Source organism: Nonomuraea sp. NPDC026600 (genome assembly GCF_040638335.1).
Classification (GTDB): Bacteria; Actinomycetota; Actinomycetes; order Streptosporangiales; family Streptosporangiaceae; genus Nonomuraea.
In genome coordinates this window covers 56,162-113,315 of the sequence record NZ_JBEZYD010000007.1, presented here as the reverse complement: position 1 = coordinate 113,315, position 57,154 = coordinate 56,162, and the positions used below count along the sequence as shown (strand labels likewise).

Sequence of the window (57,154 nt, the reverse complement as noted above, 5' to 3'; positions counted from 1 at the left end):
TGGTCGCAACCCTTCTTCGTGCCCGTCAGGCCGAGGTGCTCGCGTAGGCAGTCGAGCAGGCTCACCCGGGGATCCAGATCCAGCTCGTACGACATGCCGTTGACTCTCAACTGGATGTTCATGACGGTCCCAACCTTGTGATCAGTGGGCGTGTACGCCGACGGGAACCTGGGCCTTGCCCCTGGGCACCAGCACCAGCGCGATGATCGCGGCGGCCCCCGCGCCGATGGCGCATGCCGTGTAAGCGGCGGTGAATCCGGCCGTCGAAGCGTGCTCGATGCCGACGGCCGCGATCGTGGACACGACCGCCGTGCCGATGGACCCGCCGACCTCGTGGAAGGTGTTGACCACGCCGGATGCCAGCCCGGCCTCGTGGTGCGCGACGAACCCGAGCGCCGTGGTGGTGGCGGCGACGAACACCAGCACCACTCCGGCGGCGCCGACGGTCAGCCCGATCACGATGCCCGCCGTACCCTCCGACAGCGCCAGCACCACGGCACCGGCCCCGGCGACGACGAGCCCGCCCACCGCGGACACACGTGCGCCGAGCCGCCCGATGAGGCGACCCGCCAGATGCCCGGTGACGGCGGTCCCCACCGCGACCGGCAGGAAAAGGATCCCGGCGGTGAGCGCGGACTGCCCCTGTACGCGCTGCATGTACAGCGAACCGAGGAAGACGGAGCCCAGCAGCAGGGCGGTGCCGATCAGCATGAGGAACGCGCCGGTGGCGACGGGACGGCGGGCCAGGATGCGCACGTCCATCAGCGGCTCCTGAACAGCCCGCTCGACCAGCGCGAACGCGGCATAGCCGACCACGGCCCCGGCCAGCGCGCCCAGCGTGGCCAGGCTTCCCCAGCCCGCTTCTCCGGCGTTGACCAGGCCGTAGATGAGCGCCGCTGTCGCCCCCGTGACCAGCACGGCGCCAGGCAGGTCCACCCGCCGCCGTACCTGCGGCCGATCGGCGGCGACCACGCGTGGCAGCCAGGCCAGTACGGCCAGCCCGACAGGCACGTTGATGAAGAACACCCACCGCCAGCCCGGCCCGGCCGCGAGCACGCCGCCGAGGATCGCGCCGACGGCGAACCCCACGCCGCCCAGAGCGGCCCAGATGCCCAGCGCCTTGTTCCGCTCGGCTCCGTGGAAGGTCCGCGTGAGCGTGGCCAGCGCCGAGGGGGACAGCAGGGCGGCGCCGACGCCCTGGGCGAGCCTGCCGCCGATCAACATGGGGCCACCGGTGGCCGAGCCGGTCACCAGCGAGGCGAGGACGAAGACGATCAGCCCGGTCAGCAGGATGCGGCGGGCCCCGAACGTGTCGCCGAGCCGCCCGCCCAGCAGCATGAGCCCGCCGAAGCACAGCGTGTACGAGGTGACCGCCCAGGTGAGCGGGACACGGTCGAGATGCAGGTCGGCGCCGATGCTGGGCAGCGCCACGTTGATCACGGTGACGTCCAGGATCAGCATGAACTGCGCCACGCACAGCAGGACCAGAGCCGGCCAGCGCCGCGGGTCCGTCGCCTCCGCTTGGTCCGGCGAGTGGGCGAGATGAGCCACGAGATCTCCTTAATATGAACAGTGATGTACGAGTTATCGTAGACGACTTTCCGATGAACTTGAACATATGTGTTCAACTTAGACCCGTGGATCATCTCTCTGAAACGCGACCTGCCCGGTGGCTCCGCGGGCGGCCGCGCTTCCCTTGACCTACTGCCGCACTCCTATTTGGCCAGGGCGGTGGTCATGCGATGGACGGCGTCGGTGAGCCGTGCCGGTGCGGTGGGTCCTCGACACCCTGCGTGGCCGGCTCTGCTCGGATCAGGGCTTGTCCCCGAGGTCCTGCTCAGTCTCCGTGCAGGCCGTCGGGGTCGCAGTAGTCGACTCGGTTCGTCGGCTTGAAGTTGGACACGATGATCTCGCGTTTGAACGGGCCGCCGCGTGGCACGTCCTCGGCCGACACCTCGTACGTGAACTGCTGCATCGTTCGAAGCCGGGTGCCACCGATGACGACCGGGCTGCGGACCAGGTAGATGGCGGCCCATGGGCAGCAGTAGTAGCTGCCGTACGGCCTGCCCCCGGCGTCGGTGGCGTAGGTGATGGCGCCACCGGTGAACGCGGCGTCGATCTCGGCCTGGATGCGCAGGGTGCGGGCCCGGTCGGGGTCGTACTCCCACATCTCCTTGATCGCTTGCCGGGCGCGGGGATCCGCCTGCCATACGCCGCGCTTCTGCGGGTCGGTCAGGCACCAGGGGTCGAAATTGCGGGCGTTCACCGGCGGCACCGCGGCGGGAGGCGTGGCCCGTCTCGCGTCCACCCCTTGGTAGCCGGCGATGAGTTGCGGCATCGCGGTCAGCTGGCCGAGGTGGTAGTAGATCTCCAGCGCCCGCTGCAGCCGCTGCTCGATCGCCTCGTGCATCCGCGCGTTCGGGGCGGTGTGCAGCAGCCCTTCGGCGTAGTCGGCGGCGGTCGCGGCCTCGGCGACGAGTTGCCTGAGCCGCTGCAACGCGTTCAGGTGCCGGTCGGCGTCGGCGACCGTCTGCTCGAAGACGCCGAGTGCGACCTCGGCGTGCTGGCGGATCGAGCGGGACGCGGCGAGCATGCCGTGCAGGTGCGGCAGCGGACATGGGCTGGCCTCGGCCCACTCCGGCAGGTCGGCCGGGAGGAGTAACTCCTTCTCCACCAGATAGCCGGGATTGCCCGCCGCCTGCCGCGCCCGCGACACCCAGCCTTCGACCTGCGCGAAGCACGCGCCCACCTGGTGGGCGGTCACCGGCGGCACGAAGCCGGAGGTGCGGGGGTCGGCGGCGTAGTCGGCGTCCAGCAGGTGCTCGCCGATGGCCTGGAGGACGAACGCGTTCCACACGCACAGCAGTTGCCCGGCCGCCCCCTGCGGACCGTGCCACAGGTTCACCCCGTCCTGGGCCAACCGGCGCCGGAGGTTCTCCGCCTGCTCCAGCTCGGTGTACACGATCCCGCCCGCCCGCCGGTACGCTTCGAGCTCGTCGGCCCGGACTTCCCCCTTGAGGGTCGCGGCCATCCGCGTCATCAACGTCCCCATGCGATCCCCTATCCCCTGTCCCCGTACGCCGTCCGTCGTAGCGTAAGTCGGGATATGGGCGGTGATCTCCGACTAACCCAAACATTTTGATCACGGGTCGACAGGCAGATCCTTCGGCTGTGGCACCGAGGTTCCCTTGTGCGAGGGGCCGTGCGGGTCGGCGCAGTGCGCGTCCGCCTCGCCGATGGTCAGCAGCTCGGGCGGGGCGTGGTCGACCTGCAGGGTGGTGTGTTCGATGGCGTAGGTGTCGTGCAGCAGCCGCTCGGCGGCCACCCGTACGCCGTGGCAGTCGGCGCCCGGTGTGACCAGGATGTGCGCCGACAGGGCGGCGTAGCCGGAGGTGACCTCCCAGACGTGCAGGTCATGGACCTCGACGACGTGGTCCAGGGCGGCCGCCTGCTGGCCGATCTCGGCGGGGTTCATGCCCACGGGCGCGGCTTCCATGAACACTCGGCCGGCGTCGCGCACCAGTCCCCAGCCCGCCTTGAGCATCAGCCCCGCCACCACCAGGGCGGCGATCGCGTCGGCCTGCGCCCAGCCGGTCAGCCACACCACCGCGCCCGCCACCGTGGTGGCGATGAAGGCGAACAGGTCGTTGAGGATGTGCTGGTAGGCGCCCTCGACGTTCAGGCTGGAGCGGTTGGCGCGCGACAGCAGCCAGGTGGCCGCCAGGTTGACGGCGATCCCGGCCAGTCCGGTCACCACCACGTACAGGCCCTCCACCTGGGCGGGTTCGATGATCCGGTGGATGCCTTCGTAGATGAAGTACGCGCTCAACAGCAGCAGCGTGATGCCATTGACCTGTGCCGAGATGATCTCGGCCCGCTTCAGTCCGTAGGTGAAGCCACCCTGCGGGGGCCGGGCGGCGATGCGCATCGCGATCAGGGCGAAGACGATGGCCACCGCGTCGGTCAGCATGTGCCCGGCGTCGGAGATCAGCGCCAGTGACTGCGCCACCAGGCCGATGACGACCTCGATCGCCATGAAGCCGACGATCAGTGCCAGCGCGCCGCCCAGGTAACGGCTGTCGGCGTCCACGCTGACGGCGTGCCCGTGACCGTGCCCGTGACCATGTCCGCCGTGGTGATGCTCTTCCGCCATGATGTCCTCTCAGGCCAATACATGAACATATGCTCAGATGTGAGAGTCGCAGGACTGCCGTCGATCTGTCAATCGTTCTCCTACGCTTCTCGTTCGGGGTGGATCGCCTGGGTGTGGGCTGTGTGGGCCGCGGCCAGGTCAAGCAGCATGCGGACGTGCGCGTCGTCGAGCCGGTAGTAGGCCATCCGGCCCGCGCGCCGTACCGAGACCACGCGATGCGCTCGGAGCAGGCGCAGGGCGTGGGAGGCGGCGGACTCGCTCAACCCGCTCACCACCGCCAGATCACACACGCAGAGCTCTCCCTCAAGCAGCGCCATGAGCAGTCGCAACCGGCCGGGATCGGAGAGCAACCCGAAGACATCGGCGGTGTCGGTCAGGTCGGTGTCCACCGGCATGCGCGCCTGCACGGCCGCGACGCGCTCCGCGTCGACCACTCTGGTGCTGCAGCTGTCGACGTCCGTCACCTGATTACTTGAAGATGCGTTCATGTGTAGACCATAGGTGCGATCCGGCGATGTCGCGAAGTGCCAGGGCGAGCCGGTCGACGTCGTCCGTGGAGGTGAACAGGGCGGGAGTCACCCGGACGCAGTCGCCCGCGCTGACGCCGCCGCGGCGGACGGTGAAGATGCGGTGGCGGCTCATCAGCTGGTCGGTGATGGCGACGTTGTCGGCCTCGCTGGTCCGCCCGCTCACCCGGAACGCGGTGATGGCGCCGTACATGGCAGGGTCCTCGGGTGTGAGGATCTCCACGTTGGGGACGTCACGCACCTGGTGAACCCACCGTTCGCGCAGGTAGCGCAGGCGGGCCTGCTTGCGCGCCGCACCGAGGGCGTCGTGGAAGTCCAGGGCCGCGCCGACGGTGAGGATCGGCGCGACGTTCATGGTGCCGGAGTGGACCCGGGAGCGGATGTCCTGCGCGGGATAGGTCTCATCGGCGAAGACGCGGTCGATGTCGGCCAGGCGGTCCTGGCGGATGTAGAGGAACCCGGCTCCCAAGGGCGCGCCCATCCACTTGTGCAGCGAGAAGACGGCGAACTCGGCGTCGAGGTCGGCGATGGTGAAGTCCAGTTGTCCCCAGGAGTGGGCGGCGTCGACGATGACGTCGACGCCATGGGCGCGGGCCAGCGCGGTGATCTGCTTGACCGGCAGCACCAGGCCGGTGCGGTTGTTCATGTGCGACAGCAGGAGCAGCTTGACTCCCGGGTGCTCGCGCAGGGCTTGGGCATAGGCCTCCAGCACCGCTTGCCGGGTCGCCGGCTCCGGGATGACGAGCCGCTCGACCCGCACGCCGCGGCGCTCGCGCAGCCAGTTCATCGCGTACTGGGCGCTGTGGTAGTCCAGGTCGGCGTACATGACCGCGTCGCCGGGGCGGAGCCCGCGGTAGCCGGCGATCAGATTCTGCAGGGCCTCGGTGCCCCCGCGGGTCAGCGCGATCTCCTCCGTCGCGACGCCCAGCAGGGCGGCGATGCGCTGCCTGACCTGGTCGGCCTGGGCCTTGTACGTGGTGCGCAGCAGGTAGGAGCTGACCTCGTTGAGGTGGTCGACGTTGCGGTGATAGGCCCGGCGTACGGGCTCGGGCATGATGCCGTAGTAGCCGTTCTCCAGGTTGACGAACTCCGCGCTCACCCGGAACTGCCGGGCGACGGCGGCCCAGAAGGGCTCGTCGCGGGCCAGTCGCTCGGGCGCGGTGCCCGGGGGAACGATCAGCGGATCGCCGAGGGCGGGGCCGGCGGCCAGCGCGCCGAGCCCGGCCACCATTCTGCGTCGAGACAGGCTCATAGAAAGACTCCACGTAAGTCGGCAGGATAACCGGTCTGGCGGAAATGTATTTCGCTGAATGCGGCATGTCGCGAACAGGGAACGCCGCTTTACGGAAACCTTTGTCTTCGCTGGGCGCGTCCTGCCGCTCGCCGGGCATCATTGCCAGTGATGCTCGCGACACGATCAGTTCGTTCTCGCCGTCCGGCCCTGTGGAGCGCCGGACGGCTGCTCGCGAACGCCTTGGTCGTCCTCGCCATGATCATGGGTGTGGTGTTCGCCCATGGCGGCGGGTGCGCGGCCGTGATGCTGTCGGAAGCGGGCGCGCACGCCAAGCACAGCGCCCGGTTCACCCCGATCACGTCGGTGAGCTCGCTGGATGCGCGGTGTCTGCATCGCGAACTGCCGCTCGGCCATCATCACGGGACCGAACAGGACTGCTCGGTGATCAACCCGGTCGGCGTGTCGGTGTCCTTCGACATGCCGGCGGGCGCATGCGCTTCCCCGGCGCGGGTCGCCGGGAGATCTCCGGCGGCCTCGGGGGACATGGCGCCACCGGCCGTGCCCGGTTTCGCGGAATTCTGCGCCCTGCGCATATAGGACGCCGGCGTTTCTATTGTCGTCGTCCATTTCCGTCGGCCCGGCGGTTATTTCGTCATGCCCGGACAGCATCATTCGCATCGGGGATCAACCACATGCCATCAACGTCCGTACGCTTTCAGAACGCGCCATCAGCCGGTTATCCATCACTCTCCCTCGCGGTCGGGAACACACCATTGGCGTTCATCGCCGATCCCCGCGTGCCAGGAGGCAGCGGGTTCTGGGCCAAGCTGGAGGGCTTCAACCCGGGCGGGATCAAGGACCGGCCCGCACTGCACATGGTCCGCCAGGCACGCGCCAGAGGAGACCTCGAACCCGGCGCGACCATCATCGAGTCCACCAGCGGCACGCTCGGGCTGGGCCTGGCGCTGGCGGGCATCGTCTTCGGCCACCCGGTCGTGCTGGTGGGCGATCCGGGCATGGAGCCGCTCATGCGGCGGCTGCTCACCTCCTACGGCGTCCGCCTGGAGATCGTGGCCCAGCCGCATGCCGTCGGTGGCTGGCAGCAGGCCCGCCGGGAGCACGTACAGCGCCTGCTGGCGGAGATACCCGGCTCCTACTGCCCCGACCAGTACAACAACCCCGACAACGTCGACGCCTACGCCGGGCTGGCACACGAGTTGCTGGCCCGGCTGCCCCACATCGACGTCCTGGTGTGCTCGGTCGGCACCGGCGGGCACAGCGCCGGCATCTTCAACGTGCTGCACCGCCACTTCCCCGACCTCAAGCTGGTCGGCGTCGACACGGTCGGGTCCAAGATCTTCGGCCAGCCCGGCAGGCCACGGCTGATGCGCGGGCTGGGCAGCAGCATCCATCCCCGCAACGTCGCCTACGACTCCTTCAGCGAGGTGCACTGGGTCAGCCCGGCCGAGGCGGTGTGGGCCTGCCGTACCCTCGCCGCACGGCACTACATCTCCGGCGGATGGAGCACCGGCGCGGTCACGCTGGTGGCCGGCTGGCTTGCCCGCACCACTGCCGGCCAGACCATCGTCGCCGTCTTCCCCGACGGACCCTGGCGGTACTGGGACACCATTTACGACGACGAGTACTGCCACGAGAACGCCCTGCTCGGCACCGTTCCGAACGACGAACCGGACCTGCTGGAGACCCCTGCCGACCGCGAGGTGCACCGGTGGACACGCTGCGCCGACGTCAGCGACCCGCTGGGGAGCACGCGGTGATCGGTGTCGTGCGGCAGTTCCGCTCCTTCGACCGCCCGATCCAGCTCCTGCAGATCAACCAGGTCGGCATCAACCTCGGCTTCTACATGCTCATGCCCTACCTCGCCCATCACCTGGCCACCGGCGCGGGGCTGGCGGCCTGGGCGATCGGGCTGATCCTGGGACTGCGGAACATGAGCCAGCAGGGCATGTTCCTGGTCGGCGGCAGCCTGTCGGACCGGCTCGGCTACAAACCGATGATCATGATGGGGTGCGCGCTGCGTACCGTCGGGTTCGCCCTGTTCGGGCTGACCACCTCGCTTCCGTTGCTGGTTCTGGCCGCACTGCTGACCGGTTTCGCCGGGGCGCTGTTCAACCCGGCGGCGCGCGCCTACCTCGCCTGCGAGGCCGGGGAGCGCAAGGTGGCGGCGTTCGCCGTGTTCAACGTGTTCTACCAGGGCGGCATCCTGCTCGGCCCGCTCGTCGGCGTGGCCCTGCTGAGCGTCGGCTTCACCGCCGTGTGCCTGTCGGCGGCGGCGATCTTCGCGGCGCTGACGGTTCTGCAGGGGAGATACCTGCCCAAACGTCGCGTCCTGGCCGGCGATGAGCGCCAGCCGGTCCTGCATGACTGGAAGCGGGCGTTCAGCGATCGGGCCTTCCTGTCCTTCGCCACGGCGATGATCGCCTCCTACGGGCTATCCTACCAGATGTACCTCGGACTGCCGCTGGAGGTGCAGCGCGTCGGCGGCGGCGATGGGGGAGTGACGGCGCTGTACGCCCTGTCGGCCCTGCTCGGCATCGCCGGACAGGTGCGCCTGACCGCCTGGTGCGCCGCGCGCTGGACCCGGGGCCAGGCGATCTCCCGCGGGCTGGCACTGATGGGGCTGGCCTTCGCGCCACTGGCGGTGGCGGGACGGCTACCTCTCCCACCGCCGTGGTCCATGCTGCCCGCGATCACCTGCACGATCCTGCTCACCCTCGGCACACTGATCGCCTTTCCCTTCGAGATGGCGACCATCGCCGACATGGCGGGAGACCGGCTGATCGGCACCTACTACGGGGTGTACAACCTGCTGTCCGGCGTCGGCATCCTGGCAGGCAACCTGCTGGCCGGCGCCATGGTCGACGTGGCCCGCTCGTCCGGCTGGGCGAACCTGCCCTGGCTGCTCCTGGCCGCCGCCGGCCTCGCCTCCGCGGCGGCCGTCAGACGCCTGGAGCACCGCAACCGGCTCGCCATCCTTCACGCGGCGCCCCATTAGCCAGGGGCGTCAGATGCTGGTGGAGCGGTTGTGATCCTGGAGTTGCGCGTGATCTTGCGTGGCGTGGTGCGGGCGCGCGGCGACGAGATCGTCGTGATGCGCCCTGGCGACACCGTCCACACACCGCCGGGGGAGTGGCACTGGCACGGCGCCGCCCCGACCACTTCATGACCCATCTGGCCATGTGGGAAGGCGCCGGTGAGGACGGCGTCCCCGAGACCACGTGGGGCGAGCCGGTCAGCGACGAGGAATACCACGCCCGTCGTCATGGAGGATGATGCTGCCTTGAGGTGGTCTCCAGGTGTAGCCGGCGGCCAGTGCCGTGCCGGTGGCCGGGAGGGCGGTCACGTTCGACCATTGGAACCCGGTCGTGACCGGTGTGACGTTCTGCCGGGTCAGGCTCGCGCCGGTCAGGCGTAGCGTGTCGATGGACACGGTGGTGTAGGCGTAGGGGTCCTGCCCTTCCGGCGTCGCGGTGATCGACTGGCGGGTGGAGGCCGCGTACACGGGCCCGTCCCCATCGCCGGACAGCGCCGTGATGACGTCGCCGGGCAGCCGGATCTGCCGCCAGGTGCCGGCCTGCTGGTGCAGGAGGACGGTTCCCGGCTGTGACCAGTCGCCCTGCTGGAAGCCCACGGCGATCCAGACCTCGTTTCGCCCGGTGACGAGCACCTCGTTGAATGTGGGCCGCACAGGGCCATAGGCAGGAGTGGGCGCGGACGGCGGCGTGACCGCGGGCAGGTTCACCGGCTGCCACGTCTTGCCGTTCCAGTGCGTGACCGTGCCGGGTGCCAGTCCCCAGATGTCGGAGGCCGACCGTACGCTGATCTCCTTCAGGCCGGCCGGAGCGGGCAGGCTCGTCCAACGGCCGCGGTGGAAGTGTTTGACGAACGCGCCTTGGGAGCGCTCGTCGTGGCCCACCACCCAGGTGTGATCGGCACCGGTGACGTCCAGATCGGTGATCGTGGTGCGGCCCCAGCCCATGAGCCGCCAGCGGTTGCCGTCCCAGCGGGACAACACGGAGCGGTCGCCCTCGGCGGTGCCGGCGACCCACACGTTGGCCGGTGAGGAGGCCTCGATGCGGGAGAGCTCGCGGAGCGGGAACCCTTGGGGGCCGGACGGTTTCGGGCGCATCTCGGTCCAGACCTGGCCGTTCCACCTCATGATCAGGGGAGCGGTGAAGAACGAGCCGGAACGCGGATCCCGCTCCTTGGTGCTGCGCGCGCCCGCGGCCCATGCGTTGCTCGGTCCGGTGGCGGCGAGGTCGTTGACGACCGTGTCCGGGCCGGAGCGGTAGCCGATCCGCCAGCCGGCGTCGCGGACGGTCGTGGCCTGGGCGGGGGGCGTCAGGCCGATGCCCGCCGCCAGCACGACGGCCATGGGGAAGCGATACACACCCGGATGATCGCCTGAGGAAATGAACGGCCGAGTGGCGGTTGTGTGACATGTCAGGGAATGACGGTAAGGCGATGACCAGGGATGGTCGTTCAGAACGCGAGACACCGTGACGCGCGACACGCCGGCCTCGCGTGCCACGTCCGCCGCGCGTTCCTGCCAGGCCACGGTTCAGTGGGACATCGGCGCATGTACGTCATCGTCATCGCGACAGGTGCTTGCGGAGAAAGTTCAGGGTGGACTGATGCAGCCGGGTGCGGTGCGGGACCGTGGCCCAGGCGTGGCCGGCGCCCGGGACCACTTCCAGTTCGGCGTTGCCGTTGTAGTGATCAAGGTAGCGGTGCGCGTAGGAGACCGGGGCGATGTCGTCCTTGTCGCCATGGATGATGTGGACCGGGCCGGTGTAGGAGCGGGAGCGGCCGTACACGTCGAGGTGGGCGATGTCCTCGACGAGGGCCGGGCTCATGCGGTGGCTGTCGGCGTCGAAGTATCCCTTCTCCGCGATTTCGGCGGCGATATCGCGACCTTTGAGAAAGCCGCCGCCGACTTCGAAAGGCGCGACGGCGGCGGGTGACCACAGGCACAGCGCCCGGATACCGGGCTCCTCGGCTGCCACGATGCTCGCGACGACGCCGCCCATGCTCATCCCGACCAGGCCGATCCGATCGGGGTCGGCGAAGTCGAGCGTCCGTACGTCCTGGACGACCGACCGCACCTCGGCGATCTCTCCGGTGATGGTGACGTCGAAGAAGTCGCCGTCGCTTTCTCCATGACCCGAAAGATCGACCCGTACGGACGCGATGCCCTCCCCTTCGAGCAGCCGGGACATGTGGACGAAGGATGCGGCCTCCAACCGGTTGGCGCTGAAGCCGTGCACGAGCACCACGGTCGGCCGGCGCGTTCCCGCGGACCCCTGGGGGAGGTGCACGGTGGACCGCAGGGTCAGTCCGTTGTGATGGAAGTCGTGGTTGAGGATCACCGGGTGCTCCTTCGGATCAGCCCTTGACGGCGCCGGCGGTCATCCCGGCGACGATCTTGCGGTTGAAGAAGACGAAGGCCAGCAGCGGTGGGATCGTGATCAGCACGATGTCCATGAACAGCAGGTTCCACTGCGTGCTGTACTGGCTCTGGAAGTTGTAGAGGGTGACCTGCACGGTGGCGTTCTCGTCGCCCGGCGTGAAGTACAGCGGGTTGACGAAGTCGTTGAAGACGGCCACCGAGCCGGTGAGGATCACGGTGATGGTGACCGGCCGCAGTAGCGGGAAGATCACCCGGAAGAACAGGGAGAGCCCGGTGCAGCCGTCGATCATGGCGGCCTCGTCCAGTTCGCGCGGGATGGCCGCGATGAACGCGCGAAACAGCAGCACCGCGTACGGCAGACCGAACGCGACCTCCACCAGGATCAGCCCCGGCAGGGTCTTGAACAGGCCGAGCGCCTGCAGCAGCCAGATGGTGGGCACGATCGCGGGCGGGATGATCAGCCCGGACAGCACCAGGAAGCCGGCCACCGAGCCGAGCTTGCCGGAGCGGCGCTGCAGCACGAAGCCGGCCATCGCCGCGAAGATCACAATGAACGCGACCGAGGCGACCGTCAGGATGGTGCTGTTGACGTAGGCGCGCAGCAGCACGTAGTCGCGCGCCTCGATGACCTCCGTCAGATTCTGGATGATCCGCCAGTCGACCGGCCAGGAGAAGTCCAGGTCGGCGGCCTGTACCTGGTCCTTCACGGCGGTGAGCAGCATGAACGTGAACGGGATCAGGAAGATCACGGTGGCCAGGACCAGCGCGATCACTTCCGCACTGAGCCTTTTGACTGCTCTCATAGGGCGACCTGCCTTCTGCCCAGGAAGTGGTTGAGCGGGAGCACGAGGGCGGTCACGAGAACGAACAGGATCACGTTGCCCGCGGTGGACAGGCCGAAGAAGCCGGCCTGGTACTGCTTGTAGATGATCGAGGCGACGGTGTCGCTGGTGAAGCCGGGCCCGCCGCGGGTCATCGTCCAGATCAGGTCGAACGAGCGCAGCCCGCCGATGAACGACAGGATGATCACCGAGAAGGTCGCCGGCCGGCTCAGCGGCAGTGTGACGTGCCGGAACCGGTGCCAGGCGCCGCCCCCGTCCACCGCCACCGCCTGGTAATAGTCGCGCGGGATTGACAGGATGCCGGCGATGTAGATGACGGTGGCCAGGCCGACGCCTTTCCACACGTCCACCAGCGCGACCGACAGCAGCGCGGTGTTCGCGTCGCCCAGCCAGTCGGGGCCCTCGACGCCGATCAGGGCGAGGGTCCGGTTCACCAGCCCGGTGTCGGGCTTGAGCAGCACGCTGAAGGTGATGCCGACCGCCACCGTGGAGACCAGCACCGGGAAGAACACCACCGAACGCATGAAGCCACGCATCCGCAGCCTGCTGGTCAGCAGCACACCCAGCAGCAGTCCGAGCACCACCTTCAGCCCGCTCGTCAGCACCGCGTAGATGACGGTGTTGGCGAAGCCGATGCGCAGGTTCTGCTCGGCGAAGAAGTCCCGGAAGTTCTGCAGCCCCACGAAGGTGCTGTCGAACAGCGTCCAGCGGGTCAGCGCGAAGTAGAACGCCATCACCGTCGGCACCAGGAAGATCACCAGGTAGACGACGGCGGCCGGCAGGTACAGCCAGTACGGGTAGGCCGAGCGCTGCCGGTTGTAGAAGGCGCGGGCATGGCGCTGGTCGGGTACTCCGTCGGACCCCGTGCGGGGTCCGACGGCCTGCTTGGTCACCACCCCGTGAGCCCCAACTGCTTGGCCTGCTTCTCCACGTCCTTGTCGTACTGGGCGGCGGCCTCGGCCGGCGAGGTCAGCCCGGAACCGACCGCGACGGTGATCTGCTCCAGTGACGGGCCTTTCACCGGGGACACGAACTCCAGCGCGGGCGCGGTGGCGCCCTTGTCGATGTACGCCTGCACGTCCTTGGCCACCTGCAGAGCGTTGTCCGGCAGCTTGGCGCCCTTCACCCGGTACGGCCCAGTCGGCTGCACGACTTCGTTGATCGCGTCGGCGGCGGCCGGCGAGGCGACGAAGGCCAGGAACTTCTTGGCCGCGTCCAGGTGCTTGGTCGTCTTGGGGATGTAGATCGCGGGCGGCTCCCAGACGCTGGCGCCGTTCTTGGCGGCGTCGGTGCCCGGGACACCGAAGAAGCCGACGTCGGTGGCCGCCTGCGGGCTCGTCGCCAGTACGGGCGGCAAGACCGCGGTGAGCATCGGGTAGTGCGCGCCCTTGCCTTCGGCGAGCAACTTCAGTCCTTGATCGAGGGTCGCCGAGCCGAAACCCTTGTTGAGGTAGCCCTTGGCGTGCACGTCGGCCAGGTGCTGGAAGCCCGCCTGCGCTGCCGGGGTGGTGGCGAACTTGGCCTTACCCGCGGTGTAGTCCTTCGCGAAGCCCGGCACAGCGGCCTGGACGTTGTAGAAGTCGGCCAGCACGAACAGCTGCGAGGTCCAGGTGTCCTTGAACGTCGAGATCACCGGCGTGATCCCGGCCGCCTTGATCTTCTCGTTGTTGGCCATGAACTCGTCCCAGGTCGTGGGCACCCGCAGGCCGAGCTTCTCGTAGACCTTGCGGTTGTAGAGGATGCCACCGCCGGACGCGGCGCTGGCCGGCACGCCGTACGCGTGGTCGCCCTGGGTCACCACCGGCAGGTAGTCCGGCTGGACGTTGGCCAGCACGGGGTCGCCGGTGAGGTCGACGAGGGTCTGAGCCGGGTTGAGCGCTTGCAGCAGCGAACCGGAGTTGTACCAGAACACATCCGTCATCTCGCCGGTCGAGAGCCGGGTCTTGACGATGTTGTCGCCCTCGCTGCCGCCGGGCTGCGTCTCGATCGCGACCTTGATCTTGGGATTGGCCCGCATGAAGGCGTTGGCGAGCGCCTTCGTCGTGTCCACGGTCGACTGGTCGCTGCCCGTCATGAAGGACAGGGTGACGCTGCCGTCGGCGGCCGGCTGCGAGCCGGAGCCGCAGGAGGTCAGGGCCGCTGTCGTGAGTACGGCCAGGGCCGTTCCCAACATGCGGTGAGAGGTCTGCACAACGCCCTCCGGGTTTGTTGAATCGTTTTAACGGCCCCCGATGCGACTTAACGTAGGCGTTACCTCGCCGAAGCGTCAAGAGTCGTTTTGGGTAACGTTTCCCACGCGTCACCCAGCTCACAGCCGTGGTTTCTTGCGCCGAAAATGGATAACGTTACCCACTTGACCGGCGTCACGGCCCCGTACAATCGGATCCCGCCTTGTGAAAGGGAGCTTGATGGTCACGCCCAATCGACGGCGCCGGGTGACGATCGCCGACGTGGCCAGCCACGCCCAGGTCTCGATCACCGCGGTGTCCAAGGTGATCCGCAACGCCTACGGCGTCAGCCCGGCCATGAAAGACCGGGTCAAGACGGCCATCCAGGAGCTGGGCTATCGCCCGCAGGCGGCCGCGCGGGCGATGCGCGGGCGGACCTTCACGATCGGCGTGGTGCTGCCGCACATCAGAAACCCGTTCTTCGCCGACATCCTCGACGGGCTCACCGAACAACTCGAGGGGACCGACTACCAGGCGATCATGATCCAGGGAGGCGTCACCCGTCAGGCCGAGAAACGGGCGGTCGACGCACTGATGGATCGGCAGGTCGACGGCATCCTCATGGTCGGCCCCCTCGCCGCTAAAACACGACTGGAGGAGGTGGGGCACGACATGCCCACCGTGGTGCTCGGACGTCACGAGCGCTCAGCCGTCTACGACTCGGTGGTCGACGATGACGACGCCGGCTCCGAACTCGTCGTCAAGCACCTGATCTCACTCGGACACCGGCGGATCGTGCACATCACCCACCAGGACAACAGCAGCGCGCGGCCTGCCGACCTGCTGCACATCATCCGGGCCGAAGCCTACAAACGGGTCATGCACGAGCACGGTCTTCAGGACGAGACAGCCATCGCGAAGGCCTACTACAACGAGGAAGGCGGCTACCAGGGCGCCCGCGAACTGCTGAGCCGGTCCCCCCGCCCGACGGCGATCTTCGCGGGAGCCGACCAGGCGGCCTTCGGTGCGCTCGCCGCGGTCCACGAGGCCGGCCTGTCGGTCCCGGCGGACATCTCGGTCGCCGGCTATGACAACACGAAGCTGGCCGACCTGCCCAACATCTCGCTGACCAGCGTCGACCAGGACGGCGCCGTCATGGGTAGCACCGCCGCACGGCTCCTGCTCGAACGCGTCGAAGGCCGCACCTCGGCGGTGCGCTTCTCCGTCAACCCACGCCTGGTCATCCGCCGCTCCACCGCCCCTCCAGACGGCTCGCCGCGGACCGCGACCTGACGGCGAGATCTTGCGGCCGACGCCGCAGCTCAGCGGGCCATTCCCGAGCACGGAAAGAATCGTCGCCCAGGCGGTGGGCCGCCTGGGCGAACTGGCCGACAGCCTAAGGACGGGTCAGGGGACGATGACGTGGAAGCCGGTGTCGCGGGCGCCGGCGGCGCTACCGGTACCGACGAACACGTCGCGGGAGTCCCCGCAGGGGACGCTGCCGTCGGGGCGGACGAAGATGCTGGAGTCCCAGGGCGCGCCTGTCCACTGGCTGGTGGCGACCGGGACGGTGTTCATGGCGTTGATGTCGGAGTCGAGCCGGATGCAGTACTGGCCGACGGCGATCCTGCGGACGGCGGTGACGCCTTTGGAGCGGACGACGGAGCCGTTGGCGTTGACGATGGCGGCGGCGCGGACACCCGGGCCGGAGGCGCCGCCGAGATCGGCCAGTGCCGGGAGGGCGAAGGCGCCGAGCGCGCCGGCACAGGTGGTCAGGGTCACGGCCATGGCCATGGTGGTCTTCTTGATGCGCGGCATGCCGGCTCTCTTTCGAGCAAGGAACGGTACGGGACAGGCTTCTCATCGGGCCGGGCGATGAGCTGCCGGCCGTTCCAAAGCCAGCACTCACTGTAGTTTTTTCACTACATGAAGTGACTGTGGCGACACGTAAAGATGAAGTCTCCTCATGCTGAAACGCGAGACCCGTGGCGGTCTCGGGTCTCGCGCCCGCCGGATCAGCGCGGCTTGTTGAGCGACCACAGGGATGCCGCCATGAGGAGGGCGGTCAGCCCGCCGCAGATCATCACGGTGGAGACCGTGAAGGCGTCGATGATGCTGCCGCCGAAGAGCGCGCCGAGGGCGAACGTCGCTTGGAAGGAGGACGTGAAGAGGATCGTGGCGCCTTCCGGCGATTGGGGGGCGGAGTCGAGGAACCAGGCTTGGGAACAGATGGGCACCCCGCCATAGGCCAGACCCCACAGCACCAGCAGCACGACAGCGCCGACGGTTGTGCTGCCGACCACGGGCAGCATCAAGGTGGTGAGTGCGATCAAGCAGCCGGTGGCCGCGAAGGTGCCGCGCAGGCTTATGGCGATGGCTTTGCCCGCCAGGAAGTTGCCGGCGATTCCGGCGCTGCCGTACGCCAGGAGCGCCCCGCTGATGGCCGTGGGGGACAGGTGGGTGATGTGCTGGAGGAAGGGCGTGATGTAGGTGTAGGTGCCGAAGTGCGCAAGGACGATGAGGAAGGTGGCCAGCAAGGCGATCTTCGTACCCCGGTGGCGTAGCAGGTCGAGCAGGACGCGAGGGCTGGTGACCTGGTGGGCGGGCAGCGGTGGCAGCAGCGCCAGCAGGGCGATCAGGACGAGGATCGCCAGCGCGGCCAGGGTGAGGAAGGCGGTACGCCAGCCGGCGATGTGGCCGATGAAGGTTCCGGCCGGCACACCGAGTACGGAGCCCAGCGGCACGGCGGAGAAGATCAGGGCGGTGGCGGTGCCGACCGACGGCGGCGGCACCAGGCGGGCGGCCAGCCCGGCCCCGATCGACCAGAAGCCGCCGATGGTGAGGCCGACGAGCGCTCTGGAGATCAGCATGATCCAGTAGGAGCCGGCCACGGCCGCCAGCACGTCGGCGATGGCGAGGACCGCCATGAGAGCGCACAGCATGACCCGCCGGTCCAGTCGGGCGGTGGCCAGCGTGACGGCGGGCGCGGCGATCGCGGCGACGATGCCGGGCAGGGTCATGGTCAGCCCGGTGATGCCGTCGGAGAGGCCGAAGTCGGCGCCGATGGTGGTCAACAGGCCGATCGGCAGGATCTCACTGGTGACGATCGCGAAGATGCCCAGCGTGAGCGAGATGACCGCCAGCCAGTCGATGAGTGGCGAGCGTGTTCGGATGGGCGTGATCGTGGACATGGTTCCCGTTCAGACCGGAGCGCGTGGAGCAGGGCAACCAGCCAAGCAGTCACAGAGCCGCAGGCACCGGCATGTTTCGGACCACACCATCGGGGTTCGCCAGAGAGGTCATCGTGTCTCGCGCACCTGCCAGCCGGGGCGGGGGACGCTCGCGCGCAGCAGCCGCGTGTACGGGTGCTCGGGCGCGTCGAGCACCCGGCCGGTCGGCCCGCGTTCGATGATCGCGCCGTGCCGCATCACGACGACGTCATCGGTGACCTGGCGGACCACGGCGAGGTCGTGGCTGATGAACAGGTAGGCCACGCCGGTGCGTTCGCGTACGTCCGCCAGCACGTTGAGGACCTGCGCCTGGATGGAGACGTCGAGCGCGGCGACGGACTCGTCGAGGATGAGGATCCGCGGCTCGGCGGCCAGCGCCCGGGCGATGGCCACCCGCTGGCGCTGCCCGCCCGACAGCCGCGACGGGAGTGCCGCCATCTGGCGTTCGTCGAGCCCGACGAGGTCGGCGAGCTCCGCCACTCTGGCGCGCCGCCGCTCTCGATCGAGACGGGTGTGCAGCCGCAGGACCTCCGCCACCGCGGCGGCGGGACTCTGGCGGGGGTCGAGGCTGGAGTAGGGATCCTGGAAGACGATCTGGACCTGGCCGCCGCGGTCCCGGCGTTCCCGCGCCGAGCGGGCCGGCTGCGAACGGTCGCGCCCGCAGGCGGTGACGCGCCCGGCCGTCGGCCGTTCGAGGCCCACGATCATGCGGGCCACGGTGGTCTTGCCGGATCCCGACTCGCCGACGATGGCCAGCGCGCCCGCCGGGGGGAGCGAGAAGCTCACATCCCGTACGGCGGTCGCCTCCCCGAAGTCCTTGCGGAGTCCCTCGACCTCGAGGATCGCCTCAGTCATGGGACACCGCCAGCTCCTCGGCCCGTACGCAGGCCACCTGGCCGCCGTCCAGGGGACGAAGGTCCGGTCGTTCGTCGTGGCAGCGTTGCCGTACGTGCGGGCACCGGGTGCTGAACGGACAGCCGTCCGGCGCCTCGAACGCCGACAGCGGCCGGCCCGGGGTGGTCACCAGGCGCTCGGCCCGCCGCTCCAGGGAGGGACGGGCGGCGGCCAGCGCCACCGTGTAGGGGTGCAGCGCATGGTCGTGCAGCAGCGCCGACGCGCGGACCTCCATGACGCGGCCCGCGTACATCACCGCCGTCCGGTCGCAGACGGCCGCCGCGAGTTCGAGGTCGTGGGTGATGAACAGCATGGCCAGACCGCGTTCGCGGCGTAGTTCGTCGAGGATGGCCATCACTTCGGCCTGCGTGGTGACGTCGAGTGCGGTGGTGGGCTCGTCGGCCAGCAGCAGGTGCGGCTCGGTGAGCAGCGCGGCGGCGATCATGACGCGTTGCAGCAGTCCTCCGGAGAGCTCGTGCGGGTATTGCCGCAAGCGTCGCGGGCCGTCCGCCACGCCCACCTCGTCGAGGACGCGGACCGCGCGGCCCTCGGCCTCCCGCCGGGGAACCCGCTGGTTGACGCGGAGCGCCTCGGTCAGGAAGTCGCCCACGGTGCGTACCGGGTTGATGTGGGCGCGCGGGTCCTGGAAGACCATGGACACGCTGGAGCGAAGGTCGCGCAGCGGCTGCCCGCGCAGAGATGGGACGTCGGTCCCGCGGTAGCGGATCGTCCCCTCGACGAGCGCGCCGGGAGGGAGCAGCCGCACGATCGAGCGGGCGGTCATGGATTTTCCCGACCCCGATTCGCCGACCAGGCCGACCGCCTCCCCGGCGGCGATGCTCAGCGACACGTCGCTGAGGACGGTCCTCGGTTCGCCGTCGAGCGGCAGTCGCACCGTCAGGCCGCTGATGCGGAGCAGGTCGTTCACGCGGCACCTCCTCGCCTGGGACGCCACCAGCGCGACGGGCCGAACGTCCCGCCCTGCCCGGAGCCGTCGGACAGCCGTTCGCCGAGCACGTTGAACGCCACGACCAGGACGACGATGCAGCCGCCCGCCAGCAACGACTCGGCCGGGTACCCCTGCAGGACACCGGACTGCCCGCCGGCGACCATGACGCCCCAGTCGGCGTCGGGCGGCTGCACGCCGAGGCCGAAGTACGACACGATGGCCAGATCCACCATGGCGTAGCCGAAGAAGAGCGTGGCCTGGGCGGCGATGAGCGGGATGAGGTTGGGCACGAGGTGGCGCAGGCAGATCGCCATCGCCCCCAATCCCTGCACCTCCAGCGCCTGGACGTAGGCTTTGCGGCGCTCGGCCAGCGCCGCGCTGCGCAGCAGTCGGGCGATGTACGGGACGTAGGCCACCGACAGCGCGAGCACCGCCGCGCTCAGGCCCGGACCGAAGACGGCGGCGACGAGCATCGCGAGCAGGACTCCCGGGAAGGCGAACACCACGTCGAGGGCCGCCGACACGACGGAGTCCAGCCATCCGCCGACCCAGGCGGCCGCGATCGCGATGATCGTTCCTGCCGCCATGCTCAGTGCGACGACCCAGAGGGGGCCGAGCAGCGAGGTTCGCGAGCCGGTCAGCAGGCGGGCGAGAAGATCGCGTCCCTGGCCGTCGTACCCGAGCGGGTGTCCCGCCCCGGGGGCCGCGTAGGCGCTGGCGAAGTCGCTGGCGTTCGGGTCGGCGGACAGCGCCGGTCCGAGTAGTGACAGGGCGACCGCCGCGACGATCACGACGGCAGCCGTCGTGCCGAGTGGTCCCCACCTGCTTCCCAGGGGCACGGTGACCGCGGTCATGCTCGTCTCCCCAGTTTGATCCGGGGGTCGAGCATCGCTGCCACGACGTCGACCAGGGTGTTGACGAGGACGAATGACGTGACGAGTACGAGCGAGATGCCCTGCACGACGGCGAAGTCCTTGGACAGCGCGGCACTGACGAGGTAGGAGCCCAGGCCGTTGAGGCTGAAGGCCCGTTCCACCACCGCCGCCAGCGCGATCATCGACGCCACCGTCATGCCGGCCAGCGTGCTGATCGGGACGGCGGCGTTGCGCAGGGCGTGGCGGCGTACCACGGCCCCATAGGGAATGCCGCGGCTGACCGCCGTCTGCACATGCTCGCGGCCCAGCTCCGCGCGTACGGTGGTCCGGGTCACCCGGGCGACGGCTGCGGTGGAGGCCGCCGCCAGGGCGAAGGCCGGAAGCGTGAGGTGGCGGATGCCGTCCCACAGCCCGGAGCCGTTGCCGAGTGCCGGCAGCCACCGCAGGTTCACCGCGAAGATCCCGATGAGCACGATCGCGGCGACGAAGGGCGGAACGGCCACCACCACCGCCGTCGACATCACCACGAGGGAGTCCACGATCCCCGGACGCAGCGCCGCCAGCAGCCCGAGCGACACGCCGGCGAGCAGCACGATCAGGGCCGCGTAGAGGATCAGGGCGATGGTCGTCCCGGAGCGGGAGCCGATGAGCTCCGACACGTCCTGCCGGAGGGTGATCGACACGCCCAGGTCGCCCCGTACGGCGTTGCCCAGCCAGGTGACGTACTGCACGAGGAACGGCTCGTCCAGGTGGTAGCGCTGCACGAGGACCGCGACGCTCTCCGGCGGGAGCGAGCGGCCGCCCGAGAGGGTCGCCAGCGGATTGCCCGGTGCGACCGACAGCCCGGCGAACACCACGAAGCTCGACACGAGCAGGGTCGCCGCCAGCATGATCGCCCGCCGCATGAGGAACGCGGCCATGCGCCTAGCCCACCGCCCCGAGCTTGCCGGCCCACGGCGCGAACAGGTGCTGCGAGGACACCGTGGCGCCGGTGAGTTTGGCGTTGAGCACGAGGACCGTGTCGGGGGCGACGATCGGTATCCACGGCAGGTCCCCGGTCACGATCTTCTGCGCCTGCACGGTGCTCTCGGCCCGCTGCCGCGCGTCCTCGGTGCCGCGGGCTCGTTCGAGCAGGCCGGCCACCGCCGGATTGCGGTAGCGGCCGTAGTCCTGCGGGCCGCCCGGCAGGGACAGCGTCGCGTAGAGGGCTCCGGGATCGGCCCAGTTGGGGTAGTTGGTGGTGAAGAACCCGTCCACGTCGGCGCGGGCCTGCGCATCCAGGAAGAACCCGCTGTAGGCGTCGGTGGACACCGCCTTCAGCCGAGCCTTGAGGCCGATCTTCTCGGCCGCCGTCTTGAAGAGGTTGGCCTCGGTGGCGAGCTTGTTCAGCTCGTTGCTCATGCCGAAGGTCACGGTCTTGCCGGTCGCGCCGGCCTCCTGGACGAGCCTGCGCGCGGTCTCCAGGTCGGTCTTGGGGTCGGGCAGGCCGTCCCAGGCGGACTGGAAGGTCTGCCGCTCGTACCCCCAGGTGCCGGGGGTGCCGAGGGCGCGAGCCGGCCGGGCGCTGTCCTTGTACAGCGTCTTGATGTACGCCTCGCGGTCGATGGCCAGCGACAGGGCGCGGCGGACGCGCACGTCGGAGAGCGTCCCCCTGCCCACGTCGGCGACGATCAGCGCGTCGATGAGGTACGACGGGCCGTGGTAGACCTTCACCGTGCCGCCGGCGCGGATCTGGTCCATCGTCGACAGCGGCAGTTCGAGGTAGGCGCCGTCCACTTCTCCGGTGAGCAGTGCCGCGGTCAGCGTGGCCTCGTCGGGGATGCCCCTGAAGTCGATCTGCCGCACCAGCGGGGACTCCGCGCGGTTCCAGTAGCCGTCGTTGCGTACGACGGACAGCACGTCACCGGTGCGCCACTGACCGAGCTTGAAGGAGCCGGTGCACATGGCACCGCCCTTCACCGTGCCGTAGTCCTTGCCCTTGGCCGCGACGTAGCTCTTCGAGACCACCATGCCCGGCATGTACGACAGGACGTTGCGCAGCCAGTAGTCCGGCTGCTTCAGCTTCAGGGTGACCTGCAGCGGTCCGGTGGCCTCGACCGAGGTCACGCGGTTCAGGACGGGCACCCAGTAGCCGCCGCCCTTGGGGTCGCGGTTGCGCTCGATGCTGAAGGCGACGTCTTCGGCGGTCATGGGGGAGCCGTCCCAGAACGTCACGCCCTTGCGGAGCGTCAGCACGGCGGTCTTCGGGTCGGGGAAGTCCAGCCGCGTCGCGAGGCCGGGCTCCACCGATCCGTCCGGCGCCTGGCGGAACAGCGACTCGCACATGAGGCTCGTCACGGTGATCTCGGGATAGTCGCCCGCGGTGATCGGGTCGATCGAGGTGGTGCCCCGGTAGAGCGCCCAGGTGACCTTGTCGACCTGCCCGACCCCGGCGGGGGTCGTCGTGACGAGATCGTGTTCGGGGGTGCTCCCCGGAGCCGCCGTGCCCGCAACGTCGCCGCCGTCCCGGTAGCAGCCCGAGGTGATCATCACCAGCGCCACCACTCCGGTGGCGATACTCCGCTTTCGCCAGCCTTGCATCTGAAACCGCCCATCGTGCCAAGGGTGTACCGCTGCCCCTCAGTTCTTAAGTAGTCGAACGATCGCTCAAATAAGGGCCGGCGTCAAGGCATGCTCTCAGGGGGTTATCGGATCGACGGTGATCGCCGTACGGTCTTCAGGGGCTTGGCGGTCATCCGGAGTGGCCCTGCGGACCAGCAGCAGGACGATGGCCGCGGCGATCAGGGCACTGATCCCGCTGAGCAGGAAGATCTGGTCGAGACCGGAGACGAAGGCGGCCCGCACCGTGTGTCCGGCCGCGTCGTGGACCGTTGCGGCCAGGCCATCGACGACGGTGTCCGCCTGGCCACCGATGATCGAGGCGGTCGCCGAGTCCAGGTCGGGGAAGAGGCCGCTGCCGGCGAGCACCGGCCGGACGGCACCGGCCATCGCGGTGGTCATGATCGGGATGCCCAGCGCGAACCCGAACTGGCGCAGGGTGTTCACCGCGGCGCCGGCCATGCCGGCCTTGCTGGGCGGGACGGCGGCGGCCGCGGCCGCCGCCAGCGTCGGTGAGGAGATTCCGACCCCGGCCCCGGTCACGAGCAGCCCGGGCAGCAGCGCCGTCCACTCCGAGTCGCCGGTCACGAGCATGTCCAACAGTCCGCCGACGCCGATGAGCAGCAACCCGATCCCGATGGGCCACTGGGGGGCGACGTTGTTCATGAAACGCCCGGCGAAACCGGACACCACGAACGCCGCGGCGCCCAGAGGCGTCAGCACCAGTCCGGCCGCGACCGGGTCGAAGCGCAGCACCGACTGCGCCCAGATCGACACGAAGACGAGGTTGGCGAACGCGGACGCGCTGAGGACCAACGCGCCCAGCATGAGAGCGGCGAACGACGGGGTGCGGGCCAGGGCGAGGTCCAGCATGGGATCGCGCCGGCGGCGCTCGACGAGCACGAACGCCACCAGCGCGGCGGCGGTCGCCGCGAAGAGCGCGACGGGGACCGGGGCCGTCCAGCCGTCGTCGCCGACCCGGATCAGCCCGAAGATCAACAATGTGGCGGCGAGGGTGAAGGTGATGGTGCCCGGGACGTCGACGCGCCCGCCGGCCGGGTTCTTCGACTCGGCCACATGACGCCGGGCGATCACCCATGCGACCGCCGCGATGGGCAGGTTGACCAGGAAGATGGACCGCCACCCGATGTGCTGGGTGAGCAGCCCGCCCAGGATCGGCCCGGCGGCGGCCGAGATGCCGTTGACCGCTCCCCAGATGCCGAAGGCCACGCTTCGGTCCCGGCCGCTGTAGGTTCCGGCGAGCAGCGCGATGTTGGTCGAGAGCATCGCGGCGGCGCCGAGCCCCTGAACGCCGCGGGCGGCGACAAGGAGACCGCTGGTGGGCGCCAGGCCGCAGGCGAGCGACGCCCCGGCGAAGACGACCAGGCCGACGAGGTAGACCCGGCGCCTGCCGACGAGGTCGGAGGCGGAACCGGCCGCCATCAGCAGGGCCGCCAGCACCAGAACGTACAGATCGACCGTCCACTGCAGGGCCGAGAGCGATGAGTGCAAGCTGGTCGTCATGGCCGGTACGGCCACGCTGACGATGGTGATGTCGACCAGCAACATGAGCGTGGCCAGACAGACGGTCAGGAGAGGGAACCATTTCCGCATCGATAGCTCCAGGGTCCAGGGGCGGCAGAAGGCAGACCCGGAACGCTCGTTCGCGGGCTGCACGAACGAGACTCTCTGCTGCTGATTGCCACAGACGCTGAATCTGCGATACGCGGCGTTTTCTGACAGACAGCTACCATTCCCCGGTGGATCCACTCACCCTTGACGATCTCGACCGGCAGTTGGTGCACGCTCTGCAAATCGACGGCCGCGCCCCGTTCAGCCGGATCGCCGCCGTGCTGGGCACATCCGATCGGACGCTCGCCCGCCGTTATCGCCGGCTGCGTTCGGCGGGCCTGCTCCGTGTGGTCGGTCTGCCCCATGTTCGGCCGTTGGGGCATGTCGACTGGTTCGTGCGCATCCGGTGTACGCCCGATGCCGTCACCACAGTCGCGGCGGCGCTGGCCCGCCGCGAGGACACCTCCTGGGTCACGCTCACCTCCGGCGCCACCGAGGTCACCTGCATCATCCGCGCCCACATCCGGTCCGATCAGGACAACGTGCTGTTGCCGAAGCTGCCCCGTACGGCACGGATCACCGCGGTCACCGCGCACTGCATGCTGCGCGCGGTCGCCGGCACGAGCGGCTGGCCCGGCCGCACCAGCGCCCTGAACCCGCGGCAGATCGAGACCCTGCGCCCTCAGCCACCCACGCTGGACGGCCACTCACCCATGGAGCTGACCGAGGCCGACCAGCGGCTCCTGCCCGTGCTGGCCGCGGACGGGCGCGCCGGCTACCCGGCCCTGGCCGCCGCCACCGGATGGTCCGAGTCCACCGTCCGCCGCCGCCTGGAGGAACTGCGCCGCACCGACGTGCTCTACTTCGAGGTCGAGATCGACCCCATGCTGTTCGGGTACGCCACCGAGGCCGTGCTGTGGCTGACCGTCGCCCCCTCCGAACTGACCGCGGTGGCCGAAGCGCTGGCCGGCCACCCCGAGATCGCCTTCGCGGCGGCCACCACCGGCGATCCCAACATGATCGCCTTCACGGTGTGCGCCGACCCCGGCGCCTTGTACGACTACCTCGCCACCCGTATCGGCGCCTTGCCCGGAGTGCTGAAGGTGGAGACCGCGCTGATCGCCCGCCACGTCAAACGCGCCGGCGCCCGCCTGCTGCCGATGTCCCGCTGACCGTCGCCCCCAGATCGCTGTCGCGGCGGTCGATATCGAACACCGCCAAGGGCAGCAGGACTGCCTACTCGACCACCAGGCGGCGGCCCAGCGGCTCCCAGGCCAGCACGCCCCAGCCGGAGCCCTGAACGGTGGCGGTGGCGGTGGTGAGCTGCTTGGCGAAGGCGTCGAAGGAGCCGAAGTGCTCAGTGATCGCATCGCCCAACTCGCCGTCGGGGCGGTCACCGCCGTCGGGGGACAGGTTCTGCCAGAAGATCGTGTGCAGGACGTGGCCGGACAGGTGGAACGCGTACGTTTTCTCCAGCCCTACCAGGCCGCCGAACTCTCCCTTGTCCCGGGCTTCGGCCAGCCGTTCCAGGGTGTCGTTGGCGCCCTTGACGTAGGCGGCGTGGTGTTTGGCGTGGTGCAGTTCCAGGATCTCCAGGATCAGCTTGGCGACAGGAACACGACGACGTCCGTCTCGTTGCCCGGCAGGGGTTCGGGCTCCTGCCAGCCGAGGTGGCGGTAGAACGCGAGAGTGTCGTGCGCCTGGTTCCAGGCCAGCAGCCACGCCCGGCCGCCGGGTGCGGTGGCGGTGAGGGCGGACAGCAGCCGCCGCCCTAAACCGGTGCCGCGGGTGTGTGACCGTACTCCCAGTTCGTCGACCTCGAAGGTGCCCACCAGCAGATCGTTCACCCGGTCGGCGCCGAGCCGCCTGGTCACCTTCCCGTAGGCGCGGTCGGTGCGGAACGGGGCCTGGGTGATCCAGCCCGTGACGAAGCCATCTATCTCACCGTCGTCTGACATCGCCAGCATGGCCCGGAAGCCGGGGCGGTGCGCGTCCGACTCGATCCGCTCGCGGAATGCCGTCCGGGTGGCCTCGGCCTCCCGGTGCTGCCAGGGCGGGGCGGTGAAGATCTCGACGTAGGCCTCGGTGAGTTCGTCGGCGATGGCAAGGATGTCCAGCTCGAAGTGTCGCATGGCGAGCAAACTTATCCTCCGGACCGCGCGGGAAACCGCGGTCCGTCCCCTGTGGTTCGCCGATCGCGAAGAGCCCTCCATTGACAACATTCTATTCCTACCTGAATAGTGGGATATCGAACGTTACCTAGGAGCTCCAATGAGGGAATTGCCCCGTCCCTTCGACCGGTCCGGCCCACCCGGCACGGCGAAGCACGTCATGACCCGGCGGACCCTGCTCGCCGGGACGGGAGGCGGAGCTCTCGCGCTGCTGCTGGCCGCCTGCGGAACAGGCGACGGCGTGGCCACACAGACCGGTGCGGACGTGACTGCCGCGGCGTCCGCACCACCCCGCCCCGGCGGGACGCTCCGCGCCGGATCGCCCCCGCCGCCCACCGCCGTGGACCCGGTCACCATGTACGACGGGTCGGCCATCGCCATCGTGCAGCTCGTCGCCGACTACCTGGTCTGGCTCGACCGGGACTTCAGCCTGAAGCCGAGGCTGGCCGAGAAGTGGGAGTCCGAGGAGGGCGGCAAGCGGTGGGCGTTCACGTTGCGCCAGGGCGTCACCTTCTCCGACGGCACGCCACTCGACGCGGAGACCGTCAAGGCGAGCTTCGACCGGCTGCTCGACCCCGACTCCAAGTCGGCCGCCCTGTCGGCGTTCGACACGGTGCTGGGCAAGGGAGGGGTGAGCGTCCGCGACGCCGCCACGGTCGTCTTCACGCTCGAACGGGCCTTCTCCGACTTCCCGTACCTGGTCTCGGCGGGCAACTACAACGCGGTGATCCTCAAGAAGGACTACGCGGGGAACTTCACCAAGAAGCCGATCGGCACCGGGCCCTTCCTGCTGGAGTCGTACGACGCCGCGTCGGGGGCGACGTTCACCCGTAACCCGAAGTACTGGGAGCCGGGCAAGCCGTATCTCGACGGGGTGCAGATCAAGTTCTACGCCGACGACCAGGCGGACCTGCTGGCGCTGCAGAGCGGTGAGATCGACGCGCAGATCCTCAGCCGCCCGCAGCTCGTCGGCCCGCTCAAGGGCATCGGCGACATCACCGTCGATCAGGTCCAGGGCACGGGGCTGACCGCGTTCACGCTGCGGACGGACCGGGCGCCGTTCGACCGCAAGGAGGCGCGGCAGGCCGTCGCGTACGCGCTCGACCGGCCGGGCGTGAACGCCACGGTCTACGACGGCATCGGAGCCTTGGGCAACGACCATCTGTTCGCCCCCTTGTTCCCCGCCACGCCGGGCGATGTCGCGCAGCGGGCGAAGGACCCGGCCAAGGTCGCCGAACTGCTCGGCGGGCAGCCGCTGTCGTTCACGCTGACGTATGACCCGCCGAGCAAGGACTACGCGCTGACCGTCCAGAACCAGCTCAAGCAGGCGGGCATCCAGGTCGAGCTGGACCAGCGCAGTTCGGCCGACTTCTACGGCGGCGACCAGGACAAGGACACGCCGTGGCTGTTCTCCACCGCGAACCTGGTCGGCTGGGCCGGGCGCGCGACCCCCAGCCAGTTCGTCATCCCCATGGTCAAGGGCGGCGGCGTGTGGAACGGCTCCAAGTACGCCAACTCCGCCCTGGACGCCGCCGCCGACGCCTACGACGCGGCCCGGACCGACGACGACCGCAAGGCACAGGCTGAGATCATCGCCAAGGCGCTGCACGAGGACGTGCCGTTGATCGTGTCCGTGTGGAGCGGCACCGTACGGGCCTACAACGCCGGGAAGTTCACCGGCATCCAGGCGCATCCGTCGAGCTACGTCGACTTCAGCTCGGTCTCCCAGGTGGTGTGATGCGGTTCCTGCTGCGCCGGCTGGCGGCTGTGCCGCTCACCTTGCTCGGGGTGTCGGTGCTGGTGTTCGTCACGACCGAGCTGGTGCCCGGCGACGTCGCGCGCACGATACTCGGCCGCGAGGCGAGCGCGGAGTCGGTCGCCCGGCTGCGCGGGCAGCTCGGCCTGGACCGGCCACTGCCGGAGCGGTACGCGGACTGGCTGGGCGGCTTCGTCACCGGCAGGTGGGGCGAGTCCTACACGCTGCGGGTGCCGGTCCGCGACCTCGTGCTCGACCGGCTGTCGGCCTCGATGCTGCTGGCCGCGCTGGCGTTCGCGCTGCTCGTGCCGGTCGCGGTCACGCTCGGTCTGGTCGCGGGCGTCAACCACGACCGGCCGATGGACCGGCTGGTCAGCGTGACGGGGCTGGCGCTGGGCGCGACCCCGGAGTTCGTGACCGGTGTGATTCTGCTGGTGGTGTTCGCCGTGCGGTTGCGCTGGTTCCCCGCCTCGGCCAAGGCGCCGGACGGCTCCTCGCTGCTCGCCAGGCTCGGCCACCTGGCACTGCCCGCGTTCTCGCTGGTGGTGCTGTGCACCGGGTACGTCGCCCGGCACGTCCGCGCCGGCGCGGTGACCGCGATCGAGAGCCCGTACGCGAGCGCCGCCGAGCTGCGCGGTCTGACCAGGTGGCAGGTGGTGCGGCGGCACGTGCTGCGCAACTCCACCATCTCGGCCACCAGCGCGCTCGGCGTGCAGCTGCAGTTCCTGCTGGGCGGGCTGGTCACGGTGGAACTGCTGTTCAACCATCCCGGCATCGGGGCGTTGCTGCTGTCGTCCGCGGTCGACAAGGACCTGCCGACGCTGCAGGCGACGGCGATGGTGCTGGGCCTGCTCTACATGCTGATCGTCTTGGCGGCCGACGTCGGGTTCCGGCTGCTCGATCCGCGGATCCGGCTCGGGGTGGCATCGTGACCGCCATCGCGCTCCCGTACGCGCGGCGGCGCCACGGGGCCGCCCTGGGGATCGGTGCGGCGATCATCGTCGCATGGGCGGTGGTCGCGGCGTTCTGGCCGCAGCTCGTGCCGTACGAGCCGGATCTGCTGGATCCGGCGAGCCGCTTCCTCCCGCCGGGCAGCGCGCACTGGCTGGGAACCGACCAGTTCGGCAGGGACACCTTCTCGCGGCTGCTCGCCGGGGCCAGACCGGTGCTCCTGGTGGCGCCGACGGCGACCGCGCTGGCGGTCGTGGCCGGAGCGCTGGTGGGGCTGGCGGCCGGAACCTACGGCGGCCTGGTGGACGAGATCGTCATGCGGGTGCTCGACGCCGTCGTGGTCTTCCCCTCCATCATCGCCACCGTGCTGGTCGTGGCGCTGGCGGGACGGTCGGTCACGGTGATGGTGCTGGTCATCGCCGCGTCGTTCGTGCCGATCGTGGCACGCAGCGTGCGCGCGGCCACGCTGGTGGAGCGGGAGAAGTCGTACGTCGAGGCGGCCCGGCTGCGCGGTGAGCGCTCCTGGGGCCTGACGGTACGCGAGATCCTGCCGAACGTCTCCTCGACGGTGATCGTGGAGGCGACGTCCCGCTTCGGCGACGCGATCTTCGCCGCCGCCACGCTGTCGTTTCTCGGGCTGGGGCAGCCGCCCGGCTCACCGGACTGGGGGGCCTCGGTGTCGGACAACCGGTTGTGGCTGCAACTGGCGCCCTGGACGGTGCTCGCGCCGGCGCTGGCCATCGCCTCACTCGTGGTCGGGATCGCGCTGGTCGCCGACGCCCTGCGCGGGCGCTGGGAGGCGGGGCGATCGTGAACGGGCTTCGCGTCGAAGAGCTGTCCGTCGCCTATGGCGGGAAGGTCGCGGTGAACGGCGTGTCGTTCACAGTGGCGCCCGGTCAGACGTACGGGCTCGTGGGGGAGTCGGGGTGCGGCAAGACGACCATCGGGCGAGCGTTCGGGCGCCAGGTCGCGCGGAGTGGTCTGATCACCGGGGGCCGGATCGTCGTTGACGGCGTGGACGTGCTCGCGTTGTCCCCCGCGGCGCTGCGGCGCTGGCGGGCCGAGGCGCTGGCCGTCGTTCAGCAGGAGGCGAGCGCCGCGCTCGATCCGACCATGCGGATCGGCACACAGCTCGCGCAGGCGCTGCGCGCACGGGGACGCGATCGCGCCGCCGCGCGCCAAGAGGTGCCCGAGCTGCTGGAGCGGGTCCGGCTGCCCGACCCCGCCGCGATCGCCCGCCGTTACCCGCACCAGCTCTCCGGCGGGCAGCAACAGCGGGTGGTCATCGCCGCCGCGCTGGCCGCGCGCCCTCGGCTGCTCGTCCTCGACGAGCCCACGACCGGTCTCGACGCCACTGTCGAGCGGGAGATCCTCGACCTCATCGGAGAGCTGCGCACCGAACTCGGGGCGGCGGTGGTGCTGATCAGCCACGACCTCGGCCTGGTCGGGCGGCTGTGCGACCGGGTGGGGGTTCTGTACGCGGGCCGCCTGGTGGAGGAGGGCCCGGTCGGCGAGGTCCTGTCCGATCCCGCGCACCCGTACCCGGCGGCACTGCTGGCCAGTACGCCTGGGCTGGGCCGGAACCGGCGCACGCACCCGCTGACGGCCATCCCGGGCCACCCGCCCGCGCCGGGGGAGCAGCAGGACGGCTGCTCGTTCGCGCCACGCTGCCCACAGGCGGACGACCTGTGCCGATCCACCGCGCCCACCCTGTCCACCGCGCCCGACGAAGCCACAGCGGGCCTTCACCTGGTGCGCTGCCACCATCCGGGGCAGACCGCGCAAGCCGTCTCCCTGCCGCGGCCGGCCGCGTCGGGCGCTGCGCTGCGGTCGGCCGGGTCGGATCGTCGGCCGGAGCCCGCCGTGTCCCAGCCCCCGCCCCTCCCGCCGGACGGCGGGCCGTTGCTGGAGGTCCGTGGGCTGACCCGCCGCTACGGCAAGACCGTTGCCGTGGACGGCGTCGATCTGGTGATCCGGCGGGGTGAGGTGGTCGGGCTGGTCGGCGAGTCCGGCAGCGGCAAGACCACCCTCGCCAGGACGGTGGCCGGGCTGGGCGGACGCGGACCGGGAACGATCACGTTGCGTGGCCGGCCGCTGCACCCCTCCGCGACGCGGCGGGCGCCCGAGCAGCGGCGCGCCATCCAGATGGTGTTCCAGAATCCTTACGCCTCGCTCAACCCGAGCCACACCATCCGCACGATCCTCACCAAGGCCGCGCGCAGCCTCGGCGGGCCGCTCGATCCGGCGGGGCTGGCACATGAGGCGGGGCTCGACGCGCACGTTCTCGATGCCCGGCCCGAGCGGCTGTCCGGCGGGCAGCGGCAGCGGGCGGCCATCGCCCGCGCCTTCGCCGGGGTTCCCGACCTGGTGGTGTGCGACGAGCCGGTGTCCGCGCTGGACGTGAGCGTGCAGGCCGGGGTGCTGCGGCTGCTCGACGACCGGCAGCGGGCGAGCGGCACGTCGTACCTGTTCATCTCGCACGACCTCGCCGTCGTCGGCTATCTCGCCGACCGGATCGCGGTGATGTACCGAGGCCAGGTCGTCGAGCAAGGGCCGGCCGAGCAGGTGCTGTACGGCCCGCACCACCCCTACACGGCGGTCCTCGTCGGCAGCCGCCCGCCCGCACCCCCGCGGCAGGGGGATGGCGGCGGTACGGGCTGCCGGTTCGCGGCCGGCTGCCCGAGCCGCGTCGACGGGCTGTGCGACACGAGCGCGCCCCCCGTGCGCGACCTCGGCCAGGAGCATCTCGTCCACTGCCACCTCGACCCCGCCCACCTCCCGTACCGCACCCAAGGCAGCACGGCGCCGTAACCCTCTCTCCAGGAGGCAGCATGTCCACATCAGCCCTGTCCGACAATGAATTCGCAGACCTGCCCGGACCTGTCCAGCGCCGCTGGGTCACCGTCTCCACCGGCGAGCACGTGAGCGGCGTCGTCTGGGGATCCGGCCCGTCGGAGGCCGTGCTGCTGCACGCCGCCGGCGGCAGTGGCCGCGACTGGGACGGCCCGCTGTCCGGGATCAGCCGCCCCACGCTCGCCCTGGACCTGCCGGGACACGGCAGGTCCAGCCGCCGCGCGGCCGTCTACACGCCGCGCAAGCTCGTCCTTCCCGTCGCCGAGGCGATCAAGTCGTTCGCCCCGAAGACCAAGGCGGTGGCCGGGACCGGGCTCGGCGCGCTCACCGCCGTCGCGCTGGCGGCCCGGCATCCCCACCTGGTTCCCGCGCTGATCCTGATCGGCACCCTGCCCGGCCACCCCGATCCCTCGGACGACGAGTACCTCTGGAACGGCCTGTCCGGCCTGGCCGCCGCCGGAACGCCCATCACCGTAGTCCGAGCCGGCCTGTCCGACGCCGCTGTGGCCGAGCTCCGCGACCGCGTCCCCGCCGCGCGGCTCCTCCCCGCAGGGCGGCTCGACACCGCCGCCGAACTCGCCGACCTCCTGCTGACCGGCACGACCACAAGGAGCACCGCATGACCGTCCGCATCCCCGTCATCGACCTCGAGCTCGCCCTCAGCGACGACGCCCCGCCCGAACTGCTCGCCGCCGCCCGCGAGTCGGCCGAGCAGATCGGCATCATCCAGGTGACCAACCACGGAGTGCCCGACGAGCTCATCGACGGCTTCCACGACTCCATCGGCCGTGTCCTGGCCCTTCCCCGGGAGGAGAAGGCGAAGCTGGCCAGCCCCACCGGCCATCCCTACCGCGGCTGGCGACAGTGGCCGGACGACTTCGGCCGCCTGGAGCTGGAACGCTTCAACATCGGCCAGTTCGGCAGCGTCGAGGAGGCCCAGGCGGCCGGACTCGGCGAGGAGTACGCCCAGCTCTATGCTCACCCCAACGTGTGGCCGGAGCAGGAGCCGGGGCTGAAGGACCTGGCCGCGCGCTACCACGACGCCTCGGTCGCAGTGGCCGAGAAAGTGCTCACCCTGTACGCGCGGCTGCTCGGCGTCCCCGCCGAGACCTTCCCCACCTCCGGACGCCCCTACTACACCAGCTTCGTCGTCAACGACTACCCGACCTGGACCCACGACGGCGGCGAGGCGGACGAGGACAAGCTGCTGCTGCTCGAGCACGCCGACGGCTCCGCGCTCACGGTGCTGCACCAGCGCGGCGACTACGCCGGGCTGCAGGGCCGCGGCCCCGACGGCGAGTGGATACCGGTGCCGATCGTGCCCGGAGCCTTGCAGGTTTTCTCCGGCCACATCCTCACCAAGTGGACCAACGGCCGTCTGTCCGCGGGCACGCACCGAGTGGTCGCGGGCGGCTCGGTCACCAGGCGCTCGACCGGCGTGTTCTGGCATCCCAGCCTGGACACGGTGATCGAGCCGCTGGCCCCGTTCGCCGGCCCCGAGGGCTCCGACTACGAGCCGGTGCTGCTGTGGGACCAGGCCAAGCGGCAGGTCGAGGAGTACCTGGAGGTGTTCGGCCGGCCCGACCAGGTCGCGGCGTGGCGCGAGCGCCGCCCGTACGTCGCCGAGCTGGCGCAGGCCTGACCGTGCCCGCGTCCGGCACCTTCAACGGGGAGCCGAGCGAGCGCTGACCCCGAGCGCCGGGCTCCCTCCCGGAGGCGGAGCCCGGCACCCGCCCGCATGCGTGATGTTCCAGAACGGGTAAGGGGATCAGCATGACGACCACGCCTCCGGTCAACCCCGAGACCGTCTTCACCTACGGCGCGCCCCAGCTCAAGTTCGGCAACGGCGCCTCCGACGAGATCGGCTTCGACCTCAGCCGGTACGGCGGCGTCCGGCGCGGGCTCGACGTGCTGTCACTCAAGGTCAAGACCGGTATCAGCCACGCCGGGCTGCGCCCCGCACTCGCCGTCGTCGACCCTGACCTGACGCTGACCCAGCCCGCGCCCGTGACCGCCTCGGCCGGTATGGACATCGTCTGCCACGCGGTCGAGAGTTACACCGCCCGCTGGTACACCGGCGGCGAGCGTAAACGCCCTGAGCAGCGAGTGCCCTACTGCGGCGCGAACCCGATCTCCGACATGTGGGCCGAGCAGGCCATGCGGCTGCTGGCCAGGTCGTTCCGGCGCGCCGTGCGCCACGGCGACGACGCGGCGGCCCGCGGCGAGATGGCCCTGGCCGCGACGTTCGCCGGGATGGGCTTCGGCAACGCCGGCGTGCACATTCCGCACGCCAACGCCTATCCCATCGCCGGGCAGGTGCGCGACTTCCACCCGAAGGGGTATCCCGGGCACGAGCCGATGGTTCCGCACGGGATGTCGGTCGCGCTCACGGCGCCGGAGGCGGGCTGAGGCGGCCGAGTTCCTGCCGTCCGTCCTCATCGACCTCATGCGCGACATCGGCCTCCCCAACGGGATCGGCGCCGTCGGGTACGGCACGGGCGACATAGACGCACTCGTCGAAGGGGCGATGAGACAGCAGCGCCTGCTCGCGACCGCTCCGCTGCCGGTGACCGAGGATGACGTGGCAGGCATCTTCGCCCGCTCGATCGAACTGTGGTGACCCAGCACCGTCTCGAGAATGACCTCGGCTCACCGTACACGCAGGAGTTCCAGACATGATCATGTCCTCTCGTTCCTTCCTCGAATACCGGGCCATGTTCGCGTTCGACGAACGTGACCTGGACGGGGTCCTCCTCGACTGCGCCGGGGGCGCGTCCGGCTTCGTCGCCGAGGCCCGCGCGATGGGCGTCCGGGCGCTGGCGGCGGACCCGCTTTACGCGGATGGCGCCGCCGTGCTCGCCGAGCGCCTGTCGGCCGACCTGGACCAGGGCAACGCCATGATCAGCGAGAACGCCGACCGGTTCGTTTGGGGGTGGTACGGCTCGGCCGAACGCCGCCGGGAGATGCGGCTGCGCGCCAGGAGCGCGTTCATCGCCGACATCCACCGGCGGCCCGGCGCGTATCTCGCCGCCTGCCTGCCACACCTCCCGCTGGCCGACGGAAGCGTGGACCTGGTGCTCTGCTCACACCTGCTGTTCACCTGGGCAGACCGGCTCGATCAGGAATGGCACCGGGCGGCGATCATGGAAATGAGCCGGGTCAGCCGACGCGAGGTAAGGATCTTCCCGCTGGTCCGCATGGGCGACGGCGAGCCGGTCCCGTTTCTCGACGCGCTTCGAGCGGATCTGCGAGCCGAAGGGCTGACGTGCGCGGTCCGCGAGGTCCCGTACGAGTTCCAGCGCGGCGCCCGCCACATGCTGACCGTCGCCAAGCGCCGCTGACTTGCTTGGAGGTGAGGGCGCCGCTCTCAGGAGCGCTGCCTGGACTCCGCGGCGGCCCAGGCGAAGATGCCCTTCGCCATGAGGGACAGTTCGCCGGCCGCCCTGGTGGAGAAGACCTCCGCGCGTACGCGATGCACCCCCGCGTCGTCCGGAGCCGCCAGGGCGGCCATTTCCGCCAAATGCCCGGCCAGCCGCTCGTCGCCGCCGGAAAGGGCCTTGAGCGCCGCGTCCGCGAGGGCTCGCGCCCCGCCCGCCAGTTCCGCGACCGCTTTCGCCAGCACCGCCTCGGGGGCGGGCTTCAGATGGGCCGGATTGCCGTCGTACCAGCCGCCGTACAGGCGCCACAGATTGTGTACGACGAACTCCGGCTCGTCGTACCGTGCCCGCAGATAGGGCCGGTCGGCGAGATGCTCCGGCGCCTTCACGGAGTGGACGATCTCGTCGAGCCGCGCGCCCGCGTTGAGCAGTTCCAGGGTCTGCGTGACGAGCGACTCCAGCCATTCGGCCGTTTCCAGCAACGCCTGCCGGATGCGGTCGCGGCCGAAGATCGGGGCGCCGTGGCCGGGAAGCATGATTTCGGCGTCCATGGCGGCCATCCGGTGCAACGCGTGCACCCATTCCCGGGGATAGCGCTGCGCCTTCTGCGGGTTGCCGCAGTTGGGCGTCACCCAGATGAACAGGTCTCCGGGCAGCAGCAGCCGGTGCTCGCGCACGTAGCCGATGGTCCCGTCGTCGGTCTCGCCCTTGGCGTGCAGGAGGTCGAACGTGAGCCCACCGCGCCGCACGGTCAGCGTGTCCGTGTAGGTCACGTCCGGACGGCGGTAGTCGGTGGGCCAGCGGAGCCCGGCGGCCTGGAACTGCCGCTGGTTGATCACCGAGTTGTAGCCATTTGTCAATACATAACGCTCGAATCGATCAACAACCGCTTTATGGGCGTAAATCGTGGCAGACGGCCCCGATTCCTCGAACGGCCCCGTCCCGAAGACGTGATCGATGTGCCCGTGCGAGTAGAACGCGGCGGTCAGCGGTGCCCGCGTCCAGGCCCGGACGTCCTCGTGCAATTTCGCCGCCGAGAACGAGCCGCCGGTGTCGAACAACACCAGCTCGCCTTCGGTCTCGAATGCGGTCACGTTGCCGAACCCTGGCCACCAGCCGAGACCTTCGGTGATCGGCTGTACGCCCTTGCCCTGCATGCCCGCGTCCACGACGCTGTCGTCCGATTCGCCGCGCCACACGCGTTCGGCGTACTCGATAATCATGGGGCCAACCCTGCTTCTAGAACCCGATTCTAGGCAAGAGGAGTTCCTTGATCAGCTTCTCGATGCGGGTGCGGATCTCGTCGCGGATCGGGCGGACGGCCTCGATGCCCTGCCCGGCGGGGTCGTCGAGCTGCCAGTCCTCATACCGCTTGCCGGGGAAGATGGGGCAGGCGTCGCCGCAGCCCATGGTGATGACGACGTCGGAGGCCCGCACGGCCTCGGCGGTGAGGATCTTGGGCTGCCGGCCGGTGATGTCGACGCCGACCTCGCGCATCGCCTCGACGGCGACGGGGTTGATCTGGTCGGCGGGCGCCGATCCGGCGGAGCGCACCTCGATGCGGTCCTCGGCCAGGTGGGCGAGCCATCCTGCGGCCATCTGAGAGCGTCCGGCGTTGTGCACGCAGACGAAAAGGACGCTGGGCTTGTCACTCAAAGGGTGACTCCTTTCCATCGGTCAGCGGGAGCCGAGATGAGGGATGACCGGCTCGGCTGTGCCCGCCTTGGGGCGGCCGAACAGGCCGTGGACCAGCAGCAGTCCGACGGCGCCGCCGATCAGCTGGGCGGCGACGAAGCCGGGTAGCGAGGCGGGGGCGATGCCGGCGAAGGTGTCGGAGAAGGCGCGGCCGATGGTGACGGCGGGATTGGCGAAGCTGGTGGAGGAGGTGAACCAGTAGGCCGCGCCGATGTAGCCGCTCACCGCCAGCGGGGCGGCAGTCGTACGGCCCGATCGGGTCAGGCAGAAGATCACCAGCACCAGGCCCGCGGTCGCGACGAGCTCGCCCAGCCACAGGTGCGCGCTCGATCGCTGCGTGCTCGACCAGGTGACCGGGGGCTTGCCGAACATCGCGTTGGCCAGCACCGCACCGCCGATCCCGCCCAGCACCTGGGCGGCGACGTAACCGCTGAGCTCGCCCACCGACAGGCCGGCTCCGGTACGCCGTCCCTGCCACCAGTCGGCCAGCGACACCACCGGATTGAAGTGGGCACCGGAGACCGGGCCCAGCACGACGATGAGCACGGCCAGGCCGAAGACGGTGGCCGTGGAGTTCTCCAGGAGTTGCAGGCCCACGTCGCGCGGGGAGAGGGCCTGGGCCATGATCCCCGACCCCACGACCACGGTCACCAGCAGCGCGGTGCCGACAAACTCGGCCAGCAGGCGGCGCCTCACCCGACCACCTCAGCGGGTGCCGCGAGCAGCGCCGACAGCTCGGCGAGCCGGTCCGGCACGGTCCGGTAGTACACCCAGGAAGCCCGCCGCTCACTGGTCAGCAGGCCGACGTCCTTGAGCACTTTCAGGTGGTGGCTGATGGTCGGCTGCGACAGGTCGAAGGCGTCGTTGATGTCGCAGACGCACACCTCACCGCCCGCGTGGCTGGCCACGATGGACAGGATGCGCAGCCGTACCGGATCGCCCAACGCCTTGAACACCCGGGCCACGCCCTCGGCCTGCTCGGTGTCCAGGGGCCGGCGCGCCAATGGCGGGCTGCACCCCATGATCTGCAACAGCTCCATCGGCCTTCCTCAATATCGATTCATGTCTATATCGACAGTAGTCTATGCGAGCTCGCTCAGGAGGTCGCGCCGATCTCCTGGAGCGGGCAACGCCGAGTAGATCGCCGCCCCACAATTCGATGGTTGCTCTAAGTAATTGCATGGGTACTTTATGTAGCGACAGTGATGGCAGGCGTACAGGAGGCAGCTGTGTCCCAGGAGTTGGTCGAGGCGAACATTGCCGGCGTCTTCGCGGTCTTCGACATCAACGGCGATGGCCACATCAGCGGGTCGGACTTCACATCGCGGGCCGGTCATCTCTGCGATGCCCTGGCGCCAGAGGTCGGCTCCCCCCACCACGACGCCCTTCAGTCCGCCTTCGCCGCCTGGTGGGAACAACTCCGCGACGACATCGACGGCGACGGCGACGGCAGGGTGAGCCGGGAGGAGTTCGTGGCGGCGATGCTCTCGGGCGCGGGCCGCGACCCACGCTTCCTCGCGGCGGTCGACCGGGTGACCGGCGCCGTCTTCGACGCCGCCGACGGCGACGGGGACGGTCACATCTCACGCGAGGAGTTCGTCCGCTTCTACCACGCTGTGGAGATCCCCGAAGAAGCCATCTCGATCGCCTTCGACAAGCTGGACACCGACGGCGATGGCACGATCTCCCGCCAGGAGCTCATCGCGGGCACGCATGCGCTGCTCACCAGCTCGGATCCGGCCAAGCCGGGGACCTGGCTGGTGGGGAAGACGCCGGTGCACTGACCGGCGCGACCTCCTGCCGGCTCGCCCGCCCTCGGCAACGAGCGAAGGGCGAGCCGCAGGAGGCGGCTGCTTCAGGCGGTCCTCCGCCCCCAGGGGAGCAGGACCGCCTGAAGCCGTGACATATAACCACTTGAACGAGTGAGTACTCGCTCATTATGCTCGCCCTGTGACAAAGAGGCGCAGGGTGCCGGCCATGGCGCCAGAAGACCGACGGGCCGCGCTCATCGCCGCCACGCTCCCCCTGTTGCGTGAATACGGCACCGCCGTGAGCACCCGGCAGATCGCCGAGGCCGCGGGCGTGGCCGAGGGCACGATCTTCGGCGTCTTCCCCGACAAGGCCTCGCTGTTGCGGGCGGCGCTGATGAACGCGTTCGACGCGCAGCCGGCGATGGACGCGCTGGCCGCCATCGGCACGCGGACCGAGTTGCGCGCCCGGCTGCGCGAGGCCGTCACGATGCTGCGGGCGGGCATGAACGCCAACGCCAAGCTCCTTGCCGCGCCCGGGGACCCACTGGTCGACGATCCCGAGTTCCGCGAGCGGATGCTGGACAACCGGCGCCGGATCGGCTCGGCGCTCGCCGCCCTGATCGCGCCCGACCGCGACCGGCTGCGCCGCTCTCCCGAGGGCGCGGCGCACATGCTCCTCATGCTGATCGCGGTGAGCGTGCACCGCGGTTTCGGCCTGGGCGGCGAGTTCGGCGACATGGACGACGAGGAGATCGTCTCCGTCCTGCTCGACGGGCTGCTCGTCCGGCCGTCCTCCACTCCTCCTCCTACAGAAAGCCCTACGTGATGCTGCTCCGTCTTCTGCGGGCCCAGCTCAAGCCGTACGGGAAAGAGATCACGTTAGTCGTCCTCTTCCAGTTCGTGCAGACGCTGGCCACCCTCTATCTCCCCACCCTCAACGCCGACATCATCGACAACGGCGTCGTCAAAGGCGACACCGGATACATCGCACGCATCGGGCTGGTGATGCTCGGTGTGACGCTCATCCAGATCGCCTGCTCGATCGTGGCCGTGTACTACGGCGCCTGGACCTCGATGGCCCTGGGCCGGGATCTGCGGGCCGCGATCTTCCACCGGGTACAGGACTTCTCCGCCCAGGAGGTCAACCGGTTCGGGCCGCCGTCCCTGATCACCCGGACCACCAATGACGTGCAGCAGGTCCAGTTGCTCGTGCTGATGACGTTCACGATGATGGTGGCCGCGCCGATCATGTGCGTCGGCGGCATCGTGCTGGCGCTGCGCATCGACGCGACGCTGTCGTCGCTGCTGCTCGTCGTGCTGCCCGTGATGATCGTCATCGTGGGCGTGATCGTGATGCGGATGCGGCCGCTGTTCCGCGCGATGCAGGAGCGCATCGACCGGATCAACCAGGTGCTGCGCGAGCAGATCACCGGCATCCGGGTCATCAGGGCCTTCGTCCGTGACCGGCACGAGCGCGAGCGCTTCGCCGTGGCCAACGACCAGCTGACCGATGTGTCGCTGCGGGTCGGGCGGCTGATGGCGCTGATGTTCCCCTCGGTCATGCTGGTGGTGAACCTGTCCAGCGTCGCCGTGGTGTGGTTCGGCGGCCACCGCATCGCCGACGGGACCATGCAGGTGGGCGCGCTGACCGCGGTCATCTCCTACCTGATGCAGATCCTGATGTCGGTGATGATGGCGATGTTCATGTTCATGATGATCCCGCGGGCCGAGGTCTGCGCCGAGCGCATCGACGACGTGCTCGGCACCGAGCCGACCCTCGACCCGCCGGCCAGCCCCATCACCCCGGAAAGGCACCTCGGCGAGCTGGAGCTGCGCTCCGTGGACTTCCGCTATCCGGGCGCCGAGGAGCCGGTGCTGTGCGACGTGAGCTTCGCGGCGCGGCCGGGCCGTACCACCGCGATCATCGGCAGCACGGGCAGCGGTAAGACGACGCTGCTCAACCTCATCCCGCGCCTGTTCGACGCGAGCGGCGGTGAGGTGCTGGTCGATGGCGTCAACGTGCGCGACCTCGATCCGGCCGCGCTCTCCCGGGCGGTCGGCCTGGTCCCGCAGTCGCCCTACCTCTTCTCCGGCACCGTCGCCTCCAACCTGAGGTACGGCAAGCCGGACGCGACCGACGAGGAGCTGTGGCAGGCCCTCGACGTGGCCCAGGCCCGTGAGTTCGTCGAGGCGATGCCCGGCGGCCTGGAGGAGCCGATCTCCCAGGGCGGCACGAACGTCTCCGGCGGCCAGCGCCAGCGCCTGGCCATCGCCAGGACACTGGTGCACCGGCCCGAGATCTACCTGTTCGACGACTCCTTCTCCGCCCTCGACTACGCCACCGACGCCCGGCTGCGCGCCACGCTGGCCGAGAAGATCACAGACGCCACGATCGTCATCGTGGCCCAGCGGGTGAACACGATCCGCGACGCCGACCGCATCCTCGTGCTCGACGACGGCCGCGTGGTCGGCAGCGGCAACCACGCCGAGCTCATGACCAGCTGCCCGACATATCGGGAGATCGTGCTGTCCCAGCTCACCGAACAGGAGGCGGCATGACCGAGCTTGTCGAGGTCATCAATAAGCACAGCACCTCGGTCATGAGACCGACGAAGGAGGGCTCATGACCACCCAGGCGCCCCCGCGCCGCCCTCAGCCTGGTTTCGGCTCGGCACGGATGATGTCCGGGCCCGCCGAGAAGGCTCTCGACTTCGGCGGTTCGCTCCGCCGCCTGCTGCGGTTACTGCGCCCCGAGCGCACGCTGCTGGGGATCGTCCTGGCCCTCGGTACGGCCAGCGTCGCGCTGAGCGTGACGGGTCCCAAGATCCTCGGCCACGCCACGGACCTGATCTTCTCCGGCATCATCGGGGCCCGGCTGCCCGCGGGGGTCACCAAGGAGCAGGCCGTGGCGGGGCTGCGCGCCAAGGGCCAGGGCACGTTCGCCGACATGGTGTCGTCGATGAGCGTGGTGCCCGGTCACGGCGTCGACTTCACCGCGCTGGCCAAGGTGCTGGGCTGGGTGCTGGCGATCTACCTGCTGGCGGCGCTGCTCGGGATCGTGCAGTTCCGGCTGACCACGATCATCGTGCAGCGGGCGGCGTCCCGGCTGCGTGAGCGGATCGAGGCCAAGCTGGCGCGGCTGCCGCTGAGCTACTTCGACGGCCAGCCGCGCGGCGAGACCCTCAGCCGCGCCACCAACGACACCGACAACATCGCGCAGACGCTGCAGCAGACGATGAGCCAGCTCATCACGTCGGTGCTGACGGTCGTGGGGGTGCTGGTGGTGATGTTCTGGATCTCGCCGATCCTGGCGCTCATCGCGCTGGTCTCGGTGCCGCTGTCCGTCTATGTCACCGCGATCATCGGCAAGCGGTCGCAGCCGCAGTTCATCAAGCAGTGGTCCTCGACGGGCAAGCTCAACGGCCACATCGAGGAGATGTACGGCGGGCACACGCTGGTCAAGGTGTTCGGCAGGCAGAAGGAGGCCGCCGAGACCTTCGCCGAGCACAACCAGGCCCTGTTCACCTCCAGCTTCCGCGCCCAGTTCATCTCCGGGATGATCCAGCCGGCGATGATGTTCATCGGCAACCTCAACTACGTGCTGGTCGCCGTGGTGGGCGGGTTCAAGGTGGCCTCGGGCTCGATCTCGCTGGGCGACGTGCAGGCCTTCATCCACTACTCGCGGCAGTTCAGCCAGCCGCTGACCCAGGTGGCCGGCATGGCGAACCTGGTGCAGTCGGGCATCGCCTCGGCCGAACGGGTCTTCGAGCTGCTGGAGGCTCCCGAGCAGTCCCAGGAGCCCGCCAAGCCCGCCCGGCCCGCGCAGGTCAGGGGCCGCGTGGCGTTCGAGGACGTGTCCTTCCGCTACGCGCCGGACAGGCCGCTGATCGAGAACCTGTCGCTGACCGTGGAGCCCGGCCAGACCGTGGCCATCGTCGGCCCCACGGGAGCGGGCAAGACGACGCTGGTCAACCTCATCATGCGCTTCTACGAGGTGACCGGCGGCCGTATCACGCTCGACGGCGTCGACATCGCCGAGATGTCCAGGGAGGAGCTGCGCGCCAACATCGGCATGGTGCTGCAGGACACCTGGCTGTTCGCCGGCACGATCGCGGAGAACATCGGCTACGGGGCGGAAGGCGCCACGCCCGAACGGATCGAGGCCGCCGCGGAGGCCGCCCACGTGGACCGCATCGCGCACACGCTGTCCGACGGCTACGACACGGTGATCGACGAGGAGAGCGGTGCGACGGTCAGCGCGGGGGAGAAGCAGCTGATCACGATCGCCCGGGCGTTCCTGTCCGAGCCGGCGATCCTGATCCTGGACGAGGCGACCAGCTCGGTCGACACCCGGACCGAGGTGCTCATCCAGCGGGCGATGAGCTCGCTGCGCGAGGGACGTACCAGCTTCGTCATCGCCCACCGGCTGTCCACGATCCGCGACGCCAACCTGATCCTGGTCATGGAGAACGGGCGGATCGTCGAGCAGGGCACGCACGAGTCACTGCTGGCCGCGGACGGCGCCTACGCCCAGCTGTACTCGGCCCAGTTCGCCCAGGCCGTCGCGGAGGTGGATTAGATCATCCCCTGGAGCGGCTGACCCGCTCGGCAGCGGCTGGTGTCCCGCCACCGCTGCCGAGCCATCGTGCGGGGGTGGCAACGTTCCGGTAACAAGCCGTTGACGTGCTCTTGAGTTCCATGGAGACTGCATGACTACGTAGTCAACGAGGTTTTTCCGGAGCGTGACCCATGCCCGAAACAGGTCGCGGCCCTCGCCGCCCGGTCGGCAGCACGGACGTCGCGCGTCTGGCCGGCGTGTCGCAGAAGACCGTCTCGCGAGTGATCAACGGCGAGCCCAACGTCCGGGACAACCTGCGCGAGCGCGTGCTGCAGGCCGCGAGAGAGCTCGGCTACCGCCCCAACACGGCCGCGCGGGCGCTCATCAAGGGCCGCTTCCACCGCATCGGGGTCGTCACGCTCGGCAGCACCCTGTACGGCCCGGCCTCGACGCTGGTCGCGCTGGAGCGGGCGGCCCGCAGCACCGGCTACTCGCTCAGCATCGTGTGCACGCTCGAAGGCGAGCCGGGCGGCATCAACGCGGCCATCGACTCCCTGATCGGCCAGGGTGTGGACGGCATCGTGCTGTCGGAGCCCATCGACGAGGGACAGGACGTGGCCTTCGACCCGGACGTGCCGGTCGTGAGCTTCAACCAGTTGCCCCAGCCGTGCGCCGACAAAGGGATGTTCGTCGGCGGTGACGGCGTCGCCGCCGCGCGTGTGGCCACCGAGCACCTGCTGTCCCTGGGCCATCCCACCGTCTGGCATGTCGCCGGACCGGAGCGCTGGTGGGTCTCGCGTGATCGGCTGGCCGGCTGGCGGAAGGCGCTGGCCGCGGCCGGCGTGCCCGAGCCGCCGGTCCTGCACGGCGACTGGTACCCCGCCTCGGGCTATGCCGCCGGCCTCGAGCTGGTCGCGGCCGGCGGGGTGAGCGCCGTGTTCGTCGCCAACGACGACATGGCCATCGGCGTCATGCGGGCGCTCGCCGAGGCCGGGCTGCGCGTGCCGGAGGACGTCAGCATCGTCGGCTTCGACGACACGCCGTCGGCCGCCTACCTGGTCCCGCCGCTGACCACCATCCGCGGCGACTTCGAGGGCTCCGCGGTCCGCGGCCTCCGGTTACTGGTGGAGCGGATAGAGGGCGTCACGGGCACGCCGGTGCCGCAGGAACCACCGATCGAACTCATCGTGCGCGGCTCGACCGCGCCCCCCCGGGAATCGAGGTGACCGGCTGACACCCTGATCCCTCACAGTGTGCGCGCTCTGCGACGGCGCGCCGCTGACCTGGCCGAAGCCGGGGCGACCGTCTCGCCACACCCGGCCTCGGCCTGCTCGGAGCATGGACCTGCGACGTCCTGCTCCTTGTGCTTCAACACACGAGAAATGAGTCTATCAATGATCATCAGCAAGCGCTGGCTTCCCGTACTGGCCGGGCTGAGCGTGGGCCTGAGCGCCTGCGCGGGTAGCCCCACACCCACCACCACCCCCGCAGCGCAGAACGCCGCCCAGGCCGACATCGACAAGGCCATGGGGACGCCCACCGAGCTGACCTTCTGGACCTGGGTGCCGCAGATCGAGAAGGAAGTCGCGCTCTTCGAGAAGAAGTACCCGGCGATCAACGTGAAAGTGGTCAACGCCGGTCAGGGAGAGCCGCAGTACACCAAGCTTCGTACCGCGCTCAAAGCGGGTACCGGCGCCCCGGACGTCGCCCAGATCGAGTTCCAGTACATCCCCACCTTCACGATCACCGGCAGCCTTCTCGACCTGCGCCCGTACGGCGCGGCGGAGCTGAAGGACACGTTCGTCGACTGGACCTGGTCCCAGGTCACCGGTGACGGCGGCGAGGTCTGGGCGATCCCGCAGGACTCCGGCCCGATGGGCATGCTCTACCGCAAGGACATCTTCGACAAGCACGGCATCGCCGTACCGAAGACCTGGGACGAGTTCGCCGCGGCGGCCCGCAAGCTGCACGCCGCCGACCCCGGCGTCTACCTGACCAACCTCGCCTCGAACCAGAACGGCGCCTGGATGGGCCTGCTGTGGCAGACGGGCGCCAAGCCGTTCGCCACGCCCGCCAGGGACCGCGTCACGGTCGACCTGAACGACGAGCACGCCCAGAAGCTCGCCTCCTACTGGGGCGGCCTGGTCAAGGAGGGCGTGGTCTCCACCGACGCGGACTTCACCGACCAGTGGTTCCAGTCGCTCAACCGGGGCAAGTACGCGACCTGGCTGACGGCCGCCTGGGCGCCGGCCTTCCTGACCACCAGCGCCAAGTCGACCAGCGGGAAGTGGCGGGCCGCGCCGCTGCCGCAGTGGCAGGCGGGTCAGCAGGTCTCCGGCAACTGGGGCGGCTCGACCTCGGCGGTGATCAAGGGTTCGAAGAATCCCATCGCCGCGGCGAAGTTCGCCGAGTTCCTCAACACCGATCCCGAGTCGACCAAGATGCTGGCGACCCAGCAGTTCCTCTTCCCGCCGACGAAGGCGTTGCTGTCCGACCCGGCCTTCGTCGGGCAGAAGCCGGAGTTCTACGGCGGGCAGACGGTCAACAAGGAGTTCGCCGCCATCAGCGACACGGTGTCGAAGGAATTCGCGTGGCCGCCCTTCCTCGACCAGGTCGTCAACGACTGGGACGAGACCGTCGGCAAGGCGCTGGGCGACAAGGGCGACGTCGCCGCCGGCCTCGGGCAGTGGCAGTCACGGACCACGACCTACGCCACGAACCAGGGGTTCAAGGTCGAGTCGAAGTGAGACCCGCGAAAAACTGGACCGGCTACCTGTTCGTCGCGCCGTTCCTCGTGGTGTTCGTCGCGATGCTGGTGGTGCCGCTGGGGTACGCCGCCTACCTCAGCCTCTACAAGGATCAGCTCATCGGCGGCACGGTGTTCGCCGGGCTGGACAACTACGTGCGCGCGCTGTCCGATTCGCGGCTGCTGGATGGCGTGTGGCGGATGGCCAGGTTCTTCCTCACCCAGGTACCGATCATGCTGGGGCTGGCGCTGTTCTTCGCGCTGGCCCTCGACAGCGGCGTGCTGCGGCTGGTGCGGCTCTTCCGGCTGGGCATCTTCGTCCCCTACGCGGTGCCGAGCGTGGTGGCCGCCCTGATGTGGGGCTACATCTATGGCCCCGACTTCGGGCCGCTCGCCCAGCTCGCCGACAAACTGGGCATCTCCTCACTGAACCTGCTCAGCGGCGACTTCGCCCTCGGGTCGCTCGCCAACGTCATCACCTGGGAGTTCACCGGCTACAACATGATCATCCTGTACGCCGCGCTGCGCGCGATCCCGCCCGAGCTGTACGAGGCCGCGGCCGTGGACGGCGCCGGTCCCTGGCGTACCGCCTGGAGCGTGAAGATCCCGGCGATCAGGTCCGCGCTGCTGCTGACCGTGATCTTCTCCCTCATCGGCAGCTTCCAGCTCTTCAACGAGCCGCAACTGCTGCAGCGGCTCGCGCCCAACGTCATCGACAGCTCCTACACGCCCAACCTGTACGCCTACTCGCTGGCCTTCACCAGCCAGGAGGTCAACTACGCGGCGGCGGTGTCGTTCCTGATCGGCCTGGTCATCGTCATCTTCGCCTACACCGTCCTGCTGGCCACGAACCGCCGGAGCAAGCCATGACCACCATCACGGCGAGGCGCCGGCGCGGGAACGTCCTGACCCTGGCCATGCTCGCCTTCCTCATCTACTTCCTGATGCCGCTGTTCTGGCTGTTCGTGGCCTCGACGAAGACGACCGGCGACCTGTTCTCCAGCTTCGGGCTGTGGTTCGCCGACGACTTCTCGCTGCTGTCCAACGTGCGCGGCACGCTCACGTACGACGACGGCGTCTACGTCCGCTGGCTGCTCAACACCCTGCTGTACGCGGTGACCAGCGCCGGGGGCGCGGCGCTGCTGGCCGCCCTGGGCGGGTACGGCTTCGCCAAATACCGCTTCACGGGCAACCGGGCCCTGTTCGGGCTGGTTCTCGGCTCGATCATGGTGCCGACCACGGCGCTGGCCATCCCGACCTACCTGCTCTTCAGCAAGGTCGGGCTGGTCAACACCCCGTGGGCGATCATCCTGCCGTCGCTGGTCAGCCCGTTCGGGCTGTATCTCATGCGGGTGTACGCCGAGGACGCCATCCCCGACAGCCTGCTGGAGGCGGCCAGGATCGACGGGGCCGGTGAGTTCGGCATCTTCTTCAAGGTGGTGCTGCGCCTGCTCATGCCCGGCGTGGTCACGGTGCTGCTGTTCACCCTCGTCGCCACCTGGAACAACTACTTCCTGCCGCTGATCATGCTGAACAACCCGTCGCTCTACCCGGTGACCGTGGGGCTCGCGTCCTGGTCCTCGCAGTCGGCGGCCGGCGGCGGCGCGACCGGCGACCTGCTCGCGCTGGTGGTCACCGGCTCGCTGCTGTCCATCGTGCCGCTCGTCGCGGCCTTCCTCCTGCTGCAGAAGTACTGGCAGTCGGGCCTCACCACCGGTGGGGTCAAGCAATGACCCGGAAGGGAGAACGTGTGCTTCCCGAGCAGGTGCTCTTCGGCGCCGCCTACTACCACGAGTACCAGCCGTACGAGCGGCTGAAGACCGACCTCGACCTGATGGCCGGGGCGGGCTTCTCGGTCATCCGCGTGGGCGAGTCCGTCTGGTCCACCTGGGAGCCGGAGAACGGCCGGTTCGACCTGGACTGGCTGCGGCCGGTGCTCGACGGCGCGCACGAGCGCGGCATCCACGTCGTGCTGGGCACGCCGACGTACGCCGTGCCGCCGTGGCTGGCCCGCCAGTACCCCGAGATCGCCGGGGAACGGGCGACCGGTGAGCGCATCCCGTGGGGGGCCAGGCAGGAGGTCGACTTCACCCACCCGGCCTTCCGCTTCCACGCCGAACGGGTGATCCGCGAGGTCGTCGCCCGCTACGCCGACCACCCCGCGGTCATCGGCTTCCAGGTCGACAACGAGCCGGGCTTGGAGCTGTTCCACAACCACGGTGTCTTCCAGCGCTTCGTGGACCACCTGCGCCGCCTCTACGGCGACGTCGAGACGCTGAACCGTGAGTGGGGCCTGGTCTACTGGTCGCACCGCCTGTCCACCTGGGCCGATCTGTGGACGCCCGACGGCAACATCCAGGCCCAGTACGACCTGGCCTGGCGCCGTTTCCAGGCCGACCAGACCGCCGAGTTCATCGACTGGCAGGCGGGCATCGTCCGGGAGTACTCGCGGCCCGGCCAGTTCGTCACCACCTGCATCTCCTACAACCGGCCCGCGCTGGCCGACGACCAGCTGACCCGCAACCTGGACGTCGCCGCCGGGAACCCGTACTACGCGATGCAGGACGGCCTGGCCCTCCCCGGCTCCGGCGCGGGCCCGCAGGGCTGGACGACCAGCGGGACCTGGGCGCTCTACCACAGTGCCGACCGGATGTACTCCTCCCGCCAGGAGCCCTTCCTCGTCACCGAGACCAACGCGCAGTCGATCGGCTACCCCTGGATGAACCGGCCCGCCTACGACGGGCAGTGGCGCCAGGCGGCCTACGCCCTGGTGTCGCGCGGGGCCGGCATGATCGAGTACTGGCACTGGCACTCGCTGCACTTCGGCGCCGAGACGTACTGGGGCGGCATCCTGCCGCACAGCGGCCGGCCGGGCCGCGTCTACCAGGAGATCGCGCGCATCGGCGCCGAGCTCAGGACCGCCGGCGAGCTGGTCGCCGGGCTCACACCCGACGCCGACGTCACGATGCTCTATTCCGCGCCGAGCAAGTGGGCGCTGGAGTTCTACCCGCCGCTGGCGGACGGCGCGGGCGGGCCGGACCGGCGCTCGTACGAGGGCATCTTCGACCCGTTCTACCGGGGCGCCTTCGACGCGGGCCTGCAGGTGCGGATCATGCACGCCGGACAGCTCACCGCGGCCGACGCGGCGGTCGCCGCCGCCCGGCATCCCGTCCTGGTCGTCCCGGCGCTGTACGTCGCCGACGACGCCACGCTCGACTGGCTCGCCGGCTACGCCGCCGCCGGGGGTCATCTGGTGCTCGGGCCGCGCACCGGGTACGGCGATCTGGAGGCGCGGGCCCGTACCGAGGTCATGCCGGCCCGTCTCGCCGAGCCCGCCGGCATCTGGTACGAGGAATTCGCCAACCTGGACGCCGACCTCCCCGTACACGCGCCCGAAGGCTCGCCGCTGGCGCTGCCGCCCGGTGCGACGGCCACGCGCTGGGCGGACGGCGTGCGCGCGGAGAACGCGCAGGTGCTCGCCCGCTACGAGCACCCGCACTACGGTCAGTGGCCCGCTGTCACCAGCCGGGCGCACGGAGACGGGCGGATCACCTACGTGGGGACCGTGCCGGACACCGTCCTGGCCCGCGCGCTGTTCGACTGGGCCGTCCCGGCCGAGCCGTCAGGGTGGCGGTTCGGGGCCGCGAGCGTGACGGCGACGGGTGCCACCTCGCGGGACGGACGCAAGGTGCGCTTCGTGCACAACTGGTCGTGGGAGCCGGTCGCGGTCCGGCTGCCCGTCGCGGTGCGGGACGTCCTGGACGGGAGCGACCACGACGCCGGTGCGGAACTGGCGCTCGGCCCCTGGGACGTGCGGATCCTCGTGGAGCGCTGAGGGCGGCACATGAAGCGGTGCCCGGTGAGGATCTCACCGGGCACCGATCAGTAAGCGGTCACGCTCAGCACACGATGAAGATGCTCTGCCAGCCGACAGGCGTCCGCTGCTCCGCGTTGCGGTTGGAGGCCAGCTCGAAATGCATCACGCCTTGCGCGTTGGGCTGGTTGTACATGCGCCCCGACTGGCCGTCGCCATACCACTTGTAGGACCCGTGGAAGGGGATGTTGGACACCCCGCACGCGTCGAGGACGACGGACCTGCCGGTGAAGCCCCGGCCCTCATAGGCGACGTACTGCGAGGCGTAGGCGGCGCTGGCAGTGAGCGCGATGATTCCCGCTGTCAGGGCGGGGACGAGGAGGATTCTCTTCACAATGCTCCTTTGATGCATGGTTCTGCTCGGCAAGCTCGGCTCGCCGCAGGACGTCCCCCATCATGTACGGAAAGTAATCTTGCCAACACTTACTGTGACGGCAGGCTGTGCTCGCCTCAAGTCGCCGAATGTCAGTCGGCACCGGCGCCAGATGGTGTGCCGTGCCATGCGGCGCGGAGGGCCTGGATCTCTTCGGGGGTGCTCTCCCGTGCGATGTACGGGATGTCGAGGATGTGGCGGCTGCCGGGCAACTTGGCGCGGACCACCCCGGGGTCCTGGAGGATCTGCGCGTAGACCGAGGCCCCGTCCATGCAGAACACGTCGATGACCGCCACCCGCCCATCGAGGGCCTGCCGCAGGTTGCCGGGGTTCAGGTCGATGCCGTCCCACCAGGGTGTCCGGGCCCGGAACTCGGCGTCGACCGCGGCGGCGGCCTGCCGCACCTCGGCCAGGGCCACATCGCCGTCGCCCGCCCGCCACTGGCGGGCGACCTCCTCGGCCCGCGCCGTCTCGAGCGGTGCCAGGAATTCCAGCACGGCCAGCGTGCCGCCGCCGTCCAGCGGGCTGTCGAAGGCGACGCGCGGCAGGTAGGGGTTGCCGCGCCGGCGACGACACAGTTCGAGGAAGGCGGCGTAGGCCGGATCGAACGGGCACACCCTGGCCGCCCACAGCCCGTCGGGAGAGCGCAGGCCGATCGCCCAGTCGCCGACGCCGCACGGCGTCCAGCCCGCCAGCACCAGCTCGGCCGTGGCCTCGCGGTGGGTCATCGAAGGCCACGGCACGTCGGGGAGCACGGGCGCAGCCTACGAGATCCGCCCGACCGAGCGCACACGGGTTTCGGCCCGGCCCAACCGACTCGCCCCATCACACGCACGACCGGCTGGCCCGTTCACCCAGCCCCTTGACGACGCGGAATCTGACACCCTGAAGATCATCAACGGCATCCGTTCTGTGAAGCAGGGACGTAACATGGTCGCGGACCAGATCATGGAATCGGTACCGGCAGGGGGTGGACTCCTGTAGGAGGTGGGCGTCCAGCAGCCGGTCCAGCAGCCGCCTCGCGCGCACCACGGTCGTGTCCAGCGCGGTGGCGGCCTCGGTGACGCCGAACTCGGTGCCGACGTGCGAACCCAGCAGCCGATACACCCGTCGCTGGTCCTCGGAGAGCCGCTGAAAGGACAGGTCCAGGGCGGCGGCGACGCTGTGCGGCCCGGCCGTCAACTCGGCCAGCCGATCATCGTTCAACCGGTTCAGCAGATGTCCGACGCTCCAGGTGGAACGCGCCTGAAGCTGGACGGCGGCGATGCGGATGGCGAGCGGGAGCAGCCCGCAGCGCTCCACGATCTCCACCAGAACCGTCGACGGCGCATCCGTGACCCGCTCCTTCCCTGCCGTCCGGGTGAACAGGGCGACCGCCTCCTTCGGCGGCAGGACGTCCAGCGACAAGGTTCGGGTGCCGTCCAGGGCGATCAGTCGGCGCCGGCTGGTGACGATCAGCCCACAGCCCGGGCCGGCCGGAAGCAGCGGGCGGACCTGATCTTCATCGGCGGCATTGTCCAGCACGATCAGGACTTCGCGTTCGGCCAGCACGCTGCGATACAGCGCGGCGCGGTCATCGACGTGCTCGGGGACGCACTCGTCAAGGACGCCGAGTGTGCGGAGGACACGGGCGAGCGCGTCACCTGGATCGACCGGTGACATTCCCTCGGTATGGCCGTGGAGGTCGACGAACAGCTGCCCGTCGGGAAAACGAGACGTAAGACGATGGGCGGCATGAACGGCCAGTGCCGTCTTACCGACTCCGGCCATGCCGTCAATGGCGACGACCGTCATCGCGTTCGCATTCTCGTAGTAATCCACCAAAGCCATCAGTTCACGCCGTCGGCCAACAAATGCCGCCACGCCCGCCGGTAGCTGCCGCGGAATCGGCGGTGGGCCGGTCCCCGCCGCATCATCGCGTTCAGGGGAAGCCTGCGGACCGCGAGCCACGGCGACCAGCATCGCGCGCTCTTCACCGTCCAGCCCCAACGCCTCCGCCAGCAGCAGGATCGACCTGGTACGAGGCTGCTGGAGTCCGTCGTGTTCCAACCGGCGGACGGTCCGGACGTTCAGGCCGGCCCGTTCGGCCAGTTGCTCCTGAGTCAGCAACGCGCGCTTCCGCCACGTGCGCAGCAGCGTTCCCAAAGAAAGAACGGCATCGGGACACCGTATGACTTCCGTCGGCGCGGAAGCGGTGGAGATGGTCACGGCAACTCCGAACTCATCAGGTTGGATAGTGTCGTCCCTGCGTCTGCACGCCTTTGGTGGTCTGTGCCTGATCCATCAAAAGCGCGTTCGGGCTGTTCAAGCCACCGGTCAGACGAAAGCGCACGGAATCGGACGGCCTGAGAAGGGCGGATCATCACGTTTGATCAGCATCGGCGTAATTAGCCAGAATGAAGGTCATGGGTGAGGGTGACGAAGGTGGCGCGCGGGTACAGCCGGGTCTCCGGCCGCTGAGGAGCCACGGCGCCCTGCTGTCGCCGTCCGGTAACGGTGGCGAGGTGTGCCCCTACCAAGGGCTGGTGCCGTTCGAGACCGAGAAGACCGAGTTCTTCTTCGGACGTGCGCGGGCGACCCACAGCCTTCTGGAGCGCCTGGGACCGCGCCTGGACGAGCACGGGTCCATCCTGCTGATCTCGGGTGCCTCGGGTGTGGGCAAGTCGTCGCTGTTACGGGCGGGGCTGATGCCGGCGCTGGCGAAGGGGATGTTGCCGGTCGCCGGATCGCAGCGTTGGCGCCGCCTGCTCATCACACCGACCTCAAGGCCGTTGCGGGCACTCGCGGAAGAGTGGGCGGCGGCGTTCGGCGGGCGCGTCGAGACGGTGTACGAGCACCTGCGGGACGATCCGCGGCGGACGCTGTCGGGGGCTCTCTCACCGGACGGCCGTCTCGTCCTGGTGGTCGACCAGTTCGAGGAACTGTTCGTTCTGGTGACCGACGAGCAGGAGCGCCAGGCGTTCGTGCGGGTCCTGGACGCTCTGGCCGAAGGCCCGCGGGGCGCAGGGGTGATCATCGGGGTGCGCGCGGACTACTGGGACCGTTGTGCGGCTTACCCGCAGTTCGCCGAGGCCATCCAGGACGGCCAGGTCATCGTCGAGCCGATGGCGGAGCCGGACCTACGGCTCGCCATCACCGGCCCCGCGGCAGCGGTGGGCCTGGAGATCGAACCCGGCCTGGTGGAGACCATCCTGGGGGAGTTACGCGCCGGGCAGGCCGCCGGCGATCGCTACGAGGCCGGGGCCCTGCCCCTGCTGTCGCAGGCTCTGCGCAACACCTGGGAGAGACGTGCGGACGGCCGGCTGACCGTCCGGGGTTATGAGGAGTCCGGCCGGGTCCGCGACTCCGTGCGGCGCACGGCCGACGAGGTCCTCGGGCGGCTGCCGGCCGAGGACCGCAAGACCGCGCTCCGACTCTTCCGGCGCATGACATTGATCACCGCGGGCGGGCGGGTGGCGCGGCGCAGGGCGACGCTGACCGAGATCCACGCCGCCGCGCCGGCACACTCGCCGGAGCGGCGAGAGCGAGCTGAGGCGCTGCTCTCCGCGTTCGCCGACCAGCGCCTGCTCACCCTGCACGAGGACACCGCCGAGATCGCCCATGACGCGCTCCTGATCGCCTGGCCGACCCTCCGTCAATGGCTCGAACCCGACTTCACCGCACAGACGGTGTACGACCGGCTCATCGACGACGCCACCCAATGGGCCGATTACCATCGCGATCCCGCCTTCCTCTACCGGGGCGCTCGGCTGCTGGCGGTCCAGGACAGCCGGCCTCGCTGGGACCGCGACCCCGACAGCTTCCCGCCGCCCGGACCCACGGTGGAGCGCTTCATCACGGCATCCACGGGGGCGGCACGACGAACCGGCCGCCGCCGACGCCTCGTCATGGCCGGCCTCGCGGTGCTGTCGGTGCTCGCCCTCCTCGCGGCCGGTGCCGCCGTCAACGCGGCGAACGACGCCGTTGAGCAACGCAGGGTGGCGGTCTCGCGCCGGCTGGCGGCACAGAGCGAGGTCACCGGCGACACCACCCTGGCCTCGATGCTGGCCGTGGCCTCGTGGCGAGTCGCTCGCACCAACGAAGCCCGCAACCGCGTTCTGGTCGCGGCGACCCGTACCGGCCGGGGGACCCTCACCGGGCACACGCGAGGCGTCATGGCACTGGCGTTCAGCCCCGACGGTTCGATCATCGCGACAGGAAGCGACGACGGCACCGCGCGGCTCTGGGACACGGCGTCGCGGCGGCAGCTCGGCGCCCCGATCACCCGGCCGAAATACGACTGCTCAAGCGTCGAGCTGGCCTTCAGCCCCGATGGCCGGACGCTGGCCACGGCGTGTCTCAACTCCGTCCGGTTCTACGACGTGGCCACCCATCGCGAGCTGGGCGTACCGCTGAAGCACGAGGAGGTCGTGTCGGCGATCGCCTACAACCCGGACGGGAAGACCTTCGTGACCGGCGACTTCCACGGGGTCGTCCGGCAGTGGGACGCGGCCACGCACCGTCCGCACGGGACTCCCATGGGCCGCCCCGACGAAGGGCCGCAACTCGCCGGCATCATCCGCGAGGTCACCTTCAGCCGGGACGGAAAGACCCTGGCCAGCGCGGGCAACGAGACCGTACGGCTCTGGGACACCGCCACATCCCGCCAGATCGGCACCCCGTTCGCCCGGCACGCCAAGGGCGTCTACGGTGTCGCCTTCAGCCCGGACGGCATCACCCTCGCGACCGTGGGCTACGACAGAACCGCCCGGTTGTGGAACATGGCCACGCGGAAGCAGACAGGTGTCCTCAAGGACCGCTTCACCGGTTTCAACGCGATCGCCTTCAGCCCGGACGGCACCCGGCTCGCCACCGCCGGAGCCAGCGGTCGCACCGTCCTGTGGGACACGGCCGGCCGGAAACAACTGGTCGCGCTCGCCGACAACCTCAGCGGTGTGGAGCGCGTGGCGTTCAGCCCGGACGGGAAGCTGCTCGCCGCCGCCGGTGACGACGGCGTGGTACGGCTGGCCGACCCGCAGGTCCACCTGCAGATCGGGACCCCGATGCCGGCACGGGGCGCCGTCGCGCTGAGCCCTGACGGACGGACCTTGGCCGCCGGCGTGGGCGACGAGAAGGACCCCGCGATCCAGCTATGGGACGTGGCCACCCAGCATCCGATCGGCCCCCCGCTGCGTCCTGAAGGCGCTCGCCGTTCCGTGGCCACGATCGGATTCACCCCCGACGGGCGGACGCTCCTGACGTCCAGCTCGGACGGCCTGCGGCTCTGGGACGTCGCGAGCCGCCGCGAGCTCGCCCATGACGCAACGCTCACGGGCGTGGCCAAGCTCAGCCCCGACGGCGGATTCGTCGCCGTCCAGCAGGACAAGGCCATCGCGTTCTGGGACGTCGCGCGCCGCCGGGAGAGCGGGCCGCGCATCCGCGTCACCGACCACACCGACGTGATCACGGCGATGGCGATCAGCCCCGACGGCGCGACGCTGGCGACCACGGGCTTCGACAACCGGGTGCGGCTGTTCGACGTGGCCACCCGCCGCCAGCTCGCTGGCCCGGCGGCCGCGGCCGACGGCGGGTTCGTCAACGATCTGGCGTTCAGCCCCGACGGCCGGTGGCTGGCCTTCACGGCCGGCGACTACTCCGTCCGGCTGTGGGACGTGGCGCGCCGCCGTCAGGTCGGCATCGGCCTGATCGTCAAGGACGGCCCGGTCAACGTGCTCGAGTTCAGCCCAGACAGCCAGGTCCTCGCCACCGGCTCCACCGGCGGCGATGTGCAGCTCTGGGACCTGCTGACCTACCGGCCGCTCGGTGCTCTGATGGTCGGCCACACCCGTGGCGTGACCGCGCTCGCCTACGGCCGGGACGGGACGGCCGTCGCCACGGTGGCCGGCGACGGGACCGCGCGGCTGTGGAACGTCGCCACCCCCGCAGACCTGGTGGCCGCGGCGTGCGCCAACGCGGGCCGCTCCCTCACCCGCGACGAATGGGAGAACTACGTACCGGAGGAGGACTACCAGCAGACGTGTCCGTGACCCTGGACCCCACCACGGAGGCAGCGAGCATGTTCCTGCGAGGTTTTCGGCGACGGACGGGCAAGCCCGTCCCGGAACTGGCCGCGTTGTTCCGCTCGATCGTCGCGGACGGCCGGCAGGTCCACCCGATGGCGTCCGATTTCCTGGAACACTTCATGGACGGCGTCGGTGCCTCCAGGACGATGTCACCGCGCTGGCTCCGCTCGTTCAAAGCGATCAGGAAAGCCGAGCGCAAGAACCAGCGCCGCTTCGAACGGCAGCTCACGCGCGAGGCGGGGCTGTTACGGGACGGCGGCTCCACCTGGCTGCACGACTACTGGGACGCGCGGGTCAACGCGTTCATCGGCACGGAGCTCTTCTACGTCAGCCGGATGAGCCTGCTGCGCTCGCAGGGCTCGTTCGTCCTGACCCGGACCGGACCGGAGGTGCGGGCGTCCGGTACGGTCCGCCACCACTGGTTCGATCCCTATGACTGGGACCGCGGCCGATGGGTCTACATTCCCCGGCACGGGTTCGTGCCCATCGCGGTCGGCCGCGAGCTGGTGGAGTC

At 69.8% G+C, this 57,154-nt stretch carries 53 protein-coding genes and 2 pseudogenes (2 of these 55 cut by a window edge); 26 read left to right on the top strand and 29 right to left on the bottom strand.

Annotated features, from left to right (window positions below; all coding sequences use genetic code 11):
* From AB0F17_RS18800 to AB0F17_RS18775, 6 genes are all read right to left on the bottom strand, one after another.
* Positions 1–122, bottom strand: the beginning of a protein-coding gene (locus AB0F17_RS18800; RefSeq protein ID WP_358024195.1) for a 2Fe-2S iron-sulfur cluster-binding protein. The gene continues 379 nt to the left of window position 1, outside the view; 122 of the gene's 501 nt are visible here — the first part of the coding sequence; it begins with the start codon at positions 120–122; its stop codon lies beyond the left edge, outside the window.
* A gap of 19 nt (positions 123–141) precedes the next feature.
* Positions 142–1,551: a DHA2 family efflux MFS transporter permease subunit gene (locus AB0F17_RS18795; protein WP_358024192.1), complete on the bottom strand. Its 1,410-nt coding sequence runs from the start codon at positions 1,549–1,551 to the stop codon at positions 142–144.
* A gap of 286 nt (positions 1,552–1,837) precedes the next feature.
* Complete coding sequence (locus AB0F17_RS18790; protein WP_358024187.1) at positions 1,838–3,052, bottom strand: hypothetical protein; 1,215 nt, start codon at positions 3,050–3,052, stop codon at positions 1,838–1,840.
* A 90-nt stretch (positions 3,053–3,142) separates the two neighbouring features.
* Positions 3,143–4,153, bottom strand: coding sequence for a cation diffusion facilitator family transporter (locus tag AB0F17_RS18785; protein WP_358024184.1), 1,011 nt, complete (start codon positions 4,151–4,153; stop codon positions 3,143–3,145).
* Between the two features lie 80 nt (positions 4,154–4,233).
* A complete protein-coding gene (locus AB0F17_RS18780) occupies positions 4,234–4,641 on the bottom strand; it encodes a metalloregulator ArsR/SmtB family transcription factor (RefSeq protein WP_214636578.1) in 408 nt (135 codons plus the stop codon).
* Positions 4,622–5,932: an aminotransferase class V-fold PLP-dependent enzyme gene (locus tag AB0F17_RS18775; protein ID WP_358024180.1), complete on the bottom strand. Its 1,311-nt coding sequence runs from the start codon at positions 5,930–5,932 to the stop codon at positions 4,622–4,624. Before AB0F17_RS18775 ends, AB0F17_RS18780 begins: the two co-directional genes overlap by 20 nt.
* A 150-nt stretch (positions 5,933–6,082) precedes the next feature.
* On the opposite strand from AB0F17_RS18775, the gene AB0F17_RS18770 reads away from it, so the two are divergent.
* From AB0F17_RS18770 to AB0F17_RS18755, 4 genes are all read left to right on the top strand, one after another.
* Positions 6,083–6,511, top strand: a complete 429-nt coding sequence (locus AB0F17_RS18770; RefSeq protein ID WP_358024176.1) for a hypothetical protein — start codon at positions 6,083–6,085, stop codon at positions 6,509–6,511.
* A gap of 95 nt (positions 6,512–6,606) precedes the next feature.
* Positions 6,607–7,692, top strand: coding sequence for a PLP-dependent cysteine synthase family protein (locus AB0F17_RS18765; protein ID WP_358024173.1), 1,086 nt, complete (start codon positions 6,607–6,609; stop codon positions 7,690–7,692).
* Entirely contained in the window at positions 7,689–8,930 is a 1,242-nt protein-coding gene (locus AB0F17_RS18760; RefSeq protein ID WP_358024170.1) for an MFS transporter, read from the top strand. Before AB0F17_RS18765 ends, AB0F17_RS18760 begins: the two co-directional genes overlap by 4 nt.
* 30 nt (positions 8,931–8,960) lie before the next feature.
* On the top strand, positions 8,961–9,101 hold the full coding sequence (locus AB0F17_RS18755) for a cupin domain-containing protein (RefSeq protein ID WP_358024168.1): 141 nt from the start codon (positions 8,961–8,963) through the stop codon (positions 9,099–9,101).
* 66 nt (positions 9,102–9,167) lie between these two features.
* Here the strand turns inward: AB0F17_RS18755 and AB0F17_RS18750 are convergent, their stop codons facing one another.
* The 6 genes and pseudogenes from AB0F17_RS18750 to AB0F17_RS18725 form a co-directional block, all read right to left on the bottom strand.
* On the bottom strand, positions 9,168–10,325 hold the full coding sequence (locus AB0F17_RS18750) for a hypothetical protein (protein WP_358024980.1): 1,158 nt from the start codon (positions 10,323–10,325) through the stop codon (positions 9,168–9,170).
* 87 nt (positions 10,326–10,412) lie between these two features.
* Positions 10,413–10,466: pseudogene (locus AB0F17_RS18745) on the bottom strand (LacI family DNA-binding transcriptional regulator); the annotation flags it as partial.
* Between the two features lie 61 nt (positions 10,467–10,527).
* Complete coding sequence (locus AB0F17_RS18740) at positions 10,528–11,304, bottom strand: alpha/beta fold hydrolase (RefSeq protein WP_358024165.1); 777 nt, start codon at positions 11,302–11,304, stop codon at positions 10,528–10,530.
* A gap of 16 nt (positions 11,305–11,320) precedes the next feature.
* Positions 11,321–12,148 carry a carbohydrate ABC transporter permease gene (locus AB0F17_RS18735; RefSeq protein ID WP_358024162.1) on the bottom strand — a complete coding sequence of 276 codons (828 nt, stop codon included), beginning with the start codon at positions 12,146–12,148 and terminating at the stop codon, positions 11,321–11,323.
* Positions 12,145–13,080, bottom strand: coding sequence for a sugar ABC transporter permease (locus AB0F17_RS18730; RefSeq protein ID WP_358024159.1), 936 nt, complete (start codon positions 13,078–13,080; stop codon positions 12,145–12,147). Before AB0F17_RS18730 ends, AB0F17_RS18735 begins: the two co-directional genes overlap by 4 nt.
* Entirely contained in the window at positions 13,077–14,360 is a 1,284-nt protein-coding gene (locus AB0F17_RS18725) for an extracellular solute-binding protein (protein ID WP_358024156.1), read from the bottom strand. The genes AB0F17_RS18730 and AB0F17_RS18725 overlap by 4 nt, the downstream gene beginning before the upstream one ends.
* 235 nt (positions 14,361–14,595) lie before the next feature.
* Between AB0F17_RS18725 and AB0F17_RS18720 the strand changes: the two genes are divergently transcribed.
* Positions 14,596–15,648, top strand: coding sequence for a LacI family DNA-binding transcriptional regulator (locus AB0F17_RS18720; protein ID WP_358024153.1), 1,053 nt, complete (start codon positions 14,596–14,598; stop codon positions 15,646–15,648).
* Positions 15,649–15,762: 114 nt separating this feature from the next.
* Here the strand turns inward: AB0F17_RS18720 and AB0F17_RS18715 are convergent, their stop codons facing one another.
* The 8 genes from AB0F17_RS18715 to AB0F17_RS18680 all read right to left on the bottom strand — a co-directional run bounded on the left by AB0F17_RS18715 (position 15,763) and on the right by AB0F17_RS18680 (position 24,515).
* Positions 15,763–16,173, bottom strand: a complete 411-nt coding sequence (locus tag AB0F17_RS18715) for a hypothetical protein (protein WP_358024150.1) — start codon at positions 16,171–16,173, stop codon at positions 15,763–15,765.
* Between the two features lie 197 nt (positions 16,174–16,370).
* Positions 16,371–17,546 (bottom strand): MFS transporter, encoded by a 1,176-nt coding sequence (locus AB0F17_RS18710; protein WP_358024147.1) that lies wholly within the window; start codon positions 17,544–17,546, stop codon positions 16,371–16,373.
* A 108-nt stretch (positions 17,547–17,654) separates the two neighbouring features.
* Positions 17,655–18,440 (bottom strand): ATP-binding cassette domain-containing protein, encoded by a 786-nt coding sequence (locus AB0F17_RS18705; protein ID WP_358024144.1) that lies wholly within the window; start codon positions 18,438–18,440, stop codon positions 17,655–17,657.
* Complete coding sequence (locus AB0F17_RS18700) at positions 18,433–19,407, bottom strand: ABC transporter ATP-binding protein (RefSeq protein ID WP_358024141.1); 975 nt, start codon at positions 19,405–19,407, stop codon at positions 18,433–18,435. The genes AB0F17_RS18705 and AB0F17_RS18700 overlap by 8 nt, the downstream gene beginning before the upstream one ends.
* On the bottom strand, positions 19,404–20,282 hold the full coding sequence (locus AB0F17_RS18695; RefSeq protein WP_358024139.1) for an ABC transporter permease: 879 nt from the start codon (positions 20,280–20,282) through the stop codon (positions 19,404–19,406). The genes AB0F17_RS18700 and AB0F17_RS18695 overlap by 4 nt, the downstream gene beginning before the upstream one ends.
* Positions 20,279–21,223, bottom strand: a complete 945-nt coding sequence (locus AB0F17_RS18690) for an ABC transporter permease (protein ID WP_358024136.1) — start codon at positions 21,221–21,223, stop codon at positions 20,279–20,281. Before AB0F17_RS18690 ends, AB0F17_RS18695 begins: the two co-directional genes overlap by 4 nt.
* A 4-nt stretch (positions 21,224–21,227) precedes the next feature.
* On the bottom strand, positions 21,228–22,883 hold the full coding sequence (locus AB0F17_RS18685; protein ID WP_358024133.1) for an ABC transporter substrate-binding protein: 1,656 nt from the start codon (positions 22,881–22,883) through the stop codon (positions 21,228–21,230).
* Positions 22,884–22,979: 96 nt separating this feature from the next.
* Positions 22,980–24,515: an MFS transporter gene (locus AB0F17_RS18680; protein WP_358024130.1), complete on the bottom strand. Its 1,536-nt coding sequence runs from the start codon at positions 24,513–24,515 to the stop codon at positions 22,980–22,982.
* A gap of 146 nt (positions 24,516–24,661) precedes the next feature.
* On the opposite strand from AB0F17_RS18680, the gene AB0F17_RS18675 reads away from it, so the two are divergent.
* A complete protein-coding gene (locus AB0F17_RS18675) occupies positions 24,662–25,645 on the top strand; it encodes an AsnC family transcriptional regulator (RefSeq protein WP_358024127.1) in 984 nt (327 codons plus the stop codon).
* Positions 25,646–25,712: 67 nt separating this feature from the next.
* Here AB0F17_RS18675 and AB0F17_RS18670 read toward each other — a convergent pair.
* Positions 25,713–26,066 (bottom strand): annotated as a pseudogene (locus tag AB0F17_RS18670) (Fe-Mn family superoxide dismutase); the annotation flags it as partial.
* A gap of 5 nt (positions 26,067–26,071) precedes the next feature.
* Positions 26,072–26,605, bottom strand: a complete 534-nt coding sequence (locus AB0F17_RS18665) for a GNAT family N-acetyltransferase (protein ID WP_358024124.1) — start codon at positions 26,603–26,605, stop codon at positions 26,072–26,074.
* Between the two features lie 139 nt (positions 26,606–26,744).
* Between AB0F17_RS18665 and AB0F17_RS18660 the strand changes: the two genes are divergently transcribed.
* From AB0F17_RS18660 to AB0F17_RS18620, 9 genes are all read left to right on the top strand, one after another.
* Positions 26,745–28,382 carry an ABC transporter substrate-binding protein gene (locus tag AB0F17_RS18660; protein WP_358024122.1) on the top strand — a complete coding sequence of 546 codons (1,638 nt, stop codon included), beginning with the start codon at positions 26,745–26,747 and terminating at the stop codon, positions 28,380–28,382.
* The gene (locus AB0F17_RS18655; RefSeq protein ID WP_358024119.1) at positions 28,382–29,332 is read left to right on the top strand and encodes an ABC transporter permease; all 951 of its coding nucleotides are present in this window, start codon (positions 28,382–28,384) and stop codon (positions 29,330–29,332) included. The genes AB0F17_RS18660 and AB0F17_RS18655 overlap by 1 nt, the downstream gene beginning before the upstream one ends.
* Positions 29,329–30,165, top strand: a complete 837-nt coding sequence (locus tag AB0F17_RS18650) for an ABC transporter permease (RefSeq protein WP_358024116.1) — start codon at positions 29,329–29,331, stop codon at positions 30,163–30,165. The genes AB0F17_RS18655 and AB0F17_RS18650 overlap by 4 nt, the downstream gene beginning before the upstream one ends.
* Positions 30,162–32,162: an ABC transporter ATP-binding protein gene (locus tag AB0F17_RS18645; RefSeq protein WP_358024113.1), complete on the top strand. Its 2,001-nt coding sequence runs from the start codon at positions 30,162–30,164 to the stop codon at positions 32,160–32,162. The genes AB0F17_RS18650 and AB0F17_RS18645 overlap by 4 nt, the downstream gene beginning before the upstream one ends.
* Positions 32,163–32,182: 20 nt before the next feature.
* A complete protein-coding gene (locus AB0F17_RS18640; protein WP_358024110.1) occupies positions 32,183–32,827 on the top strand; it encodes an alpha/beta hydrolase in 645 nt (214 codons plus the stop codon).
* Positions 32,824–33,846: a 2-oxoglutarate and iron-dependent oxygenase domain-containing protein gene (locus AB0F17_RS18635; RefSeq protein ID WP_358024106.1), complete on the top strand. Its 1,023-nt coding sequence runs from the start codon at positions 32,824–32,826 to the stop codon at positions 33,844–33,846. Before AB0F17_RS18640 ends, AB0F17_RS18635 begins: the two co-directional genes overlap by 4 nt.
* 131 nt (positions 33,847–33,977) lie before the next feature.
* A complete protein-coding gene (locus AB0F17_RS18630; RefSeq protein ID WP_358024103.1) occupies positions 33,978–34,613 on the top strand; it encodes an iron-containing alcohol dehydrogenase in 636 nt (211 codons plus the stop codon).
* 37 nt (positions 34,614–34,650) lie between these two features.
* Positions 34,651–34,824 (top strand): hypothetical protein, encoded by a 174-nt coding sequence (locus tag AB0F17_RS18625; RefSeq protein ID WP_358024100.1) that lies wholly within the window; start codon positions 34,651–34,653, stop codon positions 34,822–34,824.
* 61 nt (positions 34,825–34,885) lie between these two features.
* Positions 34,886–35,545 carry a methyltransferase domain-containing protein gene (locus AB0F17_RS18620; RefSeq protein ID WP_358024098.1) on the top strand — a complete coding sequence of 220 codons (660 nt, stop codon included), beginning with the start codon at positions 34,886–34,888 and terminating at the stop codon, positions 35,543–35,545.
* Between the two features lie 26 nt (positions 35,546–35,571).
* Here AB0F17_RS18620 and AB0F17_RS18615 read toward each other — a convergent pair whose 3' ends face one another.
* Genes AB0F17_RS18615 through AB0F17_RS18600 form a run of 4 tightly spaced genes read right to left on the bottom strand, consistent with a single transcriptional unit; the run spans position 35,572 to position 38,316 of the window.
* Positions 35,572–36,804 carry an alkyl sulfatase dimerization domain-containing protein gene (locus tag AB0F17_RS18615; protein WP_358024095.1) on the bottom strand — a complete coding sequence of 411 codons (1,233 nt, stop codon included), beginning with the start codon at positions 36,802–36,804 and terminating at the stop codon, positions 35,572–35,574.
* Between the two features lie 16 nt (positions 36,805–36,820).
* Positions 36,821–37,237, bottom strand: a complete 417-nt coding sequence (locus tag AB0F17_RS18610) for an arsenate reductase ArsC (protein ID WP_358024092.1) — start codon at positions 37,235–37,237, stop codon at positions 36,821–36,823.
* 21 nt (positions 37,238–37,258) lie between these two features.
* Positions 37,259–37,972, bottom strand: coding sequence for an MIP/aquaporin family protein (locus tag AB0F17_RS18605; protein WP_358024090.1), 714 nt, complete (start codon positions 37,970–37,972; stop codon positions 37,259–37,261).
* Positions 37,969–38,316: a metalloregulator ArsR/SmtB family transcription factor gene (locus AB0F17_RS18600; protein ID WP_358024088.1), complete on the bottom strand. Its 348-nt coding sequence runs from the start codon at positions 38,314–38,316 to the stop codon at positions 37,969–37,971. The genes AB0F17_RS18605 and AB0F17_RS18600 overlap by 4 nt, the downstream gene beginning before the upstream one ends.
* Positions 38,317–38,505: 189 nt before the next feature.
* On the opposite strand from AB0F17_RS18600, the gene AB0F17_RS18595 reads away from it, so the two are divergent.
* The 9 genes from AB0F17_RS18595 (at position 38,506) to AB0F17_RS18555 (ending at position 50,166) form a co-directional block, all read left to right on the top strand.
* A complete protein-coding gene (locus AB0F17_RS18595; RefSeq protein ID WP_358024085.1) occupies positions 38,506–39,060 on the top strand; it encodes an EF-hand domain-containing protein in 555 nt (184 codons plus the stop codon).
* 193 nt (positions 39,061–39,253) lie between these two features.
* Positions 39,254–39,853, top strand: coding sequence for a helix-turn-helix domain-containing protein (locus tag AB0F17_RS18590; RefSeq protein WP_358024082.1), 600 nt, complete (start codon positions 39,254–39,256; stop codon positions 39,851–39,853).
* A complete protein-coding gene (locus AB0F17_RS18585; protein ID WP_358024079.1) occupies positions 39,853–41,586 on the top strand; it encodes an ABC transporter ATP-binding protein in 1,734 nt (577 codons plus the stop codon). The genes AB0F17_RS18590 and AB0F17_RS18585 overlap by 1 nt, the downstream gene beginning before the upstream one ends.
* A 64-nt stretch (positions 41,587–41,650) precedes the next feature.
* Positions 41,651–43,606: an ABC transporter ATP-binding protein gene (locus AB0F17_RS18580; protein ID WP_358024076.1), complete on the top strand. Its 1,956-nt coding sequence runs from the start codon at positions 41,651–41,653 to the stop codon at positions 43,604–43,606.
* Positions 43,607–43,776: 170 nt separating this feature from the next.
* Entirely contained in the window at positions 43,777–44,811 is a 1,035-nt protein-coding gene (locus AB0F17_RS18575; protein ID WP_358024073.1) for a LacI family DNA-binding transcriptional regulator, read from the top strand.
* Positions 44,812–44,979: 168 nt separating this feature from the next.
* On the top strand, positions 44,980–46,332 hold the full coding sequence (locus tag AB0F17_RS18570; RefSeq protein WP_358024070.1) for a sugar ABC transporter substrate-binding protein: 1,353 nt from the start codon (positions 44,980–44,982) through the stop codon (positions 46,330–46,332).
* On the top strand, positions 46,329–47,201 hold the full coding sequence (locus tag AB0F17_RS18565) for a sugar ABC transporter permease (RefSeq protein ID WP_358024067.1): 873 nt from the start codon (positions 46,329–46,331) through the stop codon (positions 47,199–47,201). The genes AB0F17_RS18570 and AB0F17_RS18565 overlap by 4 nt, the downstream gene beginning before the upstream one ends.
* On the top strand, positions 47,198–48,064 hold the full coding sequence (locus AB0F17_RS18560; protein ID WP_358024065.1) for a carbohydrate ABC transporter permease: 867 nt from the start codon (positions 47,198–47,200) through the stop codon (positions 48,062–48,064). The genes AB0F17_RS18565 and AB0F17_RS18560 overlap by 4 nt, the downstream gene beginning before the upstream one ends.
* Positions 48,065–48,081: 17 nt before the next feature.
* The gene (locus AB0F17_RS18555) at positions 48,082–50,166 is read left to right on the top strand and encodes a beta-galactosidase (RefSeq protein WP_358024063.1); all 2,085 of its coding nucleotides are present in this window, start codon (positions 48,082–48,084) and stop codon (positions 50,164–50,166) included.
* 64 nt (positions 50,167–50,230) lie between these two features.
* Here the strand turns inward: AB0F17_RS18555 and AB0F17_RS18550 are convergent, their stop codons facing one another.
* The 3 genes from AB0F17_RS18550 to AB0F17_RS18540 all read right to left on the bottom strand — a co-directional run bounded on the left by AB0F17_RS18550 (position 50,231) and on the right by AB0F17_RS18540 (position 52,786).
* Positions 50,231–50,539, bottom strand: a complete 309-nt coding sequence (locus AB0F17_RS18550) for a MiAMP1 family antimicrobial peptide (protein ID WP_358024059.1) — start codon at positions 50,537–50,539, stop codon at positions 50,231–50,233.
* A 131-nt stretch (positions 50,540–50,670) separates the two neighbouring features.
* Positions 50,671–51,333 carry a hypothetical protein gene (locus AB0F17_RS18545; RefSeq protein ID WP_358024056.1) on the bottom strand — a complete coding sequence of 221 codons (663 nt, stop codon included), beginning with the start codon at positions 51,331–51,333 and terminating at the stop codon, positions 50,671–50,673.
* Between the two features lie 70 nt (positions 51,334–51,403).
* A complete protein-coding gene (locus AB0F17_RS18540) occupies positions 51,404–52,786 on the bottom strand; it encodes an NB-ARC domain-containing protein (protein ID WP_358024053.1) in 1,383 nt (460 codons plus the stop codon).
* 197 nt (positions 52,787–52,983) lie between these two features.
* On the opposite strand from AB0F17_RS18540, the gene AB0F17_RS18535 reads away from it, so the two are divergent.
* Positions 52,984–56,604, top strand: coding sequence for a WD40 repeat domain-containing protein (locus AB0F17_RS18535; protein ID WP_358024050.1), 3,621 nt, complete (start codon positions 52,984–52,986; stop codon positions 56,602–56,604).
* Positions 56,595–57,154: the 5' portion of a hypothetical protein gene (locus tag AB0F17_RS18530; protein WP_358024047.1), read on the top strand. 130 nt of this gene lie beyond the right edge of the window; only the first 560 of its 690 coding nucleotides appear in the window; the start codon lies at positions 56,595–56,597; its stop codon lies beyond the right edge, outside the window. The genes AB0F17_RS18535 and AB0F17_RS18530 overlap by 10 nt, the downstream gene beginning before the upstream one ends.

Coding starts and splice junctions, on each gene's coding strand:
- AB0F17_RS18590 (WP_358024082.1), top strand. CDS start 39,254: ATGGCGCCAGAAGACCGACGGGCCGCGCTCATCGCCGCCACGCTCCCC.
- AB0F17_RS18560 (WP_358024065.1), top strand. CDS start 47,198: ATGACCACCATCACGGCGAGGCGCCGGCGCGGGAACGTCCTGACCCTG.
- AB0F17_RS18630 (WP_358024103.1), top strand. CDS start 33,978: ATGACGACCACGCCTCCGGTCAACCCCGAGACCGTCTTCACCTACGGC.
- AB0F17_RS18770 (WP_358024176.1), top strand. CDS start 6,083: ATGCTCGCGACACGATCAGTTCGTTCTCGCCGTCCGGCCCTGTGGAGC.
- AB0F17_RS18775 (WP_358024180.1), bottom strand. CDS start 5,932: ATGAGCCTGTCTCGACGCAGAATGGTGGCCGGGCTCGGCGCGCTGGCC.
- AB0F17_RS18715 (WP_358024150.1), bottom strand. CDS start 16,173: ATGCCGCGCATCAAGAAGACCACCATGGCCATGGCCGTGACCCTGACC.
- AB0F17_RS18570 (WP_358024070.1), top strand. CDS start 44,980: ATGATCATCAGCAAGCGCTGGCTTCCCGTACTGGCCGGGCTGAGCGTG.
- AB0F17_RS18620 (WP_358024098.1), top strand. CDS start 34,886: ATGTCCTCTCGTTCCTTCCTCGAATACCGGGCCATGTTCGCGTTCGAC.
- AB0F17_RS18625 (WP_358024100.1), top strand. CDS start 34,651: ATGCGCGACATCGGCCTCCCCAACGGGATCGGCGCCGTCGGGTACGGC.
- AB0F17_RS18785 (WP_358024184.1), bottom strand. CDS start 4,153: ATGGCGGAAGAGCATCACCACGGCGGACATGGTCACGGGCACGGTCAC.
- AB0F17_RS18640 (WP_358024110.1), top strand. CDS start 32,183: ATGTCCACATCAGCCCTGTCCGACAATGAATTCGCAGACCTGCCCGGA.
- AB0F17_RS18585 (WP_358024079.1), top strand. CDS start 39,853: ATGCTGCTCCGTCTTCTGCGGGCCCAGCTCAAGCCGTACGGGAAAGAG.
- AB0F17_RS18690 (WP_358024136.1), bottom strand. CDS start 21,223: ATGGCCGCGTTCCTCATGCGGCGGGCGATCATGCTGGCGGCGACCCTG.
- AB0F17_RS18665 (WP_358024124.1), bottom strand. CDS start 26,605: ATGCGACACTTCGAGCTGGACATCCTTGCCATCGCCGACGAACTCACC.
- AB0F17_RS18535 (WP_358024050.1), top strand. CDS start 52,984: ATGGGTGAGGGTGACGAAGGTGGCGCGCGGGTACAGCCGGGTCTCCGG.
- AB0F17_RS18635 (WP_358024106.1), top strand. CDS start 32,824: ATGACCGTCCGCATCCCCGTCATCGACCTCGAGCTCGCCCTCAGCGAC.
- AB0F17_RS18725 (WP_358024156.1), bottom strand. CDS start 14,360: ATGTTGGGAACGGCCCTGGCCGTACTCACGACAGCGGCCCTGACCTCC.
- AB0F17_RS18695 (WP_358024139.1), bottom strand. CDS start 20,282: ATGACCGCGGTCACCGTGCCCCTGGGAAGCAGGTGGGGACCACTCGGC.
- AB0F17_RS18580 (WP_358024076.1), top strand. CDS start 41,651: ATGACCACCCAGGCGCCCCCGCGCCGCCCTCAGCCTGGTTTCGGCTCG.
- AB0F17_RS18765 (WP_358024173.1), top strand. CDS start 6,607: ATGCCATCAACGTCCGTACGCTTTCAGAACGCGCCATCAGCCGGTTAT.
- AB0F17_RS18735 (WP_358024162.1), bottom strand. CDS start 12,148: ATGAGAGCAGTCAAAAGGCTCAGTGCGGAAGTGATCGCGCTGGTCCTG.
- AB0F17_RS18575 (WP_358024073.1), top strand. CDS start 43,777: ATGCCCGAAACAGGTCGCGGCCCTCGCCGCCCGGTCGGCAGCACGGAC.
- AB0F17_RS18600 (WP_358024088.1), bottom strand. CDS start 38,316: ATGGAGCTGTTGCAGATCATGGGGTGCAGCCCGCCATTGGCGCGCCGG.
- AB0F17_RS18710 (WP_358024147.1), bottom strand. CDS start 17,546: ATGTCCACGATCACGCCCATCCGAACACGCTCGCCACTCATCGACTGG.
- AB0F17_RS18780 (WP_214636578.1), bottom strand. CDS start 4,641: ATGAACGCATCTTCAAGTAATCAGGTGACGGACGTCGACAGCTGCAGC.
- AB0F17_RS18790 (WP_358024187.1), bottom strand. CDS start 3,052: ATGGGGACGTTGATGACGCGGATGGCCGCGACCCTCAAGGGGGAAGTC.
- AB0F17_RS18685 (WP_358024133.1), bottom strand. CDS start 22,883: ATGCAAGGCTGGCGAAAGCGGAGTATCGCCACCGGAGTGGTGGCGCTG.
- AB0F17_RS18680 (WP_358024130.1), bottom strand. CDS start 24,515: ATGCGGAAATGGTTCCCTCTCCTGACCGTCTGTCTGGCCACGCTCATG.
- AB0F17_RS18655 (WP_358024119.1), top strand. CDS start 28,382: ATGCGGTTCCTGCTGCGCCGGCTGGCGGCTGTGCCGCTCACCTTGCTC.
- AB0F17_RS18660 (WP_358024122.1), top strand. CDS start 26,745: ATGAGGGAATTGCCCCGTCCCTTCGACCGGTCCGGCCCACCCGGCACG.
- AB0F17_RS18615 (WP_358024095.1), bottom strand. CDS start 36,804: ATGATTATCGAGTACGCCGAACGCGTGTGGCGCGGCGAATCGGACGAC.
- AB0F17_RS18720 (WP_358024153.1), top strand. CDS start 14,596: ATGGTCACGCCCAATCGACGGCGCCGGGTGACGATCGCCGACGTGGCC.
- AB0F17_RS18705 (WP_358024144.1), bottom strand. CDS start 18,440: ATGACTGAGGCGATCCTCGAGGTCGAGGGACTCCGCAAGGACTTCGGG.